Source organism: Hyphomonas beringensis (assembly GCF_000682755.1).
Taxonomy (GTDB): Bacteria; Pseudomonadota; Alphaproteobacteria; order Caulobacterales; family Hyphomonadaceae; genus Hyphomonas; species Hyphomonas beringensis.
Map to the genome: position 1 here is coordinate 1 of NZ_AWFF01000034.1, position 57,671 is coordinate 57,671.

The 57,671-nt window shown below is 57.0% G+C and carries 41 protein-coding genes (1 of these 41 running past the window's edge); 28 read left to right on the forward strand and 13 right to left on the reverse strand.

The genetic code is table 11. From position 1 onward, the window contains the following. Positions 1-82 precede the first annotated feature (82 nt). Genes HY29_RS08195 through HY29_RS08210 form a run of 4 tightly spaced genes read right to left on the reverse strand, consistent with a single transcriptional unit; the run spans position 83 to position 4,581 of the window. Complete coding sequence (locus HY29_RS08195) at positions 83-1,024, reverse strand: NAD(P)H-dependent flavin oxidoreductase (protein ID WP_034795451.1); 942 nt, start codon at positions 1,022-1,024, stop codon at positions 83-85. A gap of 45 nt (positions 1,025-1,069) precedes the next feature. After that, positions 1,070-2,305: an acetyl-CoA acetyltransferase gene (locus tag HY29_RS08200; RefSeq protein WP_034795453.1), complete on the reverse strand. Its 1,236-nt coding sequence runs from the start codon at positions 2,303-2,305 to the stop codon at positions 1,070-1,072. Positions 2,306-2,349: 44 nt separating this feature from the next. Next, on the reverse strand, positions 2,350-3,819 hold the full coding sequence (locus HY29_RS08205; protein WP_034795455.1) for a carotenoid oxygenase family protein: 1,470 nt from the start codon (positions 3,817-3,819) through the stop codon (positions 2,350-2,352). A 21-nt stretch (positions 3,820-3,840) separates the two neighbouring features. Beyond that, complete coding sequence (locus HY29_RS08210; protein WP_034795457.1) at positions 3,841-4,581, reverse strand: SDR family oxidoreductase; 741 nt, start codon at positions 4,579-4,581, stop codon at positions 3,841-3,843. Positions 4,582-4,766: 185 nt separating this feature from the next. Here HY29_RS08210 and HY29_RS08215 point away from each other — a divergent pair, with 185 nt between their 5' ends. Beyond that, positions 4,767-6,566, forward strand: a complete 1,800-nt coding sequence (locus tag HY29_RS08215; RefSeq protein ID WP_034795461.1) for an AMP-binding protein — start codon at positions 4,767-4,769, stop codon at positions 6,564-6,566. Positions 6,567-6,569: 3 nt separating this feature from the next. Here the strand turns inward: HY29_RS08215 and HY29_RS08220 are convergent, their stop codons facing one another. Then, complete coding sequence (locus HY29_RS08220) at positions 6,570-7,370, reverse strand: DUF1295 domain-containing protein (protein ID WP_034795464.1); 801 nt, start codon at positions 7,368-7,370, stop codon at positions 6,570-6,572. Between the two features lie 243 nt (positions 7,371-7,613). Here HY29_RS08220 and HY29_RS08225 point away from each other — a divergent pair, with 243 nt between their 5' ends. From HY29_RS08225 to HY29_RS08265, 8 genes are all read left to right on the forward strand, one after another. After that, entirely contained in the window at positions 7,614-8,822 is a 1,209-nt protein-coding gene (locus tag HY29_RS08225) for an acetyl-CoA C-acyltransferase (RefSeq protein WP_034795466.1), read from the forward strand. A 29-nt stretch (positions 8,823-8,851) separates the two neighbouring features. Then, positions 8,852-9,742 carry an SDR family NAD(P)-dependent oxidoreductase gene (locus tag HY29_RS08230; protein WP_034795468.1) on the forward strand — a complete coding sequence of 297 codons (891 nt, stop codon included), beginning with the start codon at positions 8,852-8,854 and terminating at the stop codon, positions 9,740-9,742. A 141-nt stretch (positions 9,743-9,883) separates the two neighbouring features. Next, positions 9,884-10,864, forward strand: coding sequence for a winged helix-turn-helix transcriptional regulator (locus HY29_RS08235; protein WP_034795471.1), 981 nt, complete (start codon positions 9,884-9,886; stop codon positions 10,862-10,864). 69 nt (positions 10,865-10,933) lie between these two features. Beyond that, complete coding sequence (locus HY29_RS08240; RefSeq protein WP_034795565.1) at positions 10,934-12,013, forward strand: NAD(P)H-dependent amine dehydrogenase family protein; 1,080 nt, start codon at positions 10,934-10,936, stop codon at positions 12,011-12,013. A gap of 64 nt (positions 12,014-12,077) precedes the next feature. Beyond that, positions 12,078-13,754 (forward strand): class I adenylate-forming enzyme family protein, encoded by a 1,677-nt coding sequence (locus HY29_RS08245; RefSeq protein WP_034795475.1) that lies wholly within the window; start codon positions 12,078-12,080, stop codon positions 13,752-13,754. A 289-nt stretch (positions 13,755-14,043) separates the two neighbouring features. Further along, complete coding sequence (locus HY29_RS08250; RefSeq protein WP_034795478.1) at positions 14,044-16,350, forward strand: TonB-dependent receptor; 2,307 nt, start codon at positions 14,044-14,046, stop codon at positions 16,348-16,350. A gap of 135 nt (positions 16,351-16,485) precedes the next feature. Beyond that, positions 16,486-17,295 carry a nuclear transport factor 2 family protein gene (locus HY29_RS18820; RefSeq protein WP_162176695.1) on the forward strand — a complete coding sequence of 270 codons (810 nt, stop codon included), beginning with the start codon at positions 16,486-16,488 and terminating at the stop codon, positions 17,293-17,295. A 37-nt stretch (positions 17,296-17,332) separates the two neighbouring features. Further along, a complete protein-coding gene (locus HY29_RS08265; RefSeq protein ID WP_034795481.1) occupies positions 17,333-17,698 on the forward strand; it encodes a nuclear transport factor 2 family protein in 366 nt (121 codons plus the stop codon). Between the two features lie 150 nt (positions 17,699-17,848). Here HY29_RS08265 and HY29_RS08270 read toward each other — a convergent pair whose 3' ends face one another. Then, positions 17,849-20,746: a TonB-dependent receptor plug domain-containing protein gene (locus tag HY29_RS08270; protein ID WP_206741943.1), complete on the reverse strand. Its 2,898-nt coding sequence runs from the start codon at positions 20,744-20,746 to the stop codon at positions 17,849-17,851. Between the two features lie 416 nt (positions 20,747-21,162). Between HY29_RS08270 and HY29_RS08275 the strand changes: the two genes are divergently transcribed. From HY29_RS08275 to HY29_RS08310, 8 genes are all read left to right on the forward strand, one after another. Next, the gene (locus HY29_RS08275; protein ID WP_081811297.1) at positions 21,163-22,089 is read left to right on the forward strand and encodes a LysR family transcriptional regulator; all 927 of its coding nucleotides are present in this window, start codon (positions 21,163-21,165) and stop codon (positions 22,087-22,089) included. A gap of 103 nt (positions 22,090-22,192) precedes the next feature. Then, the gene (gene dgcN, locus HY29_RS08280) at positions 22,193-23,215 is read left to right on the forward strand and encodes an N-acetyltransferase DgcN (protein ID WP_034795487.1); all 1,023 of its coding nucleotides are present in this window, start codon (positions 22,193-22,195) and stop codon (positions 23,213-23,215) included. Continuing rightward, a complete protein-coding gene (dgcA, locus tag HY29_RS08285; protein ID WP_034795491.1) occupies positions 23,188-24,183 on the forward strand; it encodes an N-acetyl-D-Glu racemase DgcA in 996 nt (331 codons plus the stop codon). The genes dgcN and dgcA overlap by 28 nt, the downstream gene beginning before the upstream one ends. 59 nt (positions 24,184-24,242) lie before the next feature. Then, a complete protein-coding gene (locus tag HY29_RS08290; RefSeq protein WP_051601329.1) occupies positions 24,243-25,859 on the forward strand; it encodes an N-acyl-D-amino-acid deacylase family protein in 1,617 nt (538 codons plus the stop codon). A gap of 129 nt (positions 25,860-25,988) precedes the next feature. Beyond that, the gene (locus HY29_RS08295) at positions 25,989-27,242 is read left to right on the forward strand and encodes a dicarboxylate/amino acid:cation symporter (RefSeq protein WP_241765170.1); all 1,254 of its coding nucleotides are present in this window, start codon (positions 25,989-25,991) and stop codon (positions 27,240-27,242) included. Positions 27,243-27,399: 157 nt separating this feature from the next. Beyond that, positions 27,400-29,001 carry a carboxylesterase/lipase family protein gene (locus tag HY29_RS08300; RefSeq protein WP_081811298.1) on the forward strand — a complete coding sequence of 534 codons (1,602 nt, stop codon included), beginning with the start codon at positions 27,400-27,402 and terminating at the stop codon, positions 28,999-29,001. 101 nt (positions 29,002-29,102) lie between these two features. Beyond that, positions 29,103-30,665 carry an MmgE/PrpD family protein gene (locus tag HY29_RS08305; RefSeq protein ID WP_051601318.1) on the forward strand — a complete coding sequence of 521 codons (1,563 nt, stop codon included), beginning with the start codon at positions 29,103-29,105 and terminating at the stop codon, positions 30,663-30,665. Positions 30,666-30,803: 138 nt separating this feature from the next. Then, positions 30,804-31,640 carry a TetR/AcrR family transcriptional regulator gene (locus HY29_RS08310; RefSeq protein ID WP_155838260.1) on the forward strand — a complete coding sequence of 279 codons (837 nt, stop codon included), beginning with the start codon at positions 30,804-30,806 and terminating at the stop codon, positions 31,638-31,640. Here the strand turns inward: HY29_RS08310 and HY29_RS08315 are convergent. Next, the gene (locus HY29_RS08315; RefSeq protein ID WP_034795497.1) at positions 31,637-32,248 is read right to left on the reverse strand and encodes a TetR/AcrR family transcriptional regulator; all 612 of its coding nucleotides are present in this window, start codon (positions 32,246-32,248) and stop codon (positions 31,637-31,639) included. The two genes, HY29_RS08310 and HY29_RS08315, sit on opposite strands and share 4 nt — an antisense overlap. A 608-nt stretch (positions 32,249-32,856) precedes the next feature. Here HY29_RS08315 and HY29_RS08325 point away from each other — a divergent pair. The 7 genes from HY29_RS08325 (at position 32,857) to HY29_RS08355 (ending at position 43,182) form a co-directional block, all read left to right on the forward strand. Further along, positions 32,857-34,194 carry a hypothetical protein gene (locus tag HY29_RS08325; RefSeq protein ID WP_034795502.1) on the forward strand — a complete coding sequence of 446 codons (1,338 nt, stop codon included), beginning with the start codon at positions 32,857-32,859 and terminating at the stop codon, positions 34,192-34,194. A gap of 6 nt (positions 34,195-34,200) precedes the next feature. Next, the gene (locus tag HY29_RS08330; protein ID WP_051601320.1) at positions 34,201-35,895 is read left to right on the forward strand and encodes a DUF1592 domain-containing protein; all 1,695 of its coding nucleotides are present in this window, start codon (positions 34,201-34,203) and stop codon (positions 35,893-35,895) included. Then, positions 35,892-37,238, forward strand: coding sequence for a DUF1552 domain-containing protein (locus HY29_RS08335; RefSeq protein WP_034795504.1), 1,347 nt, complete (start codon positions 35,892-35,894; stop codon positions 37,236-37,238). Before HY29_RS08330 ends, HY29_RS08335 begins: the two co-directional genes overlap by 4 nt. Positions 37,239-37,264: 26 nt before the next feature. Then, the gene (locus HY29_RS18395; protein ID WP_162176697.1) at positions 37,265-37,801 is read left to right on the forward strand and encodes a c-type cytochrome; all 537 of its coding nucleotides are present in this window, start codon (positions 37,265-37,267) and stop codon (positions 37,799-37,801) included. Beyond that, on the forward strand, positions 37,776-38,261 hold the full coding sequence (locus HY29_RS08345) for a VOC family protein (protein ID WP_162176699.1): 486 nt from the start codon (positions 37,776-37,778) through the stop codon (positions 38,259-38,261). Before HY29_RS18395 ends, HY29_RS08345 begins: the two co-directional genes overlap by 26 nt. Positions 38,262-38,297: 36 nt before the next feature. After that, positions 38,298-39,740 (forward strand): carboxylesterase/lipase family protein, encoded by a 1,443-nt coding sequence (locus HY29_RS08350; protein WP_206741944.1) that lies wholly within the window; start codon positions 38,298-38,300, stop codon positions 39,738-39,740. A gap of 400 nt (positions 39,741-40,140) precedes the next feature. Then, positions 40,141-43,182, forward strand: coding sequence for a TonB-dependent receptor plug domain-containing protein (locus HY29_RS08355; RefSeq protein ID WP_051601323.1), 3,042 nt, complete (start codon positions 40,141-40,143; stop codon positions 43,180-43,182). 243 nt (positions 43,183-43,425) lie between these two features. On the opposite strand, the gene HY29_RS08360 is transcribed toward HY29_RS08355, so the two are convergent. After that, on the reverse strand, positions 43,426-45,039 hold the full coding sequence (locus HY29_RS08360; RefSeq protein ID WP_081811301.1) for a carboxylesterase/lipase family protein: 1,614 nt from the start codon (positions 45,037-45,039) through the stop codon (positions 43,426-43,428). Positions 45,040-45,411: 372 nt separating this feature from the next. On the opposite strand from HY29_RS08360, the gene HY29_RS18400 reads away from it, so the two are divergent. Continuing rightward, on the forward strand, positions 45,412-46,071 hold the full coding sequence (locus tag HY29_RS18400) for a TetR/AcrR family transcriptional regulator (RefSeq protein WP_051601324.1): 660 nt from the start codon (positions 45,412-45,414) through the stop codon (positions 46,069-46,071). Positions 46,072-46,092: 21 nt separating this feature from the next. Here the strand turns inward: HY29_RS18400 and HY29_RS08370 are convergent, their stop codons facing one another. The 5 genes from HY29_RS08370 to HY29_RS18405 form a co-directional block, all read right to left on the reverse strand. Beyond that, positions 46,093-47,025, reverse strand: a complete 933-nt coding sequence (locus HY29_RS08370) for a hypothetical protein (protein WP_155838261.1) — start codon at positions 47,023-47,025, stop codon at positions 46,093-46,095. After that, the gene (locus HY29_RS08375; RefSeq protein ID WP_155838262.1) at positions 47,026-49,605 is read right to left on the reverse strand and encodes a fimbria/pilus outer membrane usher protein; all 2,580 of its coding nucleotides are present in this window, start codon (positions 49,603-49,605) and stop codon (positions 47,026-47,028) included. 83 nt (positions 49,606-49,688) lie between these two features. Continuing rightward, positions 49,689-50,441: a fimbrial biogenesis chaperone gene (locus HY29_RS08380; RefSeq protein WP_034795516.1), complete on the reverse strand. Its 753-nt coding sequence runs from the start codon at positions 50,439-50,441 to the stop codon at positions 49,689-49,691. 84 nt (positions 50,442-50,525) lie between these two features. Beyond that, positions 50,526-51,044, reverse strand: coding sequence for a hypothetical protein (locus HY29_RS08385; RefSeq protein WP_034795519.1), 519 nt, complete (start codon positions 51,042-51,044; stop codon positions 50,526-50,528). Between the two features lie 923 nt (positions 51,045-51,967). Continuing rightward, positions 51,968-52,789 (reverse strand): GntR family transcriptional regulator, encoded by an 822-nt coding sequence (locus HY29_RS18405; RefSeq protein ID WP_051601325.1) that lies wholly within the window; start codon positions 52,787-52,789, stop codon positions 51,968-51,970. Between the two features lie 211 nt (positions 52,790-53,000). Between HY29_RS18405 and HY29_RS08395 the strand changes: the two genes are divergently transcribed. The 3 genes in view from HY29_RS08395 to HY29_RS08405 are tightly spaced (at most 57 nt apart) and all read left to right on the forward strand, a layout consistent with a single transcriptional unit that may run on beyond the window. Beyond that, positions 53,001-54,716, forward strand: a complete 1,716-nt coding sequence (locus HY29_RS08395) for an AMP-binding protein (RefSeq protein ID WP_034795522.1) — start codon at positions 53,001-53,003, stop codon at positions 54,714-54,716. 57 nt (positions 54,717-54,773) lie between these two features. Further along, positions 54,774-57,188 carry a TonB-dependent receptor gene (locus HY29_RS08400; protein ID WP_081811304.1) on the forward strand — a complete coding sequence of 805 codons (2,415 nt, stop codon included), beginning with the start codon at positions 54,774-54,776 and terminating at the stop codon, positions 57,186-57,188. 30 nt (positions 57,189-57,218) lie between these two features. Continuing rightward, positions 57,219-57,671, forward strand: the 5' portion of a protein-coding gene (locus tag HY29_RS08405; protein ID WP_034795528.1) for a carboxyl transferase domain-containing protein. The gene runs 2,838 nt beyond the window's last position; only the first 453 of its 3,291 coding nucleotides appear in the window; its start codon is at positions 57,219-57,221; its stop codon lies beyond the right edge, outside the window.

Below are 57,671 nucleotides of genomic sequence, written 5' to 3' on the forward strand. Positions count from 1 at the left end.
AAGCTCTGGCTGATGTCTGCTGAAATGACGCCTGCCTGACCGGACCGCTTTGCGGGACCGGGCGGACGTGCTGGAATGGGCTCTACAGCTTGCAAGCCTCATCATATTCCGCGCGCAAGCGCTCGATAATGTCCGCCGCCGGTTCAATCTTGCGAACGCTGCCGACGCCATGGCCCGCCGACCAGACATCCTTCCAGGCCTTGATCTTGGAGTCTGAATTGGAAAGGTCCATCTTGCCGTCTGAAGACGGCCCGCCATAGGAAACGCCCATTTTATCAAGGCTCTGGCGTAGATAATTGGCATAGGCCCCGGTCAGGGAATTGCTCAGAACCAGATCATTATAGGTCGCCGCCACAAGCATCTCGCGATATTCCGGTGTCGCAAGGCTCTCTTCGGCGGCGATGAAGCTGGTGCCGACATAGCAAAGGTCTGCGCCCAGAACTTCCGCCGCCCGAAGCGCCCGGCCTGTGCTGATCGATCCGGCAAGGATCACCACGCCGTCAAAGAATTCCCGTACCGCCGGGACAAAGGCAAATCCGGACATCGCGCCCGTATGGCCGCCCGCGCCAGAGGAAACGAGCGCCAGCCCGTCGGCGCCTTTCTCCACCGCCTTGCGGGCATGGTCCAGGCTGTTCACATCGGCAATCACCAGGCCGCCATAATCATGAACCACATCAATCACCGGGTCCGGTCCGCCAAGCGCGGTGATCACGATCTTCGGCTTGTGATTGCGGATCAAATCAATCTCGTCGGCCAGACGGTCATAGGATCTGTGTGTCGTCAGATTCACCGCATAAGGGGCGGCGGGCTCTTCAGCCTTCAGTGTACGGCCAAGATCGTCCAGCCACATATCCAGCGTCTCGATGGTGCGCGCATTGGGGAATGGAAAGGCGCCGACCACGCCATTCCGGCAAGTGGCCTTCACGAGGTCCGGTCCGGAGACCAGGAACATCGGTGCCGAAATGGCCGGAATGGAGAGCTTGCTCCGAATGCCCGCAAGGGCCTGAGACGCTGGCGCCGCCATCGGTCAACCTTTCTGTCGTAGTGTATGTTTTGCCGAAACGGAGGCTTAGTCTGCCGCTCCGATGACAAAGGAACAATTGGTCGTGCCAGAGCCGCCGACATTGAACGTTGCCATGGTTCTGGCGCCTTCAACCTGATAGTCGCCCGCCTGGTCTGTCACCTGACGATAGGAGTCCAGCATCATCCGAACGCCCGTTGCGCCAACCGGATGGCCCATGCCGATCAGCCCGCCCGACGGGTTCACCGGGATCGATCCGCCCATGGCAATCCGCCCATCCTCAACCGCCTTCCAGGCTTCGCCCGGCGCGGTGATACCGAAATGCTCAATCGCCATGTATTCCGTGATGGAGAAACAGTCATGCGTCTCGATCGCGTCTACTTCCTCCACACCGGAAATGCCGGCGCGGGTATAGGCATCGGTGATCGCCTTGCGGGTCCAGGGAAGCACGTAATCCTGGTCGCGGCTTTCCTCCAGCTTGGTCTCCATCAGCAGCGGTGCCGTCGTGTGGCCCCAGCCGCGGATGACCGCCAGCTTGTTGAAATCAATATCGCGCTCTTTTGCGTACTGACGTGCGCGCTCTTCAGAAGCGAGGAAGATAACCGCCGCACCATCCGTAACCTGTCCGCAATCCTGACGGCGCATCCAGCCATCGATCACGGGGTTGGCTTCGTCATCGGCTGTGAAGCTCTTGTCTGTGAACTGCCATTTCCGCGCTTGAGAGTTCGGGTTGCGGCGGCCATTCTCGAAATTGATTTTCGAGATGCCCATCAAGTGGTCGTAGTTCAGTCCGTAGCGCTTTTCATATTCATCGCACAGATCAGAGAACATGGCCGGCCAGAGATATTTGCGGCCCTGAGCCTCTCGGCCAACCCAGGCGGCTGCGCCCAGATTTTTCGCGGCCTGTTCGCCGTCCACATTCCGCATCAGTTCGATCCCGGCCACACAGGCGAGATCATACTTTCCGCTCTGGATATCTGCCATCGCGGCCAGTGCGGCGAGCGAGCCGGACGCGCAAGCGCCTTCATGGCGAGAGGCCGGCATGCCGGCAAAGTCCGGATGTACATGACCGAAATATCCGCCCAGCATGCCCTGGCCGGTGAAGAGTTCGGCCACGAAGTTTCCGACATGGCCGACTTCGACATCCTTGGGCTCAAGCCCGGTCTTGTCGAGGGCGCTCAGAACCGTTTCGGAAAACAGGTCGAAAAGGCTTTTGTTCGCGCGGGTCCAGTTAAGCGAGAAATCACTTTGTGTTCCGCCGAGAATATAGACTGGTGCCGTCATTGTTCTTGATCCTTGTTCGTATCAGCGCCGAGCGCGGAGATGGCCTAAACGGTAACGAGTTCGTCCTTGTTCGCCCAGGTCGCGTGCGTGCCGCTGGAGATGCGATGCGGCAGGATGATCCGGCAAACCGGACCGGCCGAAATGTTCTGCGCGTCGATCAGGGCGCATTCGGAGCGGTCAGTCACCGTATCAATGATGAAGCTGACGAGATAGCCGTCATCCTCCGATTTGGCATTGATGCGCGGCACGAAAGGCGACTCGCTGGCATAGCGGCCGTCTTCCAGCATGAAGCTTTCAGAGTCTCCGGTTTCCATGTCGTGCTTCACGATTCCATTGAACAGGAACCAGCCCGGCTTGGTCGTGGTGGAGTAGAGATAGCGGGATTTCTTGCCGGCGTAATGCTGGTTGAAAGAGCCGAATTCCAGAATCCGCTCATCCAGATGCTCTTCGGTTGTCTTGCCGGTGACCATGTTGAAGCGCCAACGGTGCAGCTTCGGCCGGAAGGAATGCTCATCAATATTGGCGAGCAGTTTGCCAAAACGCTTGTCGAGCCCCGGAACATCTAGCGGATCGGGATCCGGGTTTTCCTGGAAGTAGCCGTCCAGGATGATTTCGTCGCCTTCTTCCCAGGCATTCATCCAGTGAAGAACATAGGTTGGCGCGGCTTCGAACCAGCGGATTTCATTCGGGCTGCCATAGCGCGGCACAATGGCGAAGCGCGTTGGCAGGTCCGGGAAATAGCCGTTTGCGTGAATGCCGGCTTCCAGCAGGTCCGGCCGCCAGAAGAGGGGCAAGTCCACCAGGATGGAGTAATTCTCCGTAAACGCCATATCGTGCGGCAGGCGCGCGCCGGGCAGTTCCACGGGAATATAATGTTTCAGCTTGTTGTCAGCGCCAACCACACCATAATGCATGTACGGCGCGTCCTTGCCGTAATTGAAGAACAGCAATTCGCCTGTCGCGAGGTCCACTTTCGGGTGAGCGGAGATGCCTTCCTTCGGCACCCAGTCTGCGGTGCCGGTGGTTTCCAGCGTTTCCGGATCCACCATATAGCCTTCGCCGCACATATAGAAGGTAGAGAGGATATGCCCGGCATGAACCACAACATCCGTAGACGATGAATCTTTCATCCGGCCGCGCGCGCCCCAGCCTTCCTGTTCGGATTTTGCCGGATTGCCGGCAATTCCTGTCCAGAGAGAACGGCCAGCCTCGGTTTCGGCCTGCAAGCCCTTGGTGTGGACCAGACGGTTTGAGTATTTCGCCTGCCCATTATGGAAAGACATGGCGTGCAGCATGCCGTCCCCGTCAAAGGGGTGGTAGACGCCAATCGCCTCGTGCACGGGGTTTTCGGTGTTACGAACATAGATGCCGGAAATATCCTTCGGGATTTCCCCGATGACTTCCATGTCCACGGCATCCACTTCCTCACGGCAGGGCGTCCATGCGCCATTGAGGTAAGGGTGCTCGTTTGGCGGAATCTTGAAGTCGATTTCGTTTTTATAAAGAATGGTCATGAGCTATGTCCGTTATAATAATTATTTTGCCATACGGGCGGCCATGGATTCCGCCAGGCCGTGCGGATCGCGTGCCAGGAAGGCGCGAACGCTAACGGCATGCGGGTCCGTGTCATGTTCATTGATATTGTTCTCAATCGCCACAATTCCAGATTTTCCGATATCGGAAGGCAGGGCTTGCTTCATGTTCTTGATATGCTCTGCCATGCGCGTTTTCACAGAGCCTACGATCAGGGCGGCAACGTGAATATTCCTTGAGCGGAGTTCTGCGCGCAGGCAATCTGATGCCGCACGCATTGCAAACTTGGAGGGGCTGTAGCCGCCCATGTTCGGCACGGCGACAATGCCGCCCGCCGAGAGGACGTTCACGATCGTGCCGCCGCCATTGTTCTCAATGATTGGCGCAAAGGCCCGGCACATGGACATGGTGCCAAAGAAATTGACCTCCATCTCTGATCGCATGTCATCCATGGTCGGCGCGGTCATCAGCGTGGTCATGTGGAACACGCCAGCATTGTTGACCAGAAGATTGACGTCCGTAGCCTTGCTGGCGGCTGCGGCAACTTCCTCGGGATTGCTGATGTCCAGCTTGAGGACTTCGATCTTGTCCCCAAGGTCTGCGTAAGATTCAGGGATGTCTTCCGGATTGCGTGAGCCGACATAGACCTTGCGAGCGCCTGCGTTCAGCAGCTCTTCGACAAACCCCTGACCGATGCCGCGATTTCCCCCGGTGACCAGCGCCGTACAGCCTTCAATTTTCATTACGCTTCCTCTTTGTCATCTTTCACGTCGTCAGCGCGCAATTTCGTGGAGTGCGTGTTCTGACGAGTTTTTATCTGTCGCTGTGTTCTCATGAGTACCAGCCTGTTGACTTTGATTGGAACAGACCCTCATCTTGCAGTCAATTGTAAAAACATACCCAGTAGGTATATTCAAGTGGAGGAACCATGTTGACCGAGAGTAAAGCCGAGACTGTCCCGTTCCGTGACGTCGCCTTTCCGCCGGTAGCGCTTGATCTGGAAACGCGCGATGACGGGACGATTCTCATGTCGACCGAGGCGGATCTGGAGCTGATCGCGCCAACAGTTCCACAAGGGTTGATGAAGGCGGCAGAGACCTGGCCGGACCGTGTCGCGATGGCTGAGCGCGCTCCGGATGGCGGTTGGGTGCGCAAGACCTACAAGGACTTTGCGCGGGATGTACGCGCCTGCGCGCAATGGTTTCTGGACCAGGGCGCCAGCGCGGAAACGCCCCTGATGATTGTTTCCGGCAACTCCATCTCTCATGCGATTGTGCGCTTTGGCGCTCTGTGCGCCGGCATTCCTGTCGCGCCGGTCAGCGAGAATTATGTGCTGTTGGGGCGGGACAATGACTATGCCCGCCTGCGGCATGCGCAATCCATTGTGCAGGCGCGTTTTGTGTTTGCGGAGCGCGAAGCCCATGCAGTTGCCGCGCGGGAATGCCTGCCGGATGCGACGATCATCTCACGTGAGAATGTTGCGGGCGATGCGAAACTGATTCCCTTCGGTGTGCTGACGGGCACGCCGGAAACAGACGCCGTGGACCAGGCCATAGCGGCACTGCCCCCGGAAACCCATGCCGCCTATATGCTGACCTCAGGCTCCACCGGCATGCCCAAGGCAGTCGTGCAGACGCATGACATGATGATCGTATGTGTCTCCCAAAGCTGGTGGGCGATGAAGGACACAGGCACCTGGGACCGGGAGATTCTGGAATGGCTGCCGTGGAGCCATGTGTCGGGCTTCTATGTTTCCGTTGCGGCGTTGCTGGTGGGTGGATCGTATTATGTCGATGACGGGCGGCCCTTGCCCGGCATGTTCGACAAGTCGCTGCGCAATATTCGCGATCTGGAGCTGACCACCTTTACCAGCGTACCGATTGGCTATGCCATGCTGGTCGAGGCGCTGGAGCAGGATGATGCACTGCGCGATCATTTCTTTGCGAAGATGCGCGTGTTGCTGTTTGGCGGCGCTGGCCTGCCACAACCGATCTATGACCGGCTGCAGGCGCTGGCGGTGAAGTCCACAGGCTCCCGCATTCTGATTACATCAGGGTACGGCGCGACGGAAACGACCTCCGGCTGTATGAGCATTTATTTCGAAACGGACCGTGTGGGCATCGGGCTGCCTCTGCCGGGTGTCAGCCTGAAGCTGGTGCCGATGCAGGACCGCTATGAGCTGCGCATGAAGGGGCCGTGCGTGATGTCGCAATATTTGCGGCGGGAGGGCCTTGCGGAGAAGAGTTTCGATGAGGATGGCTATTACTGCATCGGCGATGCGGCGGCGTTCAATGATCCGTCAGACCCGGCCAAGGGCCTGCAATTTGCGGGGCGTTTGTCGGAAGACTTCAAGCTGAGCACGGGCACCTGGATCAAGGGCGGGGAGCTGCGTGCGAATGTCGTGAAGGAGCTGGCGCCCTATGTGGCCGATGCGCTGGTCTGCGGGGAAGGTTATGACCGGATCGGCATTCTGGCCTGGCCAACGGCGCAGGGCCTGAAGGCCAGTGAAGAAGAGATCCGGGAGCGGATTGAAGCCTATAATGCCAAGGCCAAGGGCTCAAGCCAGCGTGTGCGCCGGTTTGCCTTCCTGGAAGAACCGCCTGTTGCGGCGGCAGGAGAGGTGTCCGACAAGGGCTCCATCAACCAGGCCCTGTCGATCCGGCGCCGGGCCGACACAGTCCGCTGGCTGTATGCGGATCCTGTGCCGGAGGGCGTCCAGAGCTTTTAGGGCTTACCTGGAAGGGGGCAGCGGGAAGAAGCCGCTGACCCTTTTCTTGTAGGTTTCATATTCCGGATAGCGCCGCGACATGGAGCGTTCGAGCAGAGCCTTTCCAGAGGTGTGATAGAGGAAATAGATCATCAGGGCCGGGCTGAGGATCGTCAGGAAGCCCCACTGGCTTTCCAGGGCGATCAGTGTCAGGCCGGTCCACACGGCTGCGTCGCCGAAATAGTTCGGGTGGCGCGTCCAGCCCCACAGGCCGCGATCCATCAGCTTGCCCTTGTTGGCCGGATCTTTCTTGAATTGCTGCAGCTGGAAATCCCCGATGCCCTCAAAGATCAGGCCAATGGCGAAGATGGCTATGCCGGCATAGGCGAGCACGCCGAGTTCACCTTCCGGGAAGAGGAACCAGGGCGAGACGCCGAACTGGCCGATCTGGACAGGCAGGGAGACAAAGAAGGAAATCACGCATTGCAGGATGAACACATGTGTCAGGCTGCGCATGACGAACACTTTGTCGCCGCCCGCCTTTTCCCGCATGCGGACATATCTGAAGTCTTCTCCATGGCCGATATTGCGGCTGAACAGGTAGAGTCCCAGACGCATGCCCCAAAGCAGGACGAGGGCGGTCAGAAGTGTGGCGCGCAAGCTGTGATGGCCGAGTTGCAGCCAGGTCATCAGAGCGGGCAGGGCGCAAGCCGGGCCCCAGAAGATGTCCACGATACTGGCATTGCGGATTTTTACGCTGATCGCCCAGAGGACGATAAACGCGGCAAGAGATATGCCGAAATTGATGGCGATGATTTGAAGCATGAAGCCTCCCCCGATTATTTTGTCTTACTTAAGCACAGGATGTCGCCAAAAAGCTATCTTGATCCCAAATGACTTGCAATACAGAACCTTGTGCGTGGGTGCTTTCGGAGGCATGTCATTCAATATCGCCGCGAATGCTGGATTGTCGTGTTGATGTTCGCGGTAAAACTGATCTAGGGTACGATAAAGCAAGTTTGTTTGTGTGAGTGAATTCGGGGGTGATCCCCCGCTGAGGAGGGCGCCGTGCAGGACGCATATATTTATCAGGCGCTGCGGACGCCGCGTGCGAAAGCGCGGGCAGAAGGCAGCCTGAAAGGGGTTCATCCGGAAGACCTGGTCGCGGGTCTGGTGCGGGAAATCGCCCAGAGGGAGTCTGTAGATTTAGACCAGAATTTGTCGCGGCTGACGCTTGGCTGTGTGGGACAGGTTGGCGCGCAGGGGGGGCAGATAGCACATCTGGCAAAGGCCAGCGCGGGACTGAACGGGAATGTTACGACACGTACACTGAACAATTACTGTGTCTCAGGGCTGTCTGCGATTGGCGATACGACCATGGCGGTAAGGGCTGGGGAAGACGGGCTGATGCTGGCCGGCGGCGTGGAGATGCTGTCGCGCGTTCCATTCCTGGCCGACAAAGCACCGGTCTATACAGAGCCCGCCCGCGCGGAGAAGCTGAACTGGCTGGCGCCGATCCTGGGGGCCGAACTGCTGGCGACAGAGGCCGGGTTCACCAAGCAGGATCTGGATGAGATTACCGTGCGCTCTCACAAGAAGGCGGCGGCGGCCTGGCAGGCCGGACATTATGATACCGGCGTCGTGCCGGTGGTTTCCGAGACGGGAGAGATCGTCTGCGCTCGTGATGAGTGGGTGAAAGGCGACATGAGCCTGGAAGCGCTCGGCCGACGAGCGCCTGCCTTTGAGGAACTGGGCAAGGCAGGCGGCGAAGCCATCATGCTGCGTCACAAGCCGGAATTGGGCGAGATGTCCTACGTTCATTCCGTGTCAAACACGCCGGGCCTGTCAGATGCCGCGGCGTTGGTGCTGATGGGCGGGAAAGCCGCCGGAGAGGCCGCAGGCCTGACGCCCCGCGCGCGCGTGGTGGCCTATGCGGAGGCGACGTCTCATCCCGTAGACCAGTTCTGCGGGGGCTTCATGGCGATGGAGGAGGCGCTGCGCCGCGCAGGCCTGTCTCTGGATGATCTGGACCTGATCGAATTCATGGAAGCCTTTGCCGCCCCGCCCTTGTTCTTTGAACGGATATACAAGCCAGACATGGACCGGGTGAACGTCAATGGCGGACATTTGGCCATGGGGCACCCGATGGGCGCTACCGGCGCCATCCTGACAACGACGCTGCTGCATGAACTGGAGCGCAGGGATGTCAGCCGCGGCATGGTGGTGACGCTCGCCGGTGGCGGTGTCGGCGCGGCGCTTGTGATTGAGCGCGTGTAGCTTTCTGGCCAGGCCGGGAGAGGGCAGAGATGACTGACGGCAGAGTTGTGATCGTAACGGGCGGCGGCAAGGGATTGGGCCGCGCGTTTGCACTGGACCTTGCCCGGCAAGGCTGTCGCATCGTGGTCAACAACCGGATACGGGATGGTCAGGAAAATTCTGCGGAGCAGGTGGTCAATGAGATCGCCGAGGCTGGCGGTCAGGCCGTTACGGAAACAAGTGATGTCACGGCGCCGGATGCCGGGGAGCGGATGATTGCGCGGGCTCGGGATGCCTTTGGACGTCTGGACGCGATCGTCTTCAATGCAGGCATCTCAGGGGACGCGGCGCGCTTTCACGAAATGAGTCCTGAAAATTTCGAGACCGTGATGCGCACCAATTTCGACGCGGTCGTGCGCATGACGCGCGAGGCTCTGCCGCAGCTGCGCCAGTCTGGTAGCGGACGGTTTGTCTATGTCTCTTCCAGCGCCGGGCTCTATGGTGTACGGGGCCGAGCGCCTTATGCCGCGTCCAAGGGCGCGCTGAGGGCCTTCGCGCTGAATATGGCGATTGAGGAGGCACGCCACGGCATCCGCTCCAATCTGGTCCTGCCCTATGCCTCGACGCGCATGACCGGCGCCGAGGCGGCCGAGCAGCAGGAGGGGCTACTCTCCCCGGCGAGTATCGCGCCTTTTGTCAGCTGGCTTGCCTCTGATGCATGTGACCTGAACGGGACGGAATGGATTGCCGGGGCCGGTTTTGTGCGTCAGGTGCGCGCACTGGAATCAACCGGAGCGAGACTGCCCCAGGCCGGGGAAGATCTGGCTGCTTGGTACCAGGATAATGCGGTATCCCTTGAGGGATTTGGCCCAGACCACACCATGGCGGCCAATGCAGAAGACGCTTTCGAACGCTTCCTGACCCATCTCAAGTCACAGTGAGTTTCGCCTAAAAGTATTGATATGATAGTGACATACTCTTAAGTTGTGTCCTGTAAGTATTCTATTGCGTTACAGAACACCAAAGAGATCTGGCCTCGCAGGCTGCTTTGGCGTCACAAGAGATTGATCAGCTTTGGGAAGATGACCGCAAGCAAGACAGTTCAGGAAAAAGCACGCCCGATGATAAGGACGTGCTCCATTTGGCGAGCGCTCGAAGTTGTCGGCGACACACCGACTTTGCTTATTCTTGAGGCAATCTGGCTGGGCCAGCGCCGCTTTGATCGTATCCGCCAGAATTCCGGCCTGCAGAAGGCGTTGATTTCCAACCGCCTGAAGCGCCTGACCGAAAGCGGCATCCTGACCAAGGAAGCCTATACGATCTCTCCGCCGCGCTACAATTATGTGCTGACCGACAAGGGCCTTGCGCTTTACTGGACCTCGCTGATGCTGCTGCGCTGGGAGCGCCGGTGGGCGAGTCAGGAAAACTCCCTGATGCCTCTGCTGCGCCATTCTGGCTGTGGCAAGATCACGTCGCCTGAGCCCATGTGCCCGCACTGCAAGGAAATTGTGCGCCCGCAGGATGTCACCTGGGAACAAGGCCCCGGTGTGGGCTGGATGGCGCCGATCTATAGCCGCCGCCGCCAGAGACGCGATGCGGACGGCAAGAGCCTGGACAAACCAGCGATCTTTACCGAAGCCGCAGAATTGATGGGGGACCGCTGGGCGGGCCTGATCCTGCGCTCTGTGTTCACGCATCTGCGCAAGTTCGACGAGATCCTGAAGGATACGGCGATTGCCTCCAATATCCTGTCTGACCGGCTGAACTGGCTGGTCGAGACCGGCATTCTGGAGCCGCGCAAATACCAGGACCACCCCGAGCGATTTGAGTATTTCCTGACCGAGAAGGGGCTGGATTACTACCCTGTCCTCGTGATGCTGCAGAAATGGGGCGATGCGTATTATGCCTCTCCGGAAGGTGCGCCCGTCCTGTTGCGTCACAAGAATTGCGGCAAGCATCTGGATGCCTATGTCGGCTGTTCCGAATGCAAGGAGCCCGTCTATCCACAGGATGTGACCTATGAACTGGTGCCCAAGAAGCAGGTTGACCAGAAGCGGGTATAGACTTTTATAACAAAACCAACCATGCTTCGCCGAGACATAAGACCCTTGGCACAAAAAGGCATGATCGGGATGGACGTAAAACGGGCACCTTACCGCGTAATTCAATGGGCAACTGGCGCGATGGGGAAATCCTGTCTGCGCGCCGTGATTGACCGCCCGGACATGGAGTTGGCTGGACTGTATGTGTACAGCCAATCCAAGGCAGGCAAGGATGCTGGCGAAATTGCCCGCCGCGAGGCGACGGGCGTGCTGGCGACGAACAGTATTGACGACATTCTCAATATAGATGCGGATCTGGTGATCCATGCGGCACGGATTGGTCAGACCCATACCGAGCATGATGACGACATCATCGCGTTGCTGAAATCCGGCAAGAATGTACTCAGCATCAATGGCAACACTTTCTCACCGAATTGGCCGCGCGAACGGCAGGAGCGATTGCAGGCAGCCTGTCTGGAAGGCGGCGTCAGCTTTGCAGGGGCGGGCCTGAACCCCGGCTTTGCGGCAGAGAACCTGCTGGTGACTGCAACCAGCGTGTGCAGCCATGTCGAAAGCGTCTCAATCAGCGAAACCGTTCTGACCGACCAGATTGCCAGCCCCGAATACGTGTTTGACCTTCTGGGCTTCGGCAAGGAGGTTGGCACAATCGATCTGAATGCGGATGACTGGGGCCCTGCGCAGACTTTGAATGACATGTTCGAAGATGTCGTGGCCTCCGTGGCGCATTCACTAGGCTGGACACTGGATGGCATAGAGCGGCGCCATCGGATGCTGCCATCAGGAAGAGACCTGGAAATCCGGGCTGGTAAGATTGCCAAAGGCACGGCCAATCATATCGACTGGCGCTGGTATGGCGTGAAGGATGGCGCTGAAAAGGTGGCGCTGAAGATTGCCTGGGCGATGAATGATGAGCATGTGCAGGGCGCAGATCATGACCTCTGGCAGATTGCCGTCAAAGGTGTTCCGGATGTGAGTGTGGCGTTCGGTGTTCAGCGGCCTGAAGATTATCCCGGGCGGACGTCAGCGGAGCAGCTGGCGGTGGCCGGCAGTGTGGTGAACGCCATTCAGACCCTGGTGAACGCACCGGCAGGCTTGTTGACATCCCCCATCACGACACCCTTTGCGGCATCTGAGGCGGCGCAGGAATAGTCGCAAATTGTATAGACTTGCAAAAACGTACCAAGTATACCTAAGTGCAAATGGGAGGAATAAAATGCAGGTAACGCCTCAGGCGCGCTTGGACGAATATATGGCCAAGGGCTGGTGGAAAGATACCACTATTCCCGCACTGCTGGAACAGGCTGTTGAGGCCGCTGGCGATCAAGTTGCGCTGTCTGACGCACCCAACCGTATGGAGCTGGTTGGGGATGCCCCGCAAAAGCTGACCTTCAATGATGTTAATCAGCGCGTTGAAGCCATGGCGCGCGCCTTCAGGCATCTTGGTGTAAAGCCGGATGACATTGTGCTGACCCAGCTGCCGAACGTCATAGAGGGCGTTCTGGCCTTTCTGGCCTGTGCGCGCATCGGCGCTATCCTCAGCCCTGTCGCCATGGCGTTCCGCGCGCATGAGCTGCGCTCTGTGATCCAGCAACTGAACCCGTCGCTGATTGTGACCGTGGAGACCTTTCACGGTTTTGACCATGCGGGAATGCTGAAATCGCTGGCAGAGGAGGGCGTTTATACCGGCCCGGTGATCTGCGCCGGAAAAAAATCCGTATTCCCCTCAATTTCTGAGGTCGAGGCAGAAGCCGCGGACATGTCTCTGCAGCCTGCCCCGGGCAAAGCCGGCGATGTGCTGACGATCTGCTGGACTTCCGGCACGGAAGCCGCCCCGAAAGGCGTGCCGCGTAACCATGCCCATTGGGTGTTCAATGGCGAATGCATGGTTGAGGCGACGCGGCTGGGCAGGGGCGATACGCTACTCAACCCGTTCCCGCTTATCAATATTGCCTCCTTTGGGGGAATGGTGATCCCGTGGCTGCTCTGCCATGGCTATCTGATCCAGCACCATCCGTTCGATCTTCCGATCTTCCTGCGTCAGTTTCAGGAAGAGAAGATCAACTACACGGTCGCGCCGCCCGCTGTGCTGACCATGCTGCTGAAAAAGCCGGAATTGCTTGAGGGCATCGACTTTGCGCGCGTGAAATGCATTGCGTCTGGCTCCGCGCCGTTGCCGCCCTTCATGGTGAAGGCCTGGCAGGAAGAGTATGGCGTCTCGATCATGAACGTCTTCGGCTCCAATGAGGGGTGCTCGCTGATTTCTACGCCTGTCGTGATGGAAGACCCGGAAATGCGGGCGACCTTCTTCCCACGCTTTGGTGTGCCTGACCTTGAGTGGGATCTCGACTTTCCATCAAAGGTGCGTACGCGCCTTGTTGGTCCGGAAACGGAAGAAGACATCACACAGCCGGGCGTTGCGGGGGAGTTGCGGATCGACGGCGCCATGACGTTTGACGGCTATTGGCGAAATGACGACCTGACCAAAGCGAGCTTTGATGAGCAAGGTTTCTTCCAGACGGGAGACCTGTTCGAGATCGCGCCGGAAAATGACCGCTTCTATCGCTTTGTCGGGCGTAGCAAGGAGATCATCATTCGGGGCGGGGTGAATATTTCACCGGCCGAACTGGATAATCTGATCGAGAGCCACCCTGACGTCAAAGAGGCCTCCTGCGCGGCTTATCCGGATGAGCGGTTGGGCGAGAAAGTGTGCGCAGTGGTTGTGCTGCAGCCTGGCGCTTCGATGGAGCTGTCTGACCTCGTCAGCTATTTGAAGGCCAAGGATATATCCGTCTACAAATTACCAGAGAAGCTACGTATCGTCCCCGCCTTGCCGCGGAATCCCCTTGGAAAGGTATTAAGACGCAACCTGAATGATATTGCGGATAGCTAATCTGAACACAGCGTGCCAAGTGGAATGCGCAAGACATTTCCGGTCTCTTTGTTTGCGAAAAAGACCATAAAAATCAATGTAATTTATTGTCCTGTACGCGCTTCTTGTGTGGCCGAAAGACGTAGTGAATTTCTTCCGATCACCTTCCTTGCGATTCTTAGTAACTTGCATTGACAAACCAACATGGCCGCCGTAGCAAATATCACAAAGCGCGCCAGATGTTCTTCGTCTCAGTGCCGCGCTTCGCAAAACAAGCTTCGAAAAAGAGGCGAAAGGGAGAGAATCAGGAATGCGCAGCACCACAAGAATGATCACCAGTGCGATCGCCATCGCTGCTGTTTTGGCTTTGGGCGCGAATGCCCAAACGGAGGAAACAAAGGACAAGAAAGAAGAGGGCGCTGAAACTTCACGCACACTGGAAACCGTTCTGATTACTTCCCAGCGCCGGGAGTCGACCCTTCAGGACGCGGCGGTTGCCGTTTCTGCTGTTTCAGGTGCCTCTCTGGAAAAAGACCGGGTGCTGAGTTATTCGGATCTGGCACGAAGCATCAGCTCTCTCAGCTATACAGAGAACTCTCCACTCGACCAGGAATTCAACATTCGCGGTATCACCAATACGCGCCTGGACTCACCTTCGGCTGACCAATCCATCGGTATCTTCATTGATGATGTCTATGTCGGGCGTTCGGGCCTGTTGAACTCTGACTTCTTTGATGTCGACCGGGTGGAAGTTGTCCGCGGGCCGCAAGGCGTTCTGCTCGGCCGCAATGTGGTTGGCGGTGCCATCAGCATCTATACGGCCAAGCCTGAATTTGAGTCCGGCGGAGCATTCACCGCAGAGTTCGGCAATTATGATTCCACCCTGTTCAATGGACATATCACCGGCCCGATCACGAAAACGCTGGCTGGCCGCCTGTCCTTTCAGTCCCGTAAGCATGACGGGTACAACAAGAATTTCCTGACCGGCGAGGATCTGGACAATCTGGATTCCATTCAGGCCCGCGCGCAATTGCTGTGGGAACCTGAAGGCGACCTGAGTGTCCGCGCCGTTCTCGACTATTCCGATGATGAGTCAAACGGCATCCACCGGGTTGCCATTGATGATCCGAACGCGCCTGGCCAGGGGCCCTGGAGTGCGACACGGGATGCCATTGCCGCAATCGTTGGCGGTCTGGATGTGCGTGAAAGTTTCCCGCAGAAATACTTCTTTGCAGGAGAGCTGACGGAGCGTGGCCAGGAATTGCGGCGCGAGGCGATTGGTTTCACGCTGGATATTGAAAAAGGCATTGGCGACTGGGCAACGTTCAAGAGCATTTCCGGCTACCGCACTGCAGATGCCTATAATTTCGTAGACCAGACGGGGCTTGGCTATCGCAACGGTATTGCAACCCCAACACCATTGGCCTTTTCCTTCCCTATCCTGGAAGATGAATCGATTGACCAGTACACGCAGGAATTCCGCCTGCTGTCGAATGGTGACGGCGCCTTCAACTGGCTGGTCGGAGCGTATTTCCAGGAAGACCGGGTCGAAAAGTTCGATAAATATCTTGGCCAGGTTCCCCTTACGGCGTTGAGCACGTTATCCGGCGAATCCCATTGGGATAATCATGGCGAGACGAGCAGTCAGGCTGTATTCGGCCAGATCGGGTATGAATTCAATGAACAGTTCAGCGGGACAGTTGGCGTCCGCTATTCCCGTGATGAGAAGAGTGGAAAAGTCTCAGGCATTCAGGTGAGCACTGGGGATATTTATAATCCGAATGATACAGTTCCCCAGTCACCGCTGATCACACCATTCACCAATGTTCCATACTCTCAGACGACAGAGGAAGTGACCCCGCAGGCCACTCTGGAATGGACTCCGAATGATGTGGTCATGGCTTATGCAACCTACTCGCATGGGTATAAGGGCGGCGGCTTCGAAGATACGCCAGCTAATCCCGCAGCTGCAACAAAGCCATACGATCCGGAAACTGTGCAAAACATGGAGCTGGGTCTGAAACTGGACCTTCTGGATGGGCGCGCCCGTATCAACACGGCCGTGTTTTCCATGAAGTATAAAGACCTTCAGGTGACCCAGACCGATGATGGCTGTCTCTGCATTATCACCGATAACGCTGCCGATGCGAACATTACGGGTATTGAGACAGAGGTTCAGTGGGTGGTAACCGATGATCTGTTGCTGTTCGGCGCCGCGACCCTGCTCGACACTGAATATGAGGACTTTGTAGATTCAAATGGCCTCGACAATTCCGGGAACAAATTGCAGCGTACACCAGATTACCAATTCAATATTGGCGGTGAGGTGACCACAGACTTCCTGAAGTACAAGGACGCTCTCACGGCGCGCCTCAGCTATGCCTATCAGGGAGAGATGCAGTGGCTGCCGGACAATTTCCAGCAGGAAGATGCCTATGGCCTGCTTGATGGCCGGGTTACGTTCGCACCGCAGGATGCCGACTGGACCTTCTCCATCTGGGGCAAGAACATCACGGACGAATTGTACCGCACGAACATTATCGCTTTCCTTGGAGATGAGGTCTCGTCTCTCGGCGCGCCGCGGACGTATGGCATTTCACTCGGGTACAAATTCTGATCCGGTCTCGCGCATGCGATACATCCCCCTCTTTCAAAAAGGTACGCCAGCATGAGAAGATTATTTGTAACAGCACTGATAGGAACACTGCTGCTGGCCGGGTGCCAGTCGACGGCAGTGCATGAGGAGACGCAAATGGAACAAGTGGAACGGGAAAGTCTGGATGTCGCGATGGAAATGGTGACAGCCTGGAACGAACTGGATGTGGATGGGATCGTCAATTCCTTCGCGCCAGAGGGCGAACTCCACTCCATGATGAAGGACCCCATTGTCGGGCGCGATGCGCTGCGGGCCCATATGGGAGCTTTGCTGAACAGTGCGACACGCCTGGAATTGCAGCTGAAAACGGTGGCTGTCAAAGGCAACACCGTAATATTGGAGCGCGTCGATGATTTCGATGTGAATGGCAAGCATGGGTCTGTGCCGGTGGTTGGCGTGCTGGTCATTGAAGATGGCCATGTTGCTGAATGGCGTGAATATTATGACCGCAACCAACTGCTCAGCGAGATGGGCATGCCGACTTCGGCGGATGACCAACTGATCGGTATTGTGGAAGACATCATCGCCTCATGGAAGCGCAAGGACATTGATGGCGTTCTGTCTCATGTCGCAGACAATGTTCAGTATCATTACCGTGTCGGCTCCCGCCCTCTGAACGGCCCGGATGAGTTGCGCGCCTTCCTCGAAAAATTTGGCGCAGGCATGCATGACATCAATTGGAAGATCTTCCGGCACTCTCAAACTGGCAACCTTCTGATGGTTGAGGGTGCAGATGATTTCGTGGATGCGGACGGCAATCGCGTGCGCACGCCGTATATGGGTGTCTTTGAGTTCGAAGGCGACAAGGTCGTCGGCTGGAGAGATTACTTCAATCCGGAGATCGGCGAGAAAAGCCGCACCGGTGAAACCCTGCCGCCTTATGTCGAAGAGCTGCTGAACCAGTAGTCGCCTGACGCCCCAAACTCAGTAAAAGGAATACATGATGAGCAGTCTCGATCTCGCAAACAAATTCAAGGCGTACCTGGAAGCGGGGGATGAGCCGGGCGCGCGCTCCTGTTTCAAGCCCGATGCTGGCATCTGGCATAATTATGATGGCAGAACGCAGACGGTCGATCAGAACATGGCGACCTTCAAGAACATTCTGGAGAAGACGAAGTCGCGTCACTATGACATCAAGCGCCTTGTTGAGATTCCGGGTGGGTTCCTGCAGCAGCATGTCCTGCGCGTCGAGACGCATGACGGCACAAAGCTGGCCGCAGATGCGATTGCTGTCGTTCTGGTAGAAGACGACAAGATTGCCCGTATCGAGGAGTTTCTGGACCCGACGCCGCTGGCCTCCCTGCGCTAGGCTTCTCAACTCTGTCTGAAGAAGGGCGCGTCTGATGGGCGTGCCCTTTTTTATGATCGCGGGTTTTGAGAGATGCGATGCATTCCTGAGCCGCAACGTAAAACAGCCCGCCAATGATGACGGGCTGTTTCAGGTGGGTGGGGGACGAACTTAGTTGAAGTTGAAGCGGAAGCCTACGCGGAACGTGCGACCGAGATAGTCGTACAGGCCTTGGTTCGTGGACGGGCTGCCATATGCGCTGCCGCCCGGACCATAGGCCACGATGGCCGGGTCTTCATTCAGCAGGTTCGTGACGCGGAAGAACGGGTTAACTTCCGCGCCGCCGATCTGCATCCGGTAGTTCATGGACAGGTCCACATAGAACGCACCATCAATATGGTTGTTGTTGATCGTACGGTTATCTGCCGTCGAGACCGGGCATCCGCTGGTGCATTCGATGAAGGAATTGTTGTACACGCCTTCACTGATTGCGCGGGCGGCCAGCTGAATGCTCCACGGATCTGCATCATAGGTGGCACTCATACGGTAGAGCCAGTCTGGCGGCCCATCCCCAATATTCTGTCCCACTGTGTCGGTTGGCGTGTCGATGCCATTATTGACATAGTTTTCCAGGTAATGCGTGCCCATGAAGCGGAAGATCATATCACCTTCCCAGCTGTCGACGAGGTCATCCATAGACAGCCTGTAGGTGGCTTCCAGGTCCACGCCGCGAGCCTTCACAGTTGCGAAGTTGAACGGGCTGACGCTGACAGATTCGATCGCGCTCGCGCCGCCTGCCGTTTGTCCCCGGACGATTGCCGCGCAGTATTCCTCGGCGCCCTCATAGCAGCGGTCGACAATTGTCTGGGCGTCGACAGAGCCAATCGAGCCATTGATCTCGATGGTGTAATAATCTGCCGAAAAGCTGAGACCCGGAATGTAGCGCGGCTGCAGGACAAAACCGAGGTTCCACTGATCAGCCTCTTCCGGATCAAGTGCCTGATTGCCCGTGACGGTCTCGCGGAATTGCACAACCTGGTTACCATTGAATGGGTCCACCAAATTGTTCGTGCGCGTGGAGCCAGCTTGGAAAAGTTCAGCCAGATTGGGCGCGCGGATATCGCGGGAGCGCGTTACGCGGAAGAGGACATCCGGGATGGGTTCATAGGTCAGGCCCGCCTTCCAGGTCGTAACGTAGCCGGATGTGCTGTAATCTGTTCCGCGGATAGCGCCGTTGAAGTTCAGGCCTTCCGCAAGTGGAATGAGCGTCTCGACATAGCCTTCGGTCACATCATAGCTGCCAAAGCTTGGCTTGTAGTTTCCGACGAACCAACCACTCTGGTATTCTTCTGGAACATAGCCGGAGACTTCTTCGCGGCGGTGTTCCAGACCAGCCGCAACAGAGACCGTGCCGGCCCAGATTTCCATCAGATCGCCGGCAATGTTCGCGGCAAATACGTCCTGCTCGAAGTGATCATCGCGATAAGGATTTCCGATGATGTAGTCAACGGCGGCCTGGCTGTTTACGCCAATGCCCATACGATTGAAGGGGATGCAGCCATTTGTTGGGTCTGTCAGTGTGGAACGGCAGACAATATCCCCTGTGTTCGGATCAAAGACAGCATCCTGCGCCATTGCCAAACGGGCATTGTTTGTAATGTCACGTGCCATGACAGTGGCATCGGTTTCGCCGCGCTGGAAATAGGCATCCCAGTTCCAGTTGCGCTGGAACATGTCGAAATTGCCTTCTGCACCGATGACATAACGCGTCACTTCGCGCTCATTGTCAGTCTTGCGTAGAGGAATGTCAGCATTGGTCGTGCCCATACGGAACTGGGAGATGCCCAGATCGTCCAGTTGCTGGCGTACAGATTCCGGAATGAAGGCGTTGTCAGACTGGATGACAACATTGCCTTGGTTTGCCTGAACGCCGGTCCAGCCCAGGGAGGCATGCTTGTTCCAGGAGGCCTGGGCATATACCTCGATATTGTCTGTCAGATCCCAGCTGACGCGACCGAACAGGCCTTTGCGGCGCTCATCCGCGTGAAGGGATTGTTTGTCATTGGTCTGAGTATACTGCCAGTCGCCGCCGACCATCCAAGGGTCACGGGTTTCACCATAGGCCAGCTGGTTCACACTGCCGCCGACACCAAAATACGTACCCCGCAGGTCTGTATTGACGATCAGGCCGCCAGGTGTCGCGATGCTCAGCCCGCCATGTCTGACGCGCAGGCGTTCCGGCATGCCGCTTCCGGGCGTGTAGTACGGGCTGTTGATGATATAGTTGCCGTTATTGTTCCAATCCCGCGGAATGCCGTAAATGCCTTCGCGGTCTGTGAGTTCGGCATTAAAGATAGCGTGGCCGCGATCATTGCCGAAGGCCGTGCCTGCGGTCAGGTTCACACGATATGCCGTGTCGTCGCCATAGGTCGTCTGGCCGCCTTCAACGGAGCCCTTGAAGCCTTCATACTCCTTGTCGAGTATGAAGTTGATGACGCCTGAGACAGCATCAGAGCCGTACGCAGCGGAAGCACCGCCCGTTACGATTTCAACGTTCTTGATCAATCCCTGCGGGAAAGTGTTCACGTCCACCGCGCCGGTGATGATGGAGCCAACAGAGCGTTGTCCGTCCAGCAGGACAAGTGTGCGGTTGGCGCCCAGAGAGCGGAGGTTGATGCTGTTGAGGCCTGCCGTACCCGAACTGATCGAGAGGTTGGACGTGCCTGGTGTGGCGCTGCCTACTACAGACGGGATCTCGTTGACAAAGTCAGCGACGTTCGCCGGAGCGCGGGCATTGATTTCCTCTTCCCCGAGGACTGTGAGGGGCGTCGGAGATTCGTATCCGCTTCGAGCGATGCGCGATCCGGTAACGGTCACCGCCTCGAATGTACGTTCAGCTTCCCCGGCGGCCTCTGGTGTGGAGGTGGGTGTCGCGTCTTCAGCGGTTGGGCTGACTTGTGCGTAGGACGGTCCGGCCAGGCCGATTGACAGGATGATCGCTGACGCAGATGCGCCCGCAACCAGACCAGTCCGTCGTGGTGTTCGGTACGGTTTCATAAAAGATGACATGTGACCCCCTTGGTGACATTCACATGAGGCAAGTGCCCCGATTTCAGGCACGGCTGCGCCTGTTGCGGTTTGGGACGCGAACGTCCCGAAAGAATAATGCGGAGGAGAAAGCCCATAAAATTCCGAGATAAGATCCTGACAGAAGGCTGCCATTCAAGTATTCAAAAAAGTATAGACCTATCCTTTCGCGTATTTTTTTTAATGGTTCCTCCCGAAGAACCCCTGAGTATTTTTAACTCCCAGCTTTTGCTGGTTCTGTTCTTGTGGTAACCAATTACAGGCTACCCGGAAGGGCCTGTGCGTCAATGGACGTAACATTTCTGAGACTTTGCTCACCCATAGCCTAAAGTCATGGGCTGGTGCATTCTGGGGAGGTGACGGGTGTTTTTTAGACGGTGTGAATTGGGGAATGTCTGATGTCTGAGAGTCGGCAGATCATGAGCCTGCGGCATGTGGAAGTTTTCAATGCGGTCTACCAGACGGGCTCGGTTAGCGGCGCTGCCAGGGCACTGAATGTCTCACAGCCTTCCGTCAGCAAAGTTCTTCGGCATGCGGAGAGCCGTATCGGGTTCACCCTGTTCCGCGTCGTAAAAGGGCGTTTGGTTCCAACCCAGGAAGCGCATGTGCTGTTTCAGGAGGCCCGCGAGCTTTATATGCGGGTCGAGTCCCTTCAGGAGACTGCCAAGAATCTTCGCCGTGGCGCAGCGGGAAGTTTGCGTCTTGCGGCCTTGCCCTCTCTCGGTTTGGAGATCGCGCCGAGTGCGGTGGCGAAGTTTCACGAGGCCAACCCAGCCATAGCTTTCGAGATACAGACGCTTCACAATGGAGACATCCTGCGTTCACTTTATGAGCGAAACACAGACCTCGCGCTTACGCATGACGCGCCTCACCATCCGCGCCTGGCATCCATGAAAGTCGGCTCAGGCGAACTGGTCCTTCTGTTCCGGAAGGAAGACATGCCGGACCCGCCGGAGACAATTCCGCTGGATATGCTGAAAGGCCGTGACCTAATCAGGCTGTCCGGAACCGGGACGGTCGGCACCATTTTCACGAATGATATAGCCGGGGGTGATGGGAAAACGGCCAGCATTTCGGTGCAGACATATTATGTCGCGGCCTCTCTGGTGAAGAGAGGGGCGGGCGTGGCTGTGGTTGATGAGTTCACCGCGCGGGCTAGTCTGTCAGAGGAAATGGACTTTCGCATGCTGGAGCAGAGGCCCACTTTTGACATTCATTGTGTTCATCTGGAGGACCGCCCGCTGTCCGGTCCGGCCAAGAAATTCATCTCCGTACTTCAGAAGACAATCAAGAATGCGCGGCAGGATACGCGCAATCGGGCATAGATGAAGGTTATGAGTGACCTCTACCTTTGAAATTTTCCTGAAGGGCCGGAACCGCAATCATAGGGGAAGTTGATCGCAATGACTTCACCTTAACGAGTGTTCCATGATTCCTTCTCCTTATTTACTTTACCTCGGCAACTCCACGGAGCCGCTATCCGTCAAGACATCCCGGGGTGTTGCGGCCTGGCGCCCTGAACTGTGCGTCGGAGAATACCGGGGGGAGGCCTGTACGCTGACAGTCGGTCTGGACCATTACTCATTTGAGGAAGCGGTAAAGAATGGCGCGAAAACGCTCATCATCGGGGTTGCCAATGCGGGCGGTGTGCTCGGGCCTCAGGCGGTGATCGATGTGGTGGCCGCCCTGAAGGCAGGCCTGAATGTTGCGTCCGGATTACACGAACGGCTTTCCTCTCACGAAGAAATCCGTAAGGCTGCGGCCGAAACTGGCAGACAGCTTTTTGATGTGCGCGAGCCCCCGGCCAAACTGCCTATTGGTAATGGCCGCACGCGTGCAGGCCGTCGTCTTCTTACGGTGGGTACGGATTGCTCTGTCGGCAAGATGTACACTACTTTGGCTTTGGAAAAGGAACTGCAAGCGCGCGGCGTAAACGCAAATTTTCGCGCGACAGGCCAGACCGGCATATTTATCGCGCAATCTGGTGTGCCGATTGATGCCGTGATCGCGGACTTCATCTCCGGGGCAGCTGAATGGATTTCTCCTGCACGCGAAGATGGTGGCTGGGACTTGATCGAAGGGCAGGGCTCTTTGTTTCATCCATCTTTTGCGGGTGTCTCCATGGGCCTGCTCCACGGCTCCCAGCCTGATGCGCTGGTTCTGTGTCATGAAGTGGGCCGGGCGCACATGCGCGGCATTCCAGGGCGGGAGCTTCCTCAGCTCAAGGATTGTCTTGAAACCAATCTCAAGGCTGCGCGTCTGACCAATCCGAACGTCAAGGCCGTGGGCGTCGCTCTGAACACATCCAATGTTGACGGCGATGAGGCGCAACGCGTGTGTTCGGAAATCGAGGCCGAGCTTGGCCTGCCATGCCAGGATCCGGTCGCGATGGGTGTCAACAAGATCACAGATAGGTTGCTGGAATGCTTCGAGAGCTACGAACTCGCATAGAGTCTTTTCCACTCGCAACGCCGTTCCGGATATCTCGTGGTGTCCGGACAGTTGCCGAAGTCGTCGAGGTTACGGTTGAGGCTGGTGGCGTATTCGGGCGCGGGGAAGCTGTGCCCTATGCACGCTATGGCGAGACGCTTGAGAGCGTGACAAAGCAAGTCGAAGGCATTCGCGATGCGTTTGGTAAGGGCCTGACCCGTACCGAGTTGCAGCAGTCATTGCCTGCCGGAGCGGCGCGCAATGCGGTGGATTGTGCGCTGTGGGATCTTGAGAGCAAACTGGGTGAAGCACCCACAACACTCTGCGGGCTAAAGCCGGTTGCCACGGCACTGACGATTGGCATCGATACGCCGGACGCGATGGGGCGCCAGGCGAAAAGACTTGCGAACGCGCCTGTTGTCAAAGTGAAGCTGGACGCAGGTGATGTGGAAGCCTGTCTGCGCGCTATCCGCCATGCTGCGCCAAATCCTGACTTGATTGTCGATCCCAATGAGAGCTGGGACATTAAGCTGCTGCAGTCCCTGCAGCCTCTTCTCGAAGAGTTGCGTGTGGCTTTTGTCGAGCAGCCTTTGCCAAGTTCTGAAGATGCGCGTCTGGCAGAGCTTGTGCGCCGTGTGCCTGTTTGCGCAGATGAATCCTGTCACACCTCGGATGATCTGGACCGGCTTAGCGGCCTCTATGACATTGTGAATATCAAACTCGACAAGACGGGCGGCTTGACGGAGGCTTTCAGGCTACTTCAGGCGGCGCGGGAGAAAAAGTTCGGCATCATGGTGGGCTGTATGATCAGCAGTTCACTCTCCATAGTTCCCGCCCTGCAGATTGCCATGCAGGCTGATTACATCGATCTGGATGGTCCAGTCTGGTTAAAGAATGACCGGACTGGTGGTGTTTCCGTCAAAGATGGATGGATGATGCCACCTGAACCCGGCTTTTGGGGTACAGCGGAAGCAGTGCCGTTATTGTAGATGTCCACCAATATCCGAGACCTATACATTCTCACGAAAGGAAGAACGGAATGCAGAATATGCCACGATTGAGAAAATTCGGCTCATTGGGGGTTAAGTATGCATTCCCTGCGATCCTGCTGGCCGGCTGTACCAGTCCGGTCGAAGTGCCTTTGCAGGAAGCGGACATCCTGCTTCTGAACGGCACCGTTTATGACGGCACACTTGGCGACGCGCGTATTGCTGACGTCGCGATTGTGGATGATCGGATCGTGTTTGTGGGGGACGCAAAAGAGGCGAACTATAGCGCGCCTGTGTCTCTGGATGTGACCGGAAAGTATGTCGCGCCGGGCTTCATCGATCCGCATACACACTATGATCGTGATATCACGCCCTGGGCGAATGACCCCGACAAGAGCTTGATCCTGCCGGCGATCATGCAGGGCGTGACAACTGTTTTTGTCGGCGTTGACGGGTCCGGGCATCCTGCCATTGGGGAAACGCTCTCCAATGCCGAGAAAAAAGGCGTCGGACCGAATGTGGCGGCCTATGTTGGCTTCGGCGCTGTGCGCAGCATGGTGCTTGGCTATTCGGACAGGGCGCCGGATGCGGACGAACTGGGCACAATGAAAGGTCTTGTCAGTCAGGGCATGTGCGAAGGGGCGTTCGGCCTGTCTACGGGGCTTTTCTATTCCCCGCAGAGCTATTCAACCACAGAAGAAGTAATCGCACTGACCAAGGAGGCCGCCGCGCGAGGCGGGCTTTACGATTCCCACATTCGCGATGAATCCTCCTACACAGTCGGCCTTCTGGGGGCCATTCAGGAAGTTATTGATATTGGTGATGCAACAGGCATCCCGCTTCACATCGCGCACCTAAAGGCACTTGGTGTTGATGTGCACGGACAAAGCACAGATGTTATTGATCTGGTGGAGGTTGCCCAGTCTGAAGGCCTGACGGTCACGGCTGACCAGTATCCATGGGTCGCATCCGGCACCAGCGTCTCAGCGTCCCTTCTGCCGCGCTGGGCCCAGGTCGGGGGTGAAGAGGCCATGATCGCCCGTTTGCGGGATGCGGAAGATGGCCCCAAAATCCGCGCGGCAATGACTGAGAACATGCGCCGCCGCGGCGGGCCGGATAGCCTGCTGCTGTCCAACAGCACTAAGGATGAATGGATCGGCAAGACCCTGCAGGATTTGAGTGAAGACTGGAATGTCGATCCGGTCGAAGCGGCTATCCGCGTGCTGGAACAGGGAGGCGCGGGGCTTGCCTCTTTCAATCAGAGTGAAGAGGATGTGAAGCGCTTCATGCAACAGCCCTGGGTGATGACCTCTTCTGATGCATCTGGCGGCCACCCTCGTAAGTATGCAAGCTACGCAACCAAATATGCGAAATATGTGAAGAAGGAAAAGACGATCACGACAACCGAGTTCGTGCATTCCAGCAGCGGCCTGGTGGCTGACTCTCTGGGTCTGGTAGATCGTGGCTATCTGAAGGATGGCTATTATGCGGACATCGTCGTGTTCGATCCGGAGAATTATGCGCCGCGTGCGACATTCCTCGAACCGGAGATCCTGTCTGTTGGTGTCGTCGACGTTCTGGTGAATGGGGAGTTCGCCGTGCGGGATGGCGAGCCGGTCAATTCTGCGCCGGGGCGTGGCCTGAAGCACATGCCGACTGAAGGCACTTGCGAATAAGCTTTCTACAAGACTGGCCCTCATTTGTTCACGCAATTGAGGGCCATTCTTTTTATCCGTGTACACGATGTCAGATTGTCTGGCGGGATGCTGCGCGAATTTACCATTTCAATGAGGAGTCCGTCTGTGATGGGTAAAGCAATGTCCTTCTGGTTTGATATGGTGCTGTGGAAGCGGATCCTGATTGCACTCGTGCTCGGCGCGCTTGTTGGAGGACTTGCGGGAGAGTCGATTCAGTCGATCGCCTGGATCGGGGAATTGTTTGTCCGCCTGATCAAGATGCTGATTGTGCCGCTGGTCTTTGTGACTTTGGTGTCCGGTGTCGTTTCAATGGACGACCCGAAGCGCCTTGGCTCCATCGGGGGCAGGGCGATTGCGCTCTATATGATCACCACTGTGGCGGCGATCACGATTGGCCTCGTCCTGGCCGTACTCATCCATCCCGGTGCAGGAATTGACCTATCCGGCGCGACCCCGGCTGAGCTGCAGGCGCCTATCGCGCTGAAAGACCGGTTGCTCGCGATTGTACCCGTCAATCCATTTGCCGCCTTCGCCCAGGCAGACCTGTTGGCGATCATTTTCTTTGCGCTGCTGACGGGCACCGGTTTGCTGCTGATCGGGGAGAAGGGAAAGATTCTGGCGGACGCCTTTCAGGCCGGGTCGGATCTGATGCTCAGCATCACCGGCATTGTCATGGAGTTTGCGCCCTTTGGTGTCTTTGCTCTCATTGCTGTGGTGATGGGCACGAATGGGCCACAGACCTTTATCTATCTGTTCTTCCTGGCCCTGGTGGTTGTGCTTGGCTGTGCCTTGCAGATCGTTTTGACGCAGGCTTTCCTTGTGAAGTTCCTGGCGCGCTTGCCGGTGATGCCCTTTTTGCGGGGCGCGCGGGAAGCCCAACTCGTGGCCTTCTCTACGTCATCCAGCTCGGCGACTCTGCCGGCAACCCTGTCGGCGGCTGAGCACAATCTTGGTATTCAGCCGGCCGTCGCATCTTCGGTTCTTCCCCTCGGCGCGACGATCAATATGGATGGGACAGCGCTCTATGTCGGTGTGGTCACCATTTTTGCGGCGCAAGCTTTCGGCATTCCCCTGGATCTGACTGATTATATTCTGATCGGCCTAACCACGACGCTTGTCTCTGTCGGTACGGCATCTGTGCCGTCAGCCTCGCTATTCCTGCTTGCGGCCGTGCTGGAGACGATTGGTATGAGCCCGGAGCAGACGGCGCTGGTCGTCGGGTTCATTCTACCCTTTGACCGCATTCTCGACATGACGCGCACTGTCGTGAACATCACCGGTGACCTCAGTGTCGCGACTGTGGTGGCGAAATGGGAGAAAGAAATAGACGAGGATACCTACCGCGCCGCACCGACGGAATAGCTCTGATTTCATTACGAAAATCATTATTTCGGGGGAGCTCCTTCGGGGGGCTTAGGAATGACCGCGAAGCGAGAAAATAAAGTCCAGTTGGACTGGAAATGTTTTTCGACGTAAAACCTCCTCCCAGATCAGCGAATGCGATTCTGGGAGGAACACGATGATCATCAATAGACGCCACCTTCTCATGACGGGCGCGGCGGCCGTGTCAGCATGTGCCACACGTCAGCCTACGGCAAATATCTCTCCTCTTGTGGTGGAGACAGCACAGGGTAGATATCGGGGGCTATCTGAAAACGGGGTGATGGTGTTCCGGGGAATGCGCTATGGCGAATCCACGGCGGGGCGCAATCGTTTCATGCCACCTCAAGCCCCTTCTGCATGGGCTGGTATACGCGAGGCTTATGAGTTCGGTGACCAGTCTCCACAGCAGGATACGTTTCTTGCCGGCGCTGAGACGATGAGTGATGACTGCCTGCGCATCAATGTGTGGACGCCCGCCGCTGATACCGCAAAACGTCCGGTCATGTTGTGGTTCCATGGGGGTGGTTTCGAGGCCGGAGCAGGCTCGATCAACATCTATGACGGTACAAACATCGCTAAACGAGGCGATGTTGTTGTCGCAACGATCAATCACCGTTTGAACGTATTTGGCCATTGTCATCTAGGGGATGTGCTGGGGGATGACTTCGCGCGGTCAGGCAATGTGGGCTATCTGGACCTTGTCGCGGCAATGAATTGGGTCCGCACCAACATTTCCCGCTTTGGCGGTGATCCGGACAACATCATGATTTACGGCCAGTCTGGAGGCGGACGGAAAGTCAGCCTTTGTTATGCCGGAGAAGATGCCGAGGGATTGTTTCACAAGGGGGCCATCCAATCCGGGGCTCATATCGCTGTGCAACCGCGCGAAATGGCCAATGAGCTGACGTATGAATTGCTGAAAGAGCTGCAGATTGCGCCTGGTGATGCCATTAAACTCCAAACCCTCTCCGTTGCCGAACTTACGGCAGCCCAGTTGAAGGTGCGCGACCGTATGCGCAATCGGTTCTCTCCGGTGCTTGATGGCGAGTGTTTTGAACAGCATCCATTCTACCCCGAGGCTCCTAAACGCTCCAGCCATCTACCCCTCATAGTCGGGACAACACGCACTGAGCTGACCAGCCAGCTGGGCCGCCGACCTGGGATTTTTGACATGGATAAGGCGCAAGCCATGGGCGCATTGAAAATGTTTCTGCCGCAAGAGGACATCAAGGAGGCCTTCGAGACCTTCCAGGCGTCGCGGCCAGAGGCCAACCCGTCAGAGGTTTTCTTCACGATTGCTTCAGCGCGCGGTTATGTTCGTGATCAGACTCTTCTGGCCGAGGCTCGCGCGCGGTCAGGCGGCACGGGCGACACCTATGTTTATCGCCTGATGTGGCGCCAGCCTGTTGAAGGTGGTCGACGGGTCAGTCAGCACTCGCTCGACCTTCCATTCGTGTTCGACAATGTTGATACTGTGCCTCACATTACCGGGCCTGAAACGGAAGAGACGCGAGCCATGGTGGATGCGATGGCCAATGCGTGGATTTCCTTCGCGCATGACGGCAATCCAAACAATCCAAGCCTGCCAGAGTGGAAGCCTTTTGGTCTGGAGGATCGCTATACCATGATGTTCGATGTGCCATCCCATCTGGAAAGTGATCCGCATAAGGCCGAACGAGAGTTCATGTCCAGATATGAGTCCCAGCAATTGAAGGGAGTTGCCCTTCATCGGCGATGAAGTTTTCGCGGGTGGGACGGAGGGGAAGCCGTCTCAGCACCCGTATTCGCAACAGGATAACGATAAGCCGCGCGTGACGCGGTAAAGTGTGAGGACGTATCATGACGCATCAGAAAACAGAGAAGAACAGCCAGAAAGAGGCGCTGACCAGACGGGACATGTTTGGAGTTGGGCTTGCCGGGGCATCCGTAGCGCTCACAGCTTGTGCCACGGCTGCCGGACCTGCTCAGGCGGAGCAGGCTGAAGAGGCGCCGAAACCCGCAGAAGCGGAAAAACCTCAGCCGGTTACAGACCTGAACCTGACGCCGACAATCAGCGCCTATATCGCCGGTATCCGGGATGCCCGGATCAAGTCTGAATTCCTGGATCTTGGAAAGAGGCATATTCTTGATACCTTGGCCTCCGCCGTTGCGTGCCGTGATTTGGAACCAGCGGCCTTGGCCCGAAAATACGCGCAGTTCAAATCTGCTGACGCGTCAAATGCTGCGACCGTTCTGGCGACAACGGAAAGAGCGGGCATCGTGGATGCAGTCTTCGCGGGGGCGATGATTGCCCATGGTGCGGAGATCAACGACTTCATTCCCTCTGCCTTTGTTCAACCAGGGCCAGCTGTTGTCAGCACGGCATTTGCGCTGGGGGAAAATCGCGGCCTTACAGGAAAGGATGTTCTGCATGCCTGCATTGCGGGCTATGAGCTAAGCGGGCGCATGCCGAAAGCGCTAGGCATCGGGAATCTCTACTATTCCGGTATCGCCAATCACGCGATTGGTCCCTGTTTCGGTGCGGCGGCGACAGCGGCTTCCATGCTGGGGCTGAGTGCAGACCAGGTGGCCTATGTCATGTCATATGCTGCGCAACAGGCGTCTGGTTCCTGGCAGTGGCTTCTGGATGTTGAGCACATTGAAAAGTCCTTTGTCTTTGCGGGGCTCGGGGCGCGGAATGGCGTTGAGGCCGCGTTGCTTGTCGAGGCAGGATTCCGGGGGGTGCGTGACAGCTTTGACAATGCTGACGGATATATGAATCAAGGTGTATTCCTTGGCCGCGATCATAATCCGAAATATCTGATTGAAGATCTGGATACGCGATCTGAACTTCCGCTTACGGCCTATAAACGGTATCCAGTCGGCGGGCCGACCCAGCCCGCCATTCAGGCATTGCTGGATCTTCAAAAGCATACTTCGCCTTCGACGCTTGAAAGCATTCGTATCGAAATGCCGGGCCGCTGGCAGGCCTTTCGCGATGCTGAGATGCCGGCGCTTAATCTTCGCTACCTGGCATCCATCATTGTCATTGATGGCAAGCTGGATTTCGTTGCAGCCCAGTCACGTGAGCGCTTCCTGAATGATATGCAGGTTCACGCGCTGATGAAGCGGGTTGAGGTTGCGCATGATCCGAAGCAGGAGGCTGGACCAGGCGAAGACCGTACAGAGTCTGCGCGCGTGATCGTTCAGGATAGCGAGAGCGGAGGGCATGAGGAATATGTCCCATGGGTACGGGGGTTCCCCTCCCACCCGATGTCTCGCGCAGATGTAGAGGCCAAGGCGCTTGAGCTGATGGAGCCTGTTCTGGGCAAGGCGCGCGCCAAGGATGTCGTGGATGCGACCCGGAATCTTGAACAGTTACAATCTGCCACTGATCTGGTTCATATGGTCTCGGGCGGCTGATAAGAGGCCCTGACTTAGGGTGGCATATGCGAGGTAATTTGCTTCTGATTGGTGTGGTTGTCAGCGTGTGATCGCCGCATTGTCTGATTGGCATGCATGAACTAGCCTGTCTGTCTTGAGGATATGGCGGTGCGTGCTGTGGCTGAATCACACAATTTGAAGAAGTCAGAACTCTTTGATCTGATCTGGCAAAAGCCGATGTCGGTGCTGGCGCCTGAATTGGGTATGAGCGCTAACGGCCTTGCCAAGGTTTGCGACAGGCTGAACATCCCCCGTCCTCCCAAAGGCTATTGGCGCAGCGAGGCGGTTAGTCGGGACGTTAGCAAGCCAGAAGCCCTCAGCGATCCGGATGAGATTGTACAGATCGGCGGGGCGTGCCGGCATGAACGTAAGCGCCGCGTACGCTACTCTCCTGAAGAGCGTCGACGGATGATGCTTGATGTTGCAAGACAGATTGCGTTGTCTGAAGGCGTGCACGAAGTCTCGTTGCGTCGCATCGCGTTGCAGCTGGAAATGAGCGAGGCTCAGGCTCACAATGTCTTTTCGACGCGTGAAGATTTGCTGGTCGAGCTCGCAGTTGAAGAAGTCGAGGCATATGAGGCGGCGCGTCTTGTTGCGGTGGAGCGTGGCGGCTCGCGGGTCGCAAAAGTTGTCATGTCTTCTTTAAGCCGCCTGCGTCTTGCGTCTGAGCAGGGCGCGATTTTCCAAAGTCTGATGCGCAACTCGAAAGTTCGCCAGCGCGTCAATGAACGCCGAAAGCCTGTTCGGCAGGCGGCCTCTGAAAAGCATGTCTCTGCATTGTTGCGGGAAAAACAAGTGGATCAGGCTGAGGCGCTTGCGTCTGTCTCGATGCTCACAGCGCTTGTCATCCGTGCGGGGGATCTGGTTACCAGCTCCACAATTACGCTAGCTGAGGCTGAGCGCCTCTGCATTCCTGTGGTGATAGCTGCAGCTTTGGATCGCGAAAGCGCCTAGCTGCGTAATGTATCAACAGTCAGCCGAATGATCCGTTTTTGTGTTGCGCGCGTCGTTTCGCTCGGCACTTGCTGAGTGGTCGAAAGTCTGGCGGCTTGCTCGGGCAGGGCTGAAAGCATCAATACGGTGGCGCGCGCTTGGCGTTGGACAAGGCCAAACTCCGCAACAGCCTTTTGTGCGAGCGTCATGATGCAGTTGCGATAGAATTTGCGCACCTTCAGCGACAAATGTCCCCTGCAGAAATCATCCTGAGGGGCTTCAGCGAGTAAAAGGCCCGCCGTCAGATAGTGCTCAAGGAGCAAGTCCGCCAACGCCGTGCCCGTATCCTCCAGGCTATTCCCTTGCAGAAGGGTGTGAGCAGCCTCATCCTGCAGCAGACTGATATGCCCTTCCAGCAATGCGTTGATAAGCGCGTACTGATCCGGGAAGTGCGCATAGATCAGGGACCGGCTCAGCTGCGCACGCTCGGCAATGGCGCCAAGCGACAGGGGAAGGCTTCCGGTTTGATTGTACTCACTGTTCGCTGCAGCAAGTATCCGCTCTTCGCTGGTTAGCGCCGAAGATGTGGGGTCTACGGAAGGTGACAGTATGGTCTGGCTGTCGCTCATATGGCCCCCGAAGCAAGATTGCCTGTATTTGTATCGTTCATAAGCTCCAAACGCCAATAGCGGACTGCACATGCTGTGTCGTTGGGCATCTTCTCGCCAGTTTTTACTGAGCTTTTGTCCGGATTCACCCTGTCGGTTTGAGCCTGCCCTTCAGCCTGCGAGTCAATTTACAGTCCACATCCGTTATTATAATAGTGCGATTGTCATTGACGGGCCAAGGCCGTTTCCGTATTGTCAGACTCGGGAGTGAAACACTGAAAAGGGCGGAAAGTCCGTTATGGAGAAGATTACGAGGCGTCATGCCCTGATACGGGTGGCGGGGGCTGCTGCTGGTCTTGCTGCGGTCAGTGCGTGCCAAAAATCATCGGGTGTTCAATGTGCAGCGCCGGGGCAGCTGACCCGCTCACAGCAGGCTGCGCGGGACGGGCGCAAATATGTGGAAGCGTCCAATGTCAGCGGGAAGTCTTGCGCGAATTGCACCTTCTTCAAGGTCTCTGGCGGTGACTGCGGCACGTGCGCGATAGATGATTTGCCGGCCAATCCGGAAGGTTACTGCATTTCCTGGTCCCAGGCAGAAAGCGCTCAATACAAGAAAACGGGAGGACAGCATGCGTAAGAGCTTGCTTATCACGGTCGCCTTCGGGGCGGCGGTATGCGCGACGGCGTGCGGAAATTCTGAGACGTCAGAGCCTGTAAAGGCAAGCGCATCTGAGCCTGTTGAGGCAACGCTTGTCAGCAGTGTCAATCAGGATTCCAAAACCATCGGCCTGGCCTTCTCATACTTCTGGTATGACAATCTGGAGACTCCGGACGATTGCCCGGAGGGCTATGCCTATGCGCTTCGGGACCTGGCCATTCTTGGCCTGCCGGAAGAGAAGCAGAAATACCTGCTGCAACCGGAAAACCGGTCAACTTATTACAAGATGGGCTATGCCCTCTCCGGCAAGCGGATGCGGGAGCATAATGGCACATCCATCTGCAATATTCCGGATGCGTATGATGATCCGCCGCTGCGTACTGTTCAGAGTAATCTGGCCAATGGCCGTGACCTCGACGGCAAGGCATCCTCTGGCGACGATGTCGGAAGCTGTGGCGCTGCCGATTTCACCGCGCCGGATGGCCGTAGCGGGATCGACAACCAGCTCTACCGTGTGATGGGCTGTATCGACAGTTATCGTCGCGATGCAGAATTCGCTGGCGGGGCCATGGAGGACTATCATGTCGGGGCGTATCGCGACGGCGAGATCACCACGCTGATGGAAATTCGGGATGTAGATAACCGGATGAATGACGATTACGTCGAAGTCGGTGTCTATTCCAGTCATGAGCCAACCCCCTACGACAGCGAGAAAAAGGGTATCGGCCATGCCAGCCTGACCGTTACGGACAATACGCTCTGGCACAATGAAACCACGGGCCGGATCGAGAATGGTGTTCTGATTACTGAGCCTTTCGACCTGCGTCTGAAATTCGGTTGGACGGGCCGCCCCGCCGAATACTACGTCAAGGATACGCAGATCCATCTGAACCTTGCTGAAGATGGCACGGCGGAAGGGGATCTCGTCGGGTATTTTGATCTTCAGTATGCATACTGGCACAGTTTCCATGATGAGCAGGGCGCGTTGCAGGTGGCCAATGGGTACACATGTCCTGCGGTGTGGGATGCCTTGCATAAATATGCGGATGGCTATCCGGACCCGGAAACGGGGAAATGCACGGCCATTTCCACGGCTATGAAGCTAGACGCTGTTCCGGCTTTCGTTATCCATCCCCCCAAGGAAGAGCTCGTGAAATACGTGCTCGACACCCGTGACTATTACGGTGTGGAGCTGGAAGACATTGCTGTTGAGGGGGCTGAGCTGCGAGAGCCCAAAGGGGCTGGCGGGCCGCCAGCCGCAGCGAAGTCCAGGAAAAATCCCGAGACCTCGGAAAGCAAGGAAGAGTAAGTCGTCATGTCAGTTATTCGTAATTCAATTCTGGCAGGTGTCGCTGTTGCAGCCATCGGAGCGGGTATCTACTTCGTTCCCGGTCTACTGAACGGACAGAGCGGTCCCAAGGTGACGGGCCCTCCGCCTCCACCGCAGATGCGCCGTATGACCGAAAGTCAGTATCGCAACAGTGTGGCCGATATATTCTCGCCTGAGATCAAGGTCGTCGGCCGGTTCGAACCAGATATTCGTGTGGATGGCCTGGCCGCGGTTGGCGCCAGTGAGGCCTCCATCAGTGGCAACGGCTATGAGCAATATTATGCCATGGCGGGGCGTATTGCCGAACAGGTTGTCAGCGATGAGAATTGGGCAAAATACATGCCCTGCGATGTGCCAGCGCCTGCAACATATGACGCCGCTTGCGCTGAGCAGATCATTTCCGAATACGGGGAAAAGATTTTCCGCCGTGACATGAAAGATGTCACTCTGGCGGAGTGGCTGCAGATCTCCGAATTGGCCATGGAAAAGCTCGGGAATTTCCATGCAGCCACCGGCCTTGTTCTGGAAGGAATGCTGTCTTCGCCGGAATTCCTGTTCATCATGGATACCGTAACAGAGGGCGAGGATGGTTCGCTGGAACTGACCGGGCACGCAAAGGCGGCCCGCATCAGCTATTTCCTCTGGAATACCGCGCCGGATGAGGAATTACTGAGGGCTGCATCTGCTGGCGAGTTGGATACCAAGGATGGTCTCGAAGCTCAGGTCGATCGCATGTTGAACTCCGAGCATGTGCGTACTGGCATGAATGCCTTCTTTGAGGATTTCCTGCATTTGGATGCTTTCGCCACACTCGAAAAGGACAAGCTGATCTATCCGGCTTTCAATCAGCGTGTTTCCGAGGATGGTCGCGAGCAGGTTCTGCGCTTTCTGGACTATCACCTGTTGGATAAAGCTGGCCCTTACACGGACATATTTACAGCCAAGGAAACCTTCGTGACCCGGCCATTGGGTATGATCTATGAGGTGCCCGTCCGCGCCGTAGAAGGCTGGGAGAAGGTTGAGTTCACAGAAGATGATCCTCGTGGTGGCCTGCTGTCTCACATCGCTTTCAGCGCTCTGCACGCCCATCCGGGACGCAGCTCTGCCACCTTGCGCGGCATTGCGGTGAGAGAGCTCTTGCTCTGTCAGTCTGTGGCGCCCGCGCCTGCCGCGGTGAACTTCACCGTGGTTCAGGATACCAGCAACCCCGAATTCAAGACGGCGCGAGCTCGCCTTACCCAGCACCGCACAGATGATGCATGTGCCAGCTGTCACGAGTTTATCGACCCGATCGGACTGGCCATGGAGAATTTCGATGGTGTGGGCCGGCTGAGGTATGAAGAGAACGGGGCTGTCATAGACGTCAGCGGCGCGTTCGATGGTTATGAGTTCGACAATGTCGATGGCCTTGAAGAGACCCTGGCGGACCACCCTGCAACGACCTCCTGTCTTGTGGAGAAGATGCAGAAATATGCCACAGGCAGAAAACCTCAGGCATCTGACATTCAATGGATAAATCGCCTTGAGAAGAAATTTTCGCGCTCGGATGAGAAGATCATTCCTCTCCTGCGAGAGATTGCCCTGAGTGACGAATTTTTCGCCGTATCCGCGCCGCAGGTGCCGGTCCCAGACGTCAACCAGCAAGAGGCGGCCACCCAGACAAGGGAAAAGAAATCATGAGCTTCGGACGTACAAACCCTCTCTCTCGTCGCACACTTCTGCGCGGCATGTTTCAAGGGTCAGCCCTCGCGATCGGCCTGCCATGGCTGGAGGGCATGTTTCCGGCTTTCGCTGGAACCGGCGCGGTTCGTCAGCCGCCCTTGCGCTTTGGTACGTGGTTCTGGGGCTGCGGCGTTACGCCTGGCCGTTGGAGCCCCACACTAGGTGAGGCCGGTTTCGCTTTGCAGCCGGAATCCTTGCCGCTGGAGTCGATTAAAGAGCACCTGAACTTCCTGACGGGCTTCGATGCCATTCTCGACGGACGTCCGAACCATGTGCATGTCAGTGGCACATTCAGCCTGCGCTCCGGTATCGCGCCGCTAAAATTCGGCGTGATTGAGGGCGGCACGTTTGAAACGGCCATCGCCGATCGTCTCGGAGTTGGGACCCGTTTCAAGTCTCTCGACTTTACGGCGACCGGTAATCCCGCTGACACGTACAGCTATCGCTCCGCGCAGGTGCGCAACACTCCTGAAACCTCGGCCCGCGCCCTGTATGATCGCATCTTTGCGGCAGGGCTGCGCAAGCCGGGAGAGGGTGAGTTCAAGCCGGACCCGAAAACGCTGAGCCGTATCAGTGTGCTCTCTGCCGTTAGCGAGCAGCGCAAGGCGCTTGAGGCCAATCTTGGAGCGGAAGATCGCCGCCGCCTCGACCAGTACTTTACCTCCGTGCGCGAAGTCGAGCAGCAGCTCGAACTGCAGACGGAGGAGCCTGTCATTCCGGAGGCTTGCCAGATGCCTGAGCGTCCGGGCGAGCATGATGCGAATTATGACCTGGCCAATGTCCACGAGAACCATAAGCTGATGGCAAAACTTCTGGCGCTGGCAATGGCCTGTGACCAGACGCGCAATTTCAACGTCGTTTTCTCCAACTCCGCCTCCAGCCTGCATCGCTCGGGGGAAGCCAGCAGTCACCATCTGTATACGCATGAAGAGTTCACTGATCCGGATGTCGGTTATCAGATCGAAACCAGCAAGTTCGTCATAGAGAATATGAAGGGCTGGGCGGCATTCGTTCAGGCGCTGGCGGATGTGCCGGAAGGTGACGGCACCCTGCTCGACAATTGTCTCGTCTTTGCTCACTCCGATACGTCATGGGCCAAGATCCACGCAGTTCAGGGAATTCCAATGATGACGGCTGGACGCGCAGGTGGCCGCATCAAGACGGGCCAGGTCGTCACAGCGAATGGGGATCCGATCACGCGTGTCGGTCTGACGATGCAGCAGATTGCCGGTGTGCCAATCGAACGTTGGGGTACCCGTTCAATGGAGACGGACAATTCCGTAACACAGATATTGGCCTAACCGCCTCTCATCACAGGAATACATATATGACGCTTAAATACAGGACTGGAGTTGGTGTGCGCGCTGACTTGAAATTGCGCAGGGGCTTTCTGGCTCTGCCGTTCATCGCGATGCTGGCTGCTTGTGGCGGCGATGGTGCGGAGGTCGACATGTCGTCTCTTACGCCGGAGCAGCAGGAGGTGAAGCAGCTTATCGATGCCCGCCAGGCAAACTTTCAGGATATGGGCGCCGCCTTCAAGGCAATCGGTGATGAGCTGAAAGCCGGGAGGCCAGACAGCACGACGGTAAAATTCTCTGTCGATTCCGTCGTGCGCTATGCGGCCCAAATTGGCAGCTGGTTTCCGGAGGGCACGGGACCAGCCAGTGGATTCAAGACGGAGACGAAAGCGGCCGTCTGGGAAAACCCGGAAGAGTTTGAGCAGGTTCTGTCCGAGTTTGAGGCGGCTGTTTCAGGTTTGGCAGAGGCCAATGCGAATAATGATGCGCAGGCGATTGCCGCGCAGTTCCAGATTGTCGGAGGAGGATGCAAGAGCTGTCATGACAAGTTTCGTGAAGAAGACTAAGCGGGCCGCAGGGGGCGCGCTATTGCTTGCCGGGATCGCGGTTACTGCCGCTCCAGCTATGGCTGAGGAGACGGCGCCGCAGCCGGATGTGGTCAACAAGATTGCTGCCGCAGTTCTCAATGTGTCCGACCTGGAAACAGCGACGGAATTCTATACGTCTGTCGTCGGTCTTGAGGTGGAGCGTTCTGCCTCTGGTGAGGGATATGTCGAGAACATTCTCATGACGCCGGATTCCTCAGGCACAAAGCTTGTCCTGTTCCAGGCAACTGGCGATGTGCCCACCCTCGCTTCAGGACGGGTTGTATTCTATACGGATGATGCAGAATCTGTCGTCAATGCCATGAAGGCCGAGGGGTTGGAGGTGGAGCGTGAGGCGGCGCCTATTGCTCCGGGCCTGCCAATCATTGTGGGCATAGCGAAGGATGCTGATGGAAATTCTCTGGAGTTCATCCAGCGTTAAAAATAATTGCCCGAAAGAGGGTGAGTGGGAGGAAAAATGAAAATCAAACCTGTCTGGTCAATCGTCGCGCTTGCGGCGGCGATGGCGACGCCTTCGGTAATGGCGGAAGAGCCTGCCGAGGCTGCAGCTGAGTTCGTTCGCATCCTGCCGGTCGATGAAGTGATCGAAACGGTTTCGGTTGAAACGAGTGCAGGAACTCTGGTTGGAGCACGGGAAGGCGACGCCCTTGTTTTCAAGGGCGTGCCCTATGCTGCAGCACCTGTCGGTCCGCTGCGCTGGAAGGCTCCGCAGCCCGTTGCGCCTTGGACTGGCGACCGCGCTGCGGTCTCGTACGAACCGCCGTGCCCTCAGCCTGTTCCTGTGGACGCTGCAACACCAAATCAGGGGGGTGTGGCTGGCGTACAGTCTGAAGACTGCCTGTATCTTGAGGTCTATGCGCCTGTTGCTGCGAAGAAGGCGCCTGTGGTTGTGTGGCTGCATGGCGGGGCGGCATTTCTGGGGGCAGGGCATCTCGGTTCTTATGTCGGCACCTCAAACGCTGCCAAAGGCATCATCACCATTCCTATAAATTACCGGTTGGGTTCCCTTGGGAGTTTTGCGCATCCGGCTATTTCCAGTGAGGACGGGCCAACCGGAAACTTCGCCATGATGGACGCCGTTGCCGCGCTCGAATGGGTCGCCGAGAATATCGAGGCTTTTGGTGGAGACCCGGAAAACGTCACGATTGCCGGTCAGTCTGCCGGCGGGGTCATGGTCGTCAACCTCCTCACGCTCCCATCTGCCAAGGGTCTGTTTGACAAGGCCGTTATTCAGTCGGGTGCGTATGTCTCAAAAGGAATGACGCTTGAGGATGCAGAGGCCAAAACGGTCAAAGCCCTGGCTACAATTGATGTTCCTGAAGACGTGACTGCTGAGCAATTGCGGACCGTATCGGCGCAGACCTTCTCTTATGATCCTGTTTTGCGGGGAGGATTTGGCACCATTCTGGATGGGGAGTTCTTTGTGCGGTCTCCCAAAGCGGTGCTCGAGGCCGGTGAGGAGCTGGATGTTCCCGTTCTGGTCGGTGCGAATAGCGGAGAGCGCGGTTTTCATGCGGCGGAAGATCTGGTCGCAGAGGTCGGGGATACGGGGGCGCCAGCCTGGCTCTACCGGTTTGACTATACACCGGAATTCCGCAAGGAGGCCTGGCCATCTGGCCCAATTCACTCGGCAGAACTCATTTTCTCATTTGACAGTATAGATACGTCCGGCTGGGCAGCCGGGGATGTTGGAGAGGCTGATCGCGCAATGGCGAAGTGGGTCAATTCCTGCTGGGTGGCATTTTACAAGATGCCGACAGATGCAACCTCTCTAAAATGTGCGGACGGTGTTGAGTGGCCCGCTTACGACTCGGAGAGCAAGGCAGTCATGAATTTCGGTTCGACTATCGAGATTTCTGATGCTGACATGTATCCGGATGGCCCCGGCGCAAACGAATAGGCTCGGCCAGTAAGTGAACTCAGATAGTTGAAAGCCCGGGGTGGTGTATGCTGCCCCGGGCCTTGCTGTTTTGGTGAGGCGTATACGGAGCTCTGTGTCACGGCATGAGTGCCGCCTTGTACCGGAATCACGTGTCTCGTCTTCCCTTGAGACGGAACGCGCATGATTTTCCTGGAATTTATTGGTGAGATAGTATTTCCCGGGGTTTTTTATAAAACACAATAAAAACAGTCATTAGTTTGTATTCCGGCAGAAATCGGAGTCCGCCTGGAGCATATTTTCTGGTGAGATTTGCAAAAAGATATTTACAAACCAATTGGACTGTAATTTCATCAGGCTTCCGGTGCCCCTCGATGGGCGACCCATAAAACCGGATTGGGAGGAAAATATGAGAGTGTTCATGAAGACTGCCTCTTTGGCGGTTGTTGCATATGTTATTGGGGGCACCGTTGCATATGCACAGGAAGATGAAGTTGTCCGTGTCGAGAGAACGGATGAAACAGAGGCGCGTCAGAAAAAAGTCATCGTCACCGGCTCTGCCATTCGCGGAACGCCTGAAGACGCTGCGCTGCCAGTAAACGTGTACTCTGCCGATGAGCTGGAGCTGCAGGGAAGTCCCACGGGGCTGGATTTTGCGAAAAACCTGACCCAGTCCGGCCCGACATATGGCGAGTCCAATTATTTCGGCGGTGGTAACCGCATCGGCGCGCCAGCCTTTAACTTGCGGAATCTTGGCCCTGACAACACGCTGACCCTGCTCAATGGTCGACGAGTCAGTGAGAATATTTCCAACATTCCGATGATGGCGCTGGAACGCACCGAAGTGCTGAAAGATGGCGCGGCGACCATCTATGGTGCAGACGCCGTGGGCGGGGTTGTGAACTTCATCACCAAGTCTGAATTCGTCGGCTTTGAGGTCAAGGCTGACTACAAATATGTCGATGGGTCCGATGGGGAGTGGGACCTGGGGGCGTTGTACGGCATTGGCGAAGGCCCGACCAATCTAATGGTTTCGGCGGAGTGGTCACATCGCTCACGTCTGGAAACGGAAGAGCGGGATTTCTCGTCGCTGCCCTATTGGGAAAATCCGACCGCGTGGTCATTCCTGACGAACCTGGCGCGGTACCTGCCACAAACAGCTGGCGGTACGACGATTGGATCCCTGTATGACTACACACAGGAAAGCTGCGAATCCCAAGGCGGCATTTATGCGCCCGGGTCTCCTGGCGGCACGGCCTGTAGTTATGGCTATGCGCCTTATTACAACCTCGTTGAAGATCAGGACATCTTCCGTATCTATGGCCAGCTCAATACCGAGATTGATGAGAATACGGATTTCCATATCGAAGTGGCCTATGCGGATGTGAAAGTCCCAAATCAGTTCAACTCGCCATCCCTGCCAACAACGCAGGGCCCAGCGACGACCACAGGGGCAACATTTCAATACTTTGTGCCGCAAACGAATCCATATGTGGCGGACTTCGCCGCACGGACCGGCTGGGACCAGAGCCCACTTTATGGCCTGACAGATCGCTATTCGATCGTGTTGTTGCGGCCGTTTGCCCACCAGGGCCAAACGGTCACTTCTGGCGGTGAAGGAAACTCCAACTCCGCCAGCGTCGACAATCAGATCTGGCGTATCTCCACATCTCTGGATGGGTCTCTGGGCAGCGTGTTCGGTCCAGCCGCTGGCATAGATTATGATTTTGCCGTTACGTACAATCAGCAGAAATTTACTTATGAAGACGCTGACTATCTGGGGTTCCGTCTTCAGGAAGCTCTGAATGGCTTCGGCGGCCCAGCCTGTAGTGCTGCAGACCTTGATCCGAATACGCTGGGCACGCAGAACCCGGGCGCCGCGGGGCAGAATGGATGTTTGTGGTTCAACCCGTTCTCCTCTTCCTATGCCCAGCAGCCTGAGCTTGGCCTGGAAAACCCGAATTATGTGCCGGGTACAGAGAATGACCCAGCCCTGATCGGCTGGCTCTTTGATCCGCGCCATGCGGAAACGACCACAACCAATCTGACGGTAGATCTGGTCTTCAACGGCATGATGCCGATTGAGTTGCCGGGCGGTGCGATCGGTTGGGCGGCTGGCACACAATGGCGTCAGGATGAAACATCTGAGTACAACCCCAGCGACTTCCACAATGGCGCTGTGCCATGTGCCTGGCCTGTCGGTCAGCGCCCGCTGCCGAGTACAGACCCTGACTTCAATGGCTGTACGCTCAACCGTCCGGGGCCATTCGGGTTTTACGGCATTGATGAGGCGGAAGCTTATGACCGTCAGGCGATGTCTTACTTCGCCGAGTTGAACCTGCCTTTGCATGACAGGCTGAATGTACAAGCTGCGGCGCGCCGGGAGGAATTCTCCGGCGGGCTGGATGCTACGGTCTACAAGATCGCAGGCAAGTGGGACGTGTTCGGTCCGCTGTCCATGCGTGCCTCTTATGGCACGAACTTCCTGGCGCCGGACATCAGCCTGTCTCCGGGCAGTGTCGCCAGTATTGTCCGCGCGTATGACCGGGCGAATGGCAACTGGCTTGGCGCCCAAACCGTCACGCGGACCGACATTGAGCCTGAGGAAGCGGAATCCTGGAACCTCGGCGTAATCTGGGACAGCGATGGCTTCGCGTCAGGGCACCATTTGTCTGTGATGCTCGATTATTTTGATATTCACCTGAAAGGTGAGATCGACCAATTGGCCACGAACAACCAGATTGCGAATATCGTGTTCGCCGAGGGGACGGGTCTTGCAGACTGTTCCAGTCCGCTTATCGGACGGGTCCTGCTGAATAACACGGCTACATCACCTAATGGTCAGTGTGTGCAGGGGACGTCTTCGATCAATGATCTGAATACGGTCGTTACGGATATCGGAAATGGATCCGACCAGCTGACATCGGGCGTCGATTTTTCCATTCGCTATGACATGCCGCTTTATGATGGCGACCTGACATTCGGGGTGGATGGCACGAAGGTGACAGAGCTGGAAACCACGGCACGTGTTCTTGATGGCGTCGAAGTGGCCCCTGCAGATGACCGTCTTGGCTATCTGAACTTCGAATCCATTCCATTCTCTGCTCCGGAGTGGCGGGTAAACAGCTATATCAACTTCAATCGTGAAAGACATAATCTGCGCTTGGTCGCGCGCTACGTGTCCGGCGTTGAGGATGAGCGCGGCGGCGTTGACCCTCTGGGATATTATCCCGGAACAACGGATGAGATCGGTCTGATCACCAAAGGTATCGATGTTGATCACTCCTTGCGCTTTGACACGACTTATGTGTTCAACTTCAGTGACAATCTGGCCTTCTCGGCAACTGTCGCAAACATCTTTGATGAAGATCCGCCTTATGTCCGTGCCGAGTTTGGTTACGATCCGCGCACGGCAGATGCGCTTGGACGTACCATTCAGGTCGGCGTGAAAGCGACCTTCTAATCATCTTGACTGCGGGGGTGTGTTCACCCTCGCAGTTATACCCAGCATTAGCTGTCTATAGGGCGCAGGCGTTATCTCTCCCAGTACTTGCGACTGCGCAAACTCTCCCTCCTTCCTGATACTTGCTTTTGTATTGTTTCAGTGTGTCAGTTGGACAGAGCAAATGACTTGGCCCATCCTCATGGAGGATGGGCCATTTTTTGTCATGCCTGCGATTTATAGGAAATGAGTGTGCAGGCTCTCTTAATCCATCTTGATGCCTTGCCACATCTCGCGAATTTCCGCGCGGGGATCATATGCCTGCCGTGTGTCCATGTCGAAGATCATGGTTGACCGCTTCGTTGGCTCATAGGCATCCCATTGTGGCAGCGCCTCATTGTTCGGATCACCTGTTGCCGCAAAGGCCGCCCAGGCAGAGGAGATGCGCTCGGCCATAAGCTTGCTGTCCGCCTGTGCACCGGTTAGACCGCCGCGGATACTGTACAGGCTGAGCCCGACATCAATTCCGTGCACGGCGCCGTATCGGCCGTCAAAGGCGGGAGATGGCCATGTCCACAGATAGGCCCATACCGGCGCGCCACCCGCTCTGGCCTTCAATTCGGCCTGACGGAAGGCCGCCTTGCGGAAGCCGAGATCGGTATCAACACGAGCCTGAATGATGAAGGGGGTCGAGTCCGCATCTTCCGCCCGGTAGAGCGCCAATACTTCTTCAGCCTTGTCACCAGCGCGTTTGCGAATGAACTTCAGAAGACCTTCCTCGCTGAGGTCGTAATTCGACATCCGGTAGGTCCGCTCATCCAGCGCTGTGGAGATGATCATGGGGACATCATGTGCTTGCGGCGGTGCATCCGGAGACCAGGGATGACGCGGAATGGCGACATCATCGACGATCGGCCCGAAGGCGCGTGGAGCCTCGCCTTTGGCGCGGTCTGCAAGTTCCAGCTTGGTCTGGGCCTCCAGCAGCGTCGTGAATGGCACGGCCTGTAACCGCTCCACATCGGAGGTCGGAATATCCAGTGCCTTCATCAGCCGGACCGTATTCTCCGTCGCCCGCTCGGGGGAGCCTGCCGTCAGCATTGAACCGCTCATCACTCCAGCCCGATGGAACAGGCCCTTGGCAGAAGGCATGGCCAGCAGCGTACTGGTCTTGGCACCGCCGCCGGATTGTCCGTATACCAGAACACGGTTTGGATCGCCGCCAAACTGGGCGACATTTTCTTTTACCCATTTCAGCGCGGCGACAATATCCTGCATGCCGACGCTGCCGGAGCCAGCGTACCGCTCTCCACCCAACTGTCCGAGATATGTGAATCCAAAGGCCCCAAGACGGTGGTTTACGCTGATGACAACACTGTCAGCAAAGCGTGCCATTGCCTCGCCATCCATCCCGAAGGAATTGCCGGACCCAGCATAGAATCCGCCGCCATGCAGCACCACGATAACCGGTTTGCTGGATTGCTGGTCAAGGCTGGGAGTCCAGACATTCAGGCTGAGGCAGTCTTCGCCTGGGCCAGCTGGCTGGCGGTCAAAAACGATCAGGTCGGCATATTCATAGGCGCGGCTTCCCGTGGCCTGTGGGGAGACATCGCCAAAAGACAGCGCATTCCGGATACCGGCCCACTTTTCGACCGGCTGAGGCGGCATGAAGCGATTGTCGCCAGCTGTCGAAGCGCCATAATGGACGCCCTTGAACACGCTGATGCCAGCGGCCGTCGCGCCTCTCAATTTGCCGTTGGCTGTTTCGACGACCGGGAACAGGTCTGCGGCCCAGGCTCGGCCGGAGACCAAACTGCTGCCCAACAGCGTTGCGCCCGCGCCCATGAACAGGCGCCTGGATAAACCGGATTTCGGTGGCATGGATGTTTCCTCCTGATTATTTTTCTAATTGGGATTGGAAGGCGCGTGGGCGCGATGTTTCGCATGCGAAGCATAGATGCCGCTTCACGCTGGCGCCCTGATTGAGCCTTCATGACCTCCCGATGCCGACGATGTTTTTTTTGATGCGCCGACAGATTTACAATGATGCCATGGCGTGAAAAAATAAAGTCCAAATAGACTGGAAAATGCTTGCGGGGCTAAAAAATCCCTTCAGGATGCAAGACGGTGCAGTCTTTCACGCGCTTCAGCGTGTCTGAAAGACTGATAAAAGTATGGCGCAGGCCTTGGCGTTTGCCTCTGTTCAGGAAACGGCTAAGTCATGTCATGAGAGTAGGTTCACAAGGGGGCCTGATGGCGAAGAAAACGACAAATAAAGAATCTCCGGCCGCGCCCACACGCCGGGGGCCACACGCGGCGCGATCTGCCGCGATGCGGCGCAAGCTGATTGAAGCTGCAATCGTCTGCTTGGACAAATATGGCTATGGAAAAACGACGCTTCAGAAGATCACGGATGAAGCCGGCGTCAGCCGCGGGGCATTTCTGCACCATTTCCCGACACGCTGTGACTTGATTACGGCCGTCGCGGAAGATGCTGCCGTACAGCAGAATGAGTATGTCCGCTCACTCCTGTCAAAGTACAAGCCGGGTGTGGAATTGTTCGATGCCATCACCGAGGCGACTTGGCAGGCCTTGTTGCAACCGCCCGCGATTGCCCTGATCGAAATCATGATGGGCGCTCGGAGCGACCCGGAACTGGATGCACGGTTTACAACAACCTTGCAGAAACTCCAGGATGCCCAGCGTGAAGGCGTTTGGGAGGTTGCCCAGCAGGTTGGCATCAAGGACAAAAAGGCCATCCTCATTATGGTCCACCTGCACCGCGCCGCCATGAGGGGCCTGCTGATCGAGTTGAAATACACGCATGACCGGGATGCAGCCGAGTCCGGAATGGAATTGCTGAAACACTACAAGGTGCTGCTTACAAAGGAGTTGGGGGGCGCTGTGAAATAGTGTCCGGCGGCGTCTGAACAATCAGTCTGCTGAAATGATCAGCGTCAGGCGGTCCGTATAGTTTCCGGCCAGAGCCTTGTCCGTATCTCCCGTGATGAGCAGGTCAATGCTGTGCTGGGAGCTGCTTGCCCCCGATAGCAAGACTTCGCGGGAGGCAGACTCTTCAATAGAGACAGGATTGCCATCCAGATAGACATCATACTCTATGCTGCTGGGGGTGAACTCATGGTGCAGGGCGCCGCGATTATCTGAAGCCATTTTGATTGAATAGCCGGTATTGGCCGTAACGGAAAAGTCCACGCTGCTCTTCTGGCCCTTGCGGAGTGTCCCAAAATCCAGACGTCGTGATTTCTGGCGCGCCAGTGGGTCTGTCCCGAATGAGGCATCGACGCGGGGCAATACGTCGACGACGACTTCCATATATTGCCGGTCTGCCGGTTCTCCCGCTGCGCTTGTATCAGGGTAGAGGCTGACCTCAAGACGCCCTATATACCGACCCGCCACGGTTTTTTGTCCGGCCGGAATTTGCACGTCAAACGGTATCGTGCGCTGAAACTGTCCCCGTGCGACATTACCGGCGATCTCAACTATGTTGCTGCCCGAATTGCCTGACCGTCCCGGAGGCGATATTTCAAATGCCAGCGCGTCCTGGCCATTATACATGTAGGCGGTTCCTGGGCCGGCTTCAGGCTCTATGCGCAAAGTGTACGGGCAGGAGTCTCCCTCATGCTCGATGAGAACTTTGGCAATCTCCGTATGCTGCCGGTCACTGTTACTATCGTAGCCTCGGCTGAGTGCGCCGCGATAGACCACCATGTCTGGCGGTCTGATCTGCAGTGTGCAGGGCGTGGGCTGTTCGTTCAGTCCTTCCGCACCTGGCAGGCCCATCTCCTGCGCTAAGGCCGGGTTGAGGAGAAGCAGGGCAATAAATAGGGAGAGTGGCCGGAACATCATTCAGGCTCCATTCGGTTTCATCACGCGCACAGTCACCTGGTAGGGCGCTTCAGGTTTTTCGGGGGCTATCCTTACAGGATCTGGCATGCGGATAACGCCAATATCTCCATCCGGCACCTCAAAGCTCGCAGTGGCGCCTTCCGGAGAGTCGAATTGCAACTCGACCGTCTCGCCATGCTTCAGGCCGTCAATGTAGAAGCGGCCACCCCGATTGGTGAACATCTGGTGGCGTTCGCCATCGCTGGTAATGGCGTATCCGGCCGCGAAGGGCACGGGCTTGCCTTCTGTGTCCACCAGCAGGGACATCACCGCGACATTGCGATCATCGCCCAGTTTGACGACATAGCCGGACCGGTATCCAGGCAGGAAGCTGAGCGCTTGTCCGCCAAGAGACGTTCCGGCTGGCGCACCTGGCGCTTCCACTTCAATCGTGCGGACATAATAGGCGTTCAGATCCGGCACGACAGCGGGGCCGAGGCTTGACGAGTGGGCCGCATAGGAAGGCTTCATTTCGAATATGTTGCGACGCGGGTCGACGGCGATCGCCACATCCTTCACAGCGTCATTTTTCGAGAAGATCACGAAACTATCATAGACCGGGCGGGACAGCGCAAATGCTCCGTCTGCATAGACAAGAGCTGAGCCGATGGAGGCCTCTGTGAAGTTTTCGCTGCCAAAGCCGTCAAATTGCGTGGCCGCCGTCAGGCGCTGTTCGATGCGGGATTCAAACCGGTTGCCGATATAGGAGGCGCCCGCGCGAATATCGTCAATATTGGACTGGCGGGAATAGGCCGCATCCCATCCCAGACTGCCGACATTGCGGTCCATGCGCGAAGAATAGGAGGCGCGCGTAGAGGATGAACGTGTGTCGTGAGAGGCTTGCGCATATCCGGAGCCCAGCCGCATGCTGAAGGAAATTCCGGCGGATAGTTCGGCCTCCTCGCCTGGTGCTGTGGTGTACCGAACCAGAGAGCCAAGCGTGCCATAGCGCGTACGCCATGTCAGATTGGCAGAATGCGATTGCTCGAATTCATCCATATCGTGGCGCTGCCGGAAGCCGGTTGTCAGCTGCACGCGCATCGTGTCGGAGAAATTGCGGGAGACCCTGGCGGTCAGGTCGTATTTGATATTGCTGGTGCCTGAGCCGAGCGAGGTGTAGAGGTCGCTCTGATAGCGGGCCTGCAAATCAAAGCGTAATTGCCGCCCGCGGTCCGTGTCATTCCACCTATACAGCCCTGTGATGGCGCTGCCGGTTCCCTCATCGGTCTCACTCAAGCCAGCCAGAAAGCCAAACGTTCCGACACCGGACGTGTAGAACGCGTCGCCCCCCAGATTAAGCAGCTCCGTATCTGCCTGTAGGTTCACGCCTGCCGTGAATTCATCTGTCCATCCCTTGCGATAGAAGGCGCTGATGGCAGGATTGTCGAAGTCATATTCACGGACGCCGTCTTCAATACGGGATGTCGGCCCCACGCTCACGGCGAAATCGGTGAGGCCCTTCTTGAGCAGGCTGAAATCATAGAAGGCGGAGAAGACAACGCGGTCCGTGTCGCCGCTATCATATTGTATCTCCAGCGTGATGTCATTGCCCGCCGCGCTTTGCAGGGGCAGGTCCGTCAGATTGTACCGGCCGGGCAACAGGCGGATCTCGCGGATGAACTGGCCATTGATATAGACCATGACTTGCGCCGCACGCTGCAGTTCGAATTGTTGCGAAGGATTGGTACGATACTCTTCATACGGTTGGAGACCGAAATTCCGGAAGCCGGCGATCCCCAGCAGGCTGGGGTTCCCCTGCAAGGCGCTGGTCGGTACGCTAAGATCGCCAGCCTCCAGCCGGGTGCGCTGCACGACGAGATCCTTCGTCAGCCGCGTATCGTTCAGGGCGAGCTCTTCGTCTGAGGCATCGCTATAGCGGAGGCCGGTTTCCAGCACGACATCGAAGATATTGAAGGCGGTTTGCAGGTTCACCTGCGTCGCGGCAAAGCCGGTTTCCAGATATTTGCTGCTGTGAATATAGCGCGTGCCAGCGGCCATGTTCACAATCGCGCTGGTTTTCGCCTGATCTTCCGTATCCAGCTGTAACGCGGCCCGGATGCGCGGCTGTATGGGCAGGGGTATGACAGACCGAAACTCGACCGGAATGTCGATCACGAGAATGAGGTTGCTGTTGTCAAACCTCGTGGGCATGCCGAGCGACGTCAGATCACCTGACTTCACCTTGTCTTCTTGCGAGACGGTTTCCAGAAGTTCTGCCTGTTTCTCTTCGATCAGAAAGGGGAGCAAAAGGTCAACAATGGCCTTGCGGTCGATCAGTGTCTCGCCCTGGGTCATGCTGGGCGTGATCATCACATCGCCCTGATTTATCCCGGAAATGATGACGGGATAGGGCAGGGAGATCGCCTGCGTCGGCGCCTTGCCAAACAGCGCGCCGTAAATCTCGTCGATGGAGGCGTCCTTGTTGACCTTGGGAGCGGCCGCTGGCGGAGCAGGCTCAGGCTCCTGTTCCGCTGAGGCTTTCGGCTTGTAAAGATGCATGCCTGCCAGCATGGTTGAGCAGGCCAGAAAAGTGCGCAGCACTCTGCTGGATGCAATTTTTAAACACAGCGGCCTTGTTGCCTTTCGGCCAGAATATGAAGCGGGCCGCGGTAACACAGCAATCTCTAATTCTTGTAGAAATCGGTTGAAATAGACGCGCTGACGGGGCCAACTGGCAGGGTTTCAGGCCACGGAACATCTATCACGGCCTGTGTGCCCGCGATGATGTTGCGATTATTGATGCTTGAAACGGCCTCTCCTGACAGGGTTACCGATTGGCCTTCAGACTGCACCATGACTTCCGGATTCTGTAGGATGGCGCGCCTTTGGCCCGTATTCTTGATCGTGACGCGCAACACCTGTTCGCCAGACTCGGTTTTGGCGGCTTCTGCCCGGGTAATCTCTACCGCGGGCTTGCCGCTGGCGGGTACCACGTACAGGGCGGCTTCATAGCGGATGCCCATGCTGATGTCGGCCACACGCTTGTCTCCCACCTCTTCCCGGGAATAGGGGATGGGCAGCTGCTCCACGATCAGGCGATAGGATAGCTCGATTTCTGGATTTGAGTCTCCGATCCATTGTGCACGGATGGACTGGCTCTGCCCTGGAGCAAGCACCAGCTGTGGCGGGGTGATGATGAAATCATCATATTCCGGCTCACGGGTTTCCTGTCCCGTTTCGTCTGCAGACCGTCGGTAGACTTCGATTTGAAGGGCAACGGGCACGTCATGTGTGTTCCTGACGACGAATGTTCGCGCCGCGCCGGACCCGTTAGGTGTGAACTGCGCCACAATCGGTGCGAATTCATAGGCGCCCGCTGCAGGGGCCATTGCGGCCATCACGCAGGCGATCAGTACAATGATGAATTGTTTCAGCATCTTCTACTCCACTATGTCCCCAGCAGAAAAGCCAGACCAGGCGACACCGTCGAGGATGCCGCCTGGTTGGAGGAGGAAAGCAAACTAATAGTTTGCTGCCAGTGTGATGGTCAGCGTGTCGCTGTAGGTACCGGCCACGGCGTATTCGGACGCATTATCGAAAGACAGGTCAAGATTGCCTGTACGTGTGCCACCGTTGAACAGAATGTTCTGCCAGTCATTGTTCGTCACGATCACCTGCGGGCTGCCGCTCATGTCGGCAGAGTTGGTGGTCGTAGGCGCAAAGATGCCGAGGCCCAGGAAGCTGGCTTCGATGTCATAATCGATGTTGACGGCGCCGCTGCTCTCCTGGTGAGACATGCCGCCATTTGCGGAGGTCAGAGACACCGTGTAGGGAGAGTTACAGGAGTACAGGATCGTCAGCGACCCTTGATTGCCTGTTTCCAGCATATCAACGTCGAAGCTGGCAGTGCCTTCTGGCACCAGTTCGCAGTTGCTTTCGACTTCACCGCTGAGATTGATGACCAGGTCTTCAGAATCCTGGGCGGCTGCAACACCGCAAAATGCGGCAGCTGCCGCAATAGCTGTAAGTGTACGCTTCATTGTGGTACCCTCTGTTTTCCGGTTATGGGTGCAAGCCATAGCCGGAGTGTTCTGCCAGGCCCCGAATGGCATGGCAGGTTCTCCCATGAAAATGGGATGAGAATGGCGATACCTCGCCACCCGGTCACGGGGCACATGTGTCCCGTGGCCACACTCGCGGGCCTCCCCGCGCAGTGATCTTTTGATTTTAGAAAATATGAAAAATGTCGTCCCCTGAGGTTTCTCCCAACCTCACATTATTTCTGTCCCCTTTGTTCAACCTATACTTTTGACTTCGTGTCGATGTTCGCTTCTGCCAAGGCTAGGCTCAGGCCGTAGACCAGCCGGGATGTGAGCCCTAATCGAGATGTCAGTTCTACGTGACGGTAAAAAAGTTCCACGTTTGAGATGATTAATCAACAGTAAATTTGTGAAAATTTGTCTCACCACAGAACAAAAAAACAACTCCTGAGGGAGTTTTCCGGGAACATCTGGGTAAGTATGAGTTTGGCCTGAAAACTCTTTCAATTCTAAATCATGAGAGGAGATGCTTTTTCTGAGAGCACCCGTTTATAAAGGCGATCCTGTGAATATTGTCTGCACCTGCAAATAAAACTACGCAGCGCAGGCCGCTGCATATCTCACCCTGATGTGTGCCTTGTAGGGTGTGTAAGGAAGGTTTCTCCGACGCGGAGTGGCGCACTTGCAAAAACGGAAAATCGCCTTTTGCGGGAATTTGCTTTTTGTGCAGGGCAAAAGAATTTTTGTCTCAGGTATTTCCCCTTAAGGGAGTTCCCTTAAGAGGGGGGCATGCCGGTTTTTTGGAGGTTCAAAGCCTGCAGTTTGCTGGTGGTTTAACAGCTAGGTCGGGTGCTCATATGAGAAACAAGTGACGGCGCGAGGACATATATATATTCAAGTCCTGATGCCCAAACACTCCGCGATCATGGCGCGGGGGCGGCCTGGCGCAACTCGGTAACCTGTTCTTCCAGCGCCCGCAGCCTTTCCTCAAAGCCTTCTTCCACCAGTTTCTCTGCATTGGATGCATCGAAGGAAACGATCCGTGTCTTGTCGATAGCCTGTTTGCGCCGCATGCTGATCTCGCGCAGGACTGCATCGCGGTGGCTTTGATGGAAGAGGCGGATGTTCCGCTCCGCAGCGTCGGCATTGCCATTGGCAATATGGTCCCAGATCGTCTGGATCATCCCGGCGATCTCTCTCTGGCGCTCCAGAGTCAGGTGATCGCATGGGGTTTCCCACATGGCTTCCCATGAGGCTTCGTTCAGCAAGGTGGAGGTCATCTCGCGCACGGTGCGATTGTTGCTGGCGGTAATCATAAGCGCAAAAAAGCGGCCGAGCGCGGTTGCGAACTCGCGCGGGGGTGTGAAGCCGGCCTCCACCAGAGCGGCCACATGCTTCTGCCGTTCGCCGAGTTCGTGGATAATGTCCGGACGCGCCTGCTGTACAGCGTAGCGGCTCGCCAAGCCTATCAGCGTTGCGGTGACGGCGAAATTATCCGCGATGATCTCCAGGGGAATGCCCACAACAACTGCGCCGCGATTGGGTTGCATCTGCACCAGATTGCGCTTCTCCAGCTGTCGCAAGGCGTCGCGTACGGAGCCTCGGCTGGCGTCAAAGCGCTTGGCCAGTTTCACCTCGACCAGCCGCTCGCCCGGCTTCAACCGTTCAGCGGCAATGTCCGAGGTCAGCGCCTTGGCGATGGCTTCCGGCACAGAGGGCGCGAGAGTCGATGTGGAGGGCTTCATGGGGGCTCCCGATTGTCTGCTTGTGTCGGCATCAGCAAGCATGGCGACTATGATTGTAGGACAATATAGGCGAATTTTGTCTTATCAAGCACAATTACGGTAAAAATTCGAGTATTCCTGTTTTGGTCGATTGACAATCGAGCGTGACGCGAGAGGATTGTCCATCAAAATAAGAGTCTTTGTTCAGCAAAGATATAAACAGGGAGGCTCCATGAGCGCGTCGGTTCAGTCCAGTCGCGAGGCTTATCTCGCTGATGTACAGCAACGCATTCAGGCATCCTGGCCCACAGGAATGCCAACCGAACCGGTCTATCCATTCGGTCAGATTTCGGTGCCCTCCTATCTGCGTGCCTGGGCTAAGCAGAAGAGCGATGCGGTTGCGATAGACTTCTATGGCTACCAGCTGAGCTGGCGCCAGCTCGACCAGCTGTCTGACGCCTTCGCTTCCTATCTGTATGCCGAGGGTATTCGCCCTGGTGACCGTGTGGCTGTGTTCCTGCCGAACTGTCCGCAATTCTCCATTGCCTTCTTCGGCATCCTGAAATGTGGCGCGATCCTGACGCCTGTAAACCCGATGGTGCAGGACAGGGAACTCGCCCACTATCTGAACGATTCCGGCTCTCGTCTGGTCGTCACGCTCGACAAGCTGGCCCCGCTGGTCACGGCCGTGAACACCGACAAATCCATCAACATCCTATGCACCACGCTCGCTGACTTCCTCCCCAGCGAGCCCCCTATACCGGTCCCGGCTGGTGCACTCGACCCGCGGGTCGAGGTGCCGGGAACCTCCCTTTTCTCAGACGCGCTGGAGACGCCAGTCAATCCGGACGCGCTGGCCGAGACGGAGTGGGATCAGATTGCCGCCATCAATTATACCGGCGGTACGACCGGCCTGCCCAAGGGCTGCCTCCATACCCATGGCGACATGATCTATACCGGCGCGTGCGCGGCGACCTTCTGCCTGCCTGCCGGGCAGGATGATGTGATCCTGTCTTACCTGCCGCAATTCTGGATCGCGGGCGAAGTGGCCGGCATCCTTCTGCCGGTCGTCTCCGGGTGCCAGCTGGTGCTGTTCAATCGCTGGGATGCCAGCGCCGTGATGGCCGCCATTGAGCGCAGCGGCGTGACTGGCATGGGCACCATCACCGATGGCGCGGTCGAGATCATGGATCATACGGACGCGCCAAAGCGCGATCTTACATCGCTGAAGGATACGGTCGTCACGTCTTTCGTGAAGATCCTGAACCCCGACTATCGCAAGCGCTGGAAAGAGCTGACCGGCGCGGTGCTGCGCGAATCCTCCTTCGGCATGACCGAGACCAATACGCTGGACACGTTCACGACCGGCCTGCAGGAAAACGACAAGGACATTACCGGAGAGCCGCTCTATGTCGGCCTGCCATGCCCGGGTGCGGAGTTCATCATCGCCGATCCAGACACTGGCCTGCCGATGCCGTTTGGAGAGCCGGGTGAGATCCTGATCCGCACGCCCTCCCTGATGAAGGGATATTGGGGCGGCCTCAGTGGCGAAGAGAAAAATCCGATCAAGGATGGCTGGTTCCACACAGGCGATACCGGCGTCATCGACGAAGACGGGATTATCTATTTCCGGGGGCGCCGCAAGGAAATGCTCAAGGTGAACGGCATGAGCGTGTTCCCGACCGAGCTGGAAATTTCCATCAGCCGCCATCCATCCGTTGCGCTGTGCGGCGTAGTTGGCCGTCCGGATGAGCGCAAGGGCCAGGTGCCCGTCGCGTTCGTCCAGCTGGAAGCAGAGGCCATTGGCAAGGAAACGACAGACAATATCCGTGCCTGGTGCAAGGAGAATATGGCTGTCTACAAGGTTCCGGAAGTTCGGTTCATCGACAAGATGCCGCTGACCGACACGGGAAAAGTGAAACGGAATGCTCTGCTGAGCGAACTGTAAAACCCCAAACAATCAATCGACAATTGGCGCAATCAGAGACGCCATGGAGGGAGTGCTATGAGAGTATTATTGACAAGTGTGTGTGCTGTCGCGCTGATGACGCCGGTGGCTATGGCCCAGGCGCAGGACGACGATACGGCTGTGCAGGCGGAAGCCGGTGCGACCACGGACGAAGACACCAGCGCCCGCCGCCTCGGCGCTGTCACTGTGACGGCAACCCGCCGGACGCAGGACATTCTGGATGTTCCGGTCGCGGTCTCCAATATCGGCGCAGAGCAGATGGAACGCTCCGGCATTTCCGATGTGAAGCAGCTGACCAGCATCGCGCCGAGCCTTGATATCACCAACACGATTGGCGAATCCTATGGCGCTGTGATCCGTGTGCGCGGTATCGGCACCAGCGGCTCGAACCCCGGTCTTGAATCCGCAACCGGCGTCTATGTGGACGGCGTCTACAGAAGCCGCTCGAACCTCGCCCTGAACGACATGCCGGGCGTTGAGCGCGTCGAGCTGCTGCGCGGCCCGCAGGGAACGCTGTTCGGCAAGAACACGACCGCAGGCGTTCTGAACGTCGTCACCGCGAAACCGTCTGACGAGTTTGAAGGCAGCGCCGCTGTCACCGTTGGCAATCTGGGCCTCAAGCGTTTTGACGGTACGATCGAAGGTCCGCTGGCCGACACTCTGGGCGGGCGCCTGGACATCATGACGATGGATCGTGACGGCTATACCGAGAACGAGTTCACCGGCCAGGAATATGGCGGTCGCGAGCGCTTTCAGGCCCGTGGCCAGCTCTATTGGGAGCCGACCGACACGGTGGATGTGCGCGTAATCGCGGACTATACCGACAAGAGCGAAGACGGCAGCAACTTCCTGATCTATCGCAGCATCACGCCAACCGCAGAGGCTCTTCTGGGCCAGTTCGGCCCGGTGCCGACGGCGCAGGATGAAATCAGCGATTACTACGTAACGCCTACAGCGGATCGTAAATGGGGCCAGACGGTTCTGGACCGGGGTATCTCGGCTGAAGTGAACTGGGATGTGGGCCCTGGTACGCTGACCTCCATCACAGCCTGGCGCAAATTCGATGCAGACCGCACGTTCGATCCGGATGGCGGTCCGGTGGATCTGCTATATGATGACCGCGATGGTGAAGTGTTTGAGAGCTTCAGCCAGGAACTGCGCTATCAGGGCGTCTCAGGGGACCTCGACTATCTGTTCGGCGTCTTCTATGCGAACGACAAGATCGAAAGCCGGGACAGCTATAGCTTCGGCGCAGACCTTGAAGACTGGCTCGGTCTGCTCGTAGGCTCCGATACGCTGTTCTCTGCCGTCACGGGCCTGCCGGCTGGCAGTGTCTTCCCGGAAGGCGGCGGCGCATATGACGTGTTCAAGCAGGAGGGCGATAGCGTCGCCCTGTTCACCCACAACACCTATCAGCTGACGGACAAACTCTCCCTTACCGGCGGTCTGCGCTACACGATTGATGACAAGTCTCTGGACGCAAACCTGACCTCCGACAATCCAGCCTGTGAGGCGGCGATTGCGTCTGGTGGTGAGGGGCTGACAACCACGCCGGCCGGCTTGCGAGGCCTGGTCTGTATTCCGAACTTCGACACCCGCCGCGATGGCCGCTACACCGATAGCCGCTCTGAGGAAGAATTCTCCGGCGTTCTCTCGGCGCTCTATCGCATCAATGGCGATCTCAGCACCTATGCCTCCTACAGCCGGGGCTACAAATCCGGTGGCTATCAGTTTGACCGGGGTGGCCTGACCATTCCGAACCCGAACGGCGCACAGCTGGAGTTCGAGCCGGAATTCGCAGACGCCTACGAACTTGGCCTGAAAGGCGTGTTCATGGATGGTCTGGTGCGTGCAAACCTGGCCCTGTTCTACACGGAGCTGACAGACTATCAGTTCAGCTATGTGCAGGCTGCGGCCAGCGGGGAAACCCAGCGCGTTGTGGCGAACCTGCCGCAACTGACCAGCCAGGGCGTGGAACTGGAAACCGTGTTCAACCCGACCGAAGAATTGTCAGTGAACTTCGCGGCCACCTATCAGGATGCGGATTTCGGCGAGAGCGATTTCCCGGCCTCCCTGTCCTATCTGGAAGACCGGGGCAATTTCAACGCGCCGAAATGGACGCTGGTGAGTTCCGCAAACTATGACCGGAATATTCCAGGCACGTCTCTGCGCACCTTTGCCTATCTCGATGCACGCTGGCAGTCGAAATCCGATGTCAGCTTCTCGGCCTCCGTTGGCCCGAACCATGAGCAGAAGGCCTATGCCACGCTGAATGGCCGGATCGGCCTGGGCAAGCAATCTGATCTGTGGACCGTTGAGGTCTGGGGCCGTAACCTGACAGACGAGAAAGCCTGGGCCATGACCGGCGCGGGGACGCTTCAGCCGGGCACGGTGCAGGGGTATGGCGTTGAACCACGCACCTATGGCGCCACCCTGCGGGTGAAGTGGTAACCGGATTTTCCGGGGCTTGAGGAGGCAGACATGTTCAAGAAGATCCTGATCGCCAACCGGGGGGAGGTGGCTGTGCGCGTTGCGCGGGCTGCTGCCGAACTCGGCGTGCCAACCGTAACCGTCTATTCCGTAGACGATGCAGCATCTGCCCATGTGACAGCAGGTGACACAGCGGTGGCGCTGGGCGGGGCAGGGCCGTCTGCCTATCTCAATGCCGACAATATCCTGGCCATCGCGGCAGAGCAGGGGTGTGATGCCATCCACCCCGGCTATGGCTTTCTCAGTGAGAATGCCGGCTTTGCCGCAGGCTGCAAGACAGCCGGGATCTGTTTTATTGGCCCGAATGTGGAGGCATTGAACGTCTTCGGGGACAAGGGACAGGCCCGGCAGATTGCCCTGAAATGTGACGTGCCAGTCCCTCAGGGAACAGATGGTGCGGTCACACTGGAAGAAGCGAAAGCCTTCTTCAAATCCCTTGGCGAT

Excerpts from the sequence above, each read along its gene's own strand:
- HY29_RS08195 (WP_034795451.1), bottom strand. The coding sequence starts at position 1,024 with ATGGCGGCGCCAGCGTCTCAGGCCCTTGCGGGCATTCGGAGCAAGCTC.
- HY29_RS08200 (WP_034795453.1), bottom strand. The coding sequence starts at position 2,305 with ATGACGGCACCAGTCTATATTCTCGGCGGAACACAAAGTGATTTCTCG.
- HY29_RS08205 (WP_034795455.1), bottom strand. The coding sequence starts at position 3,819 with ATGACCATTCTTTATAAAAACGAAATCGACTTCAAGATTCCGCCAAAC.
- HY29_RS08210 (WP_034795457.1), bottom strand. The coding sequence starts at position 4,581 with ATGAAAATTGAAGGCTGTACGGCGCTGGTCACCGGGGGAAATCGCGGC.
- HY29_RS08215 (WP_034795461.1), top strand. The coding sequence starts at position 4,767 with ATGTTGACCGAGAGTAAAGCCGAGACTGTCCCGTTCCGTGACGTCGCC.
- HY29_RS08220 (WP_034795464.1), bottom strand. The coding sequence starts at position 7,370 with ATGCTTCAAATCATCGCCATCAATTTCGGCATATCTCTTGCCGCGTTT.
- HY29_RS08230 (WP_034795468.1), top strand. The coding sequence starts at position 8,852 with ATGACTGACGGCAGAGTTGTGATCGTAACGGGCGGCGGCAAGGGATTG.
- HY29_RS08235 (WP_034795471.1), top strand. The coding sequence starts at position 9,884 with ATGACCGCAAGCAAGACAGTTCAGGAAAAAGCACGCCCGATGATAAGG.
- HY29_RS08240 (WP_034795565.1), top strand. The coding sequence starts at position 10,934 with ATGGACGTAAAACGGGCACCTTACCGCGTAATTCAATGGGCAACTGGC.
- HY29_RS08245 (WP_034795475.1), top strand. The coding sequence starts at position 12,078 with ATGCAGGTAACGCCTCAGGCGCGCTTGGACGAATATATGGCCAAGGGC.
- HY29_RS08250 (WP_034795478.1), top strand. The coding sequence starts at position 14,044 with ATGCGCAGCACCACAAGAATGATCACCAGTGCGATCGCCATCGCTGCT.
- HY29_RS18820 (WP_162176695.1), top strand. The coding sequence starts at position 16,486 with ATGGAACAAGTGGAACGGGAAAGTCTGGATGTCGCGATGGAAATGGTG.
- HY29_RS08265 (WP_034795481.1), top strand. The coding sequence starts at position 17,333 with ATGAGCAGTCTCGATCTCGCAAACAAATTCAAGGCGTACCTGGAAGCG.
- HY29_RS08270 (WP_206741943.1), bottom strand. The coding sequence starts at position 20,746 with ATGTCATCTTTTATGAAACCGTACCGAACACCACGACGGACTGGTCTG.
- HY29_RS08275 (WP_081811297.1), top strand. The coding sequence starts at position 21,163 with ATGTCTGAGAGTCGGCAGATCATGAGCCTGCGGCATGTGGAAGTTTTC.
- dgcN (WP_034795487.1), top strand. The coding sequence starts at position 22,193 with ATGATTCCTTCTCCTTATTTACTTTACCTCGGCAACTCCACGGAGCCG.
- dgcA (WP_034795491.1), top strand. The coding sequence starts at position 23,188 with ATGCTTCGAGAGCTACGAACTCGCATAGAGTCTTTTCCACTCGCAACG.
- HY29_RS08290 (WP_051601329.1), top strand. The coding sequence starts at position 24,243 with ATGCCACGATTGAGAAAATTCGGCTCATTGGGGGTTAAGTATGCATTC.
- HY29_RS08295 (WP_241765170.1), top strand. The coding sequence starts at position 25,989 with ATGGGTAAAGCAATGTCCTTCTGGTTTGATATGGTGCTGTGGAAGCGG.
- HY29_RS08300 (WP_081811298.1), top strand. The coding sequence starts at position 27,400 with ATGATCATCAATAGACGCCACCTTCTCATGACGGGCGCGGCGGCCGTG.
- HY29_RS08305 (WP_051601318.1), top strand. The coding sequence starts at position 29,103 with ATGACGCATCAGAAAACAGAGAAGAACAGCCAGAAAGAGGCGCTGACC.
- HY29_RS08315 (WP_034795497.1), bottom strand. The coding sequence starts at position 32,248 with ATGAGCGACAGCCAGACCATACTGTCACCTTCCGTAGACCCCACATCT.
- HY29_RS08325 (WP_034795502.1), top strand. The coding sequence starts at position 32,857 with ATGCGTAAGAGCTTGCTTATCACGGTCGCCTTCGGGGCGGCGGTATGC.
- HY29_RS08330 (WP_051601320.1), top strand. The coding sequence starts at position 34,201 with ATGTCAGTTATTCGTAATTCAATTCTGGCAGGTGTCGCTGTTGCAGCC.
- HY29_RS08335 (WP_034795504.1), top strand. The coding sequence starts at position 35,892 with ATGAGCTTCGGACGTACAAACCCTCTCTCTCGTCGCACACTTCTGCGC.
- HY29_RS18395 (WP_162176697.1), top strand. The coding sequence starts at position 37,265 with ATGACGCTTAAATACAGGACTGGAGTTGGTGTGCGCGCTGACTTGAAA.
- HY29_RS08345 (WP_162176699.1), top strand. The coding sequence starts at position 37,776 with ATGACAAGTTTCGTGAAGAAGACTAAGCGGGCCGCAGGGGGCGCGCTA.
- HY29_RS08350 (WP_206741944.1), top strand. The coding sequence starts at position 38,298 with ATGAAAATCAAACCTGTCTGGTCAATCGTCGCGCTTGCGGCGGCGATG.
- HY29_RS08355 (WP_051601323.1), top strand. The coding sequence starts at position 40,141 with ATGAAGACTGCCTCTTTGGCGGTTGTTGCATATGTTATTGGGGGCACC.
- HY29_RS08360 (WP_081811301.1), bottom strand. The coding sequence starts at position 45,039 with ATGCCACCGAAATCCGGTTTATCCAGGCGCCTGTTCATGGGCGCGGGC.
- HY29_RS18400 (WP_051601324.1), top strand. The coding sequence starts at position 45,412 with ATGGCGAAGAAAACGACAAATAAAGAATCTCCGGCCGCGCCCACACGC.
- HY29_RS08370 (WP_155838261.1), bottom strand. The coding sequence starts at position 47,025 with ATGATGTTCCGGCCACTCTCCCTATTTATTGCCCTGCTTCTCCTCAAC.
- HY29_RS08380 (WP_034795516.1), bottom strand. The coding sequence starts at position 50,441 with ATGCTGAAACAATTCATCATTGTACTGATCGCCTGCGTGATGGCCGCA.
- HY29_RS08385 (WP_034795519.1), bottom strand. The coding sequence starts at position 51,044 with ATGAAGCGTACACTTACAGCTATTGCGGCAGCTGCCGCATTTTGCGGT.
- HY29_RS18405 (WP_051601325.1), bottom strand. The coding sequence starts at position 52,789 with ATGAAGCCCTCCACATCGACTCTCGCGCCCTCTGTGCCGGAAGCCATC.
- HY29_RS08395 (WP_034795522.1), top strand. The coding sequence starts at position 53,001 with ATGAGCGCGTCGGTTCAGTCCAGTCGCGAGGCTTATCTCGCTGATGTA.
- HY29_RS08400 (WP_081811304.1), top strand. The coding sequence starts at position 54,774 with ATGAGAGTATTATTGACAAGTGTGTGTGCTGTCGCGCTGATGACGCCG.